At 59.6% G+C, this 57,671-nt stretch carries 45 protein-coding genes and 2 pseudogenes (1 of these 47 only partly in view); 27 read left to right on the top strand and 20 right to left on the bottom strand.

Translation table 11 applies throughout. The features are described 5' to 3' along the window. Positions 1-171: 171 nt before the first annotated feature. The 4 genes and pseudogenes from ACLD1Y_RS04245 (at position 172) to ACLD1Y_RS04230 (ending at position 3,720) form a co-directional block, all read left to right on the top strand. Positions 172-1,128: an ABC transporter substrate-binding protein gene (locus tag ACLD1Y_RS04245; RefSeq protein ID WP_429475750.1), complete on the top strand. Its 957-nt coding sequence runs from the start codon at positions 172-174 to the stop codon at positions 1,126-1,128. Positions 1,129-1,151: 23 nt separating this feature from the next. Beyond that, complete coding sequence (locus tag ACLD1Y_RS04240) at positions 1,152-2,477, top strand: LLM class flavin-dependent oxidoreductase (RefSeq protein WP_429475748.1); 1,326 nt, start codon at positions 1,152-1,154, stop codon at positions 2,475-2,477. A gap of 40 nt (positions 2,478-2,517) precedes the next feature. Next, positions 2,518-3,129, top strand: coding sequence for a dTMP kinase (locus ACLD1Y_RS04235; protein ID WP_429475746.1), 612 nt, complete (start codon positions 2,518-2,520; stop codon positions 3,127-3,129). Positions 3,130-3,379: 250 nt separating this feature from the next. Continuing rightward, positions 3,380-3,720, top strand: a pseudogene (locus ACLD1Y_RS04230) (DUF4019 domain-containing protein). 107 nt (positions 3,721-3,827) lie between these two features. Here ACLD1Y_RS04230 and ACLD1Y_RS04225 read toward each other — a convergent pair. After that, the gene (locus tag ACLD1Y_RS04225; RefSeq protein ID WP_429475744.1) at positions 3,828-5,921 is read right to left on the bottom strand and encodes a TonB-dependent siderophore receptor; all 2,094 of its coding nucleotides are present in this window, start codon (positions 5,919-5,921) and stop codon (positions 3,828-3,830) included. Positions 5,922-6,194: 273 nt separating this feature from the next. Between ACLD1Y_RS04225 and ACLD1Y_RS04220 the strand changes: the two genes are divergently transcribed. Then, complete coding sequence (locus ACLD1Y_RS04220) at positions 6,195-7,679, top strand: APC family permease (RefSeq protein WP_429475742.1); 1,485 nt, start codon at positions 6,195-6,197, stop codon at positions 7,677-7,679. 19 nt (positions 7,680-7,698) lie between these two features. Then, complete coding sequence (locus tag ACLD1Y_RS04215) at positions 7,699-8,895, top strand: iron-containing alcohol dehydrogenase (RefSeq protein ID WP_429475740.1); 1,197 nt, start codon at positions 7,699-7,701, stop codon at positions 8,893-8,895. Here the strand turns inward: ACLD1Y_RS04215 and ACLD1Y_RS04210 are convergent. Further along, entirely contained in the window at positions 8,872-9,768 is an 897-nt protein-coding gene (locus ACLD1Y_RS04210) for a LysR family transcriptional regulator (protein ID WP_429475738.1), read from the bottom strand. The two genes, ACLD1Y_RS04215 and ACLD1Y_RS04210, sit on opposite strands and share 24 nt — an antisense overlap. A gap of 129 nt (positions 9,769-9,897) precedes the next feature. Here ACLD1Y_RS04210 and ACLD1Y_RS04205 point away from each other — a divergent pair, with 129 nt between their 5' ends. Next, positions 9,898-11,106, top strand: coding sequence for a multidrug effflux MFS transporter (locus ACLD1Y_RS04205; RefSeq protein ID WP_429475736.1), 1,209 nt, complete (start codon positions 9,898-9,900; stop codon positions 11,104-11,106). Positions 11,107-11,404: 298 nt separating this feature from the next. Here ACLD1Y_RS04205 and ACLD1Y_RS04200 read toward each other — a convergent pair whose 3' ends face one another. Both ACLD1Y_RS04200 and ACLD1Y_RS04195 read right to left on the bottom strand, forming a co-directional pair. Then, a complete protein-coding gene (locus tag ACLD1Y_RS04200; RefSeq protein WP_429475734.1) occupies positions 11,405-12,319 on the bottom strand; it encodes a site-specific integrase in 915 nt (304 codons plus the stop codon). A gap of 108 nt (positions 12,320-12,427) precedes the next feature. Then, entirely contained in the window at positions 12,428-13,240 is an 813-nt protein-coding gene (locus ACLD1Y_RS04195; protein WP_429475732.1) for a M949_RS01915 family surface polysaccharide biosynthesis protein, read from the bottom strand. A gap of 448 nt (positions 13,241-13,688) precedes the next feature. Here ACLD1Y_RS04195 and arnC point away from each other — a divergent pair, with 448 nt between their 5' ends. The 11 genes and pseudogenes from arnC (at position 13,689) to ACLD1Y_RS04140 (ending at position 26,250) form a co-directional block, all read left to right on the top strand. Continuing rightward, positions 13,689-14,729, top strand: a complete 1,041-nt coding sequence (gene arnC, locus ACLD1Y_RS04190; protein WP_429475730.1) for an undecaprenyl-phosphate 4-deoxy-4-formamido-L-arabinose transferase — start codon at positions 13,689-13,691, stop codon at positions 14,727-14,729. Then, positions 14,726-16,717 carry a bifunctional UDP-4-amino-4-deoxy-L-arabinose formyltransferase/UDP-glucuronic acid oxidase ArnA gene (gene arnA / locus ACLD1Y_RS04185; protein WP_429475728.1) on the top strand — a complete coding sequence of 664 codons (1,992 nt, stop codon included), beginning with the start codon at positions 14,726-14,728 and terminating at the stop codon, positions 16,715-16,717. The genes arnC and arnA overlap by 4 nt, the downstream gene beginning before the upstream one ends. After that, on the top strand, positions 16,717-17,601 hold the full coding sequence (arnD, locus tag ACLD1Y_RS04180; protein WP_429475726.1) for a 4-deoxy-4-formamido-L-arabinose-phosphoundecaprenol deformylase: 885 nt from the start codon (positions 16,717-16,719) through the stop codon (positions 17,599-17,601). The genes arnA and arnD overlap by 1 nt, the downstream gene beginning before the upstream one ends. After that, a complete protein-coding gene (gene arnT, locus ACLD1Y_RS04175) occupies positions 17,598-19,253 on the top strand; it encodes a lipid IV(A) 4-amino-4-deoxy-L-arabinosyltransferase (RefSeq protein ID WP_429475724.1) in 1,656 nt (551 codons plus the stop codon). Before arnD ends, arnT begins: the two co-directional genes overlap by 4 nt. Further along, positions 19,250-19,597, top strand: coding sequence for a 4-amino-4-deoxy-L-arabinose-phosphoundecaprenol flippase subunit ArnE (arnE, locus tag ACLD1Y_RS04170; RefSeq protein ID WP_429475722.1), 348 nt, complete (start codon positions 19,250-19,252; stop codon positions 19,595-19,597). The genes arnT and arnE overlap by 4 nt, the downstream gene beginning before the upstream one ends. Beyond that, positions 19,594-19,995: a 4-amino-4-deoxy-L-arabinose-phosphoundecaprenol flippase subunit ArnF gene (arnF, locus tag ACLD1Y_RS04165; RefSeq protein ID WP_429475720.1), complete on the top strand. Its 402-nt coding sequence runs from the start codon at positions 19,594-19,596 to the stop codon at positions 19,993-19,995. Before arnE ends, arnF begins: the two co-directional genes overlap by 4 nt. Then, positions 19,992-21,382 (top strand): annotated as a pseudogene (locus tag ACLD1Y_RS04160) (UDP-glucose dehydrogenase family protein); the annotation flags it as partial. The gene arnF and the pseudogene ACLD1Y_RS04160, both read left to right, overlap by 4 nt. Next, on the top strand, positions 21,375-22,997 hold the full coding sequence (locus ACLD1Y_RS04155; RefSeq protein WP_429475718.1) for an ArnT family glycosyltransferase: 1,623 nt from the start codon (positions 21,375-21,377) through the stop codon (positions 22,995-22,997). The pseudogene ACLD1Y_RS04160 and the gene ACLD1Y_RS04155, both read left to right, overlap by 8 nt. Positions 22,998-23,163: 166 nt before the next feature. Next, a complete protein-coding gene (locus tag ACLD1Y_RS04150) occupies positions 23,164-23,874 on the top strand; it encodes an HPP family protein (RefSeq protein ID WP_429475716.1) in 711 nt (236 codons plus the stop codon). Positions 23,875-23,991: 117 nt separating this feature from the next. Further along, positions 23,992-25,095, top strand: coding sequence for an enoyl-CoA hydratase/isomerase family protein (locus ACLD1Y_RS04145; protein WP_429475714.1), 1,104 nt, complete (start codon positions 23,992-23,994; stop codon positions 25,093-25,095). 3 nt (positions 25,096-25,098) lie between these two features. Further along, a complete protein-coding gene (locus tag ACLD1Y_RS04140) occupies positions 25,099-26,250 on the top strand; it encodes an acyl-CoA dehydrogenase family protein (RefSeq protein ID WP_429475712.1) in 1,152 nt (383 codons plus the stop codon). Positions 26,251-26,656: 406 nt separating this feature from the next. On the opposite strand, the gene ACLD1Y_RS04135 is transcribed toward ACLD1Y_RS04140, so the two are convergent. Genes ACLD1Y_RS04135 through ACLD1Y_RS04120 form a run of 4 tightly spaced genes read right to left on the bottom strand, consistent with a single transcriptional unit; the run spans position 26,657 to position 30,546 of the window. After that, entirely contained in the window at positions 26,657-27,430 is a 774-nt protein-coding gene (locus ACLD1Y_RS04135) for an enoyl-CoA hydratase (protein ID WP_429475710.1), read from the bottom strand. Between the two features lie 11 nt (positions 27,431-27,441). Beyond that, positions 27,442-28,569 (bottom strand): acyl-CoA dehydrogenase, encoded by a 1,128-nt coding sequence (locus ACLD1Y_RS04130; RefSeq protein WP_429475708.1) that lies wholly within the window; start codon positions 28,567-28,569, stop codon positions 27,442-27,444. Between the two features lie 12 nt (positions 28,570-28,581). After that, on the bottom strand, positions 28,582-29,766 hold the full coding sequence (locus ACLD1Y_RS04125) for an acetyl-CoA C-acyltransferase (protein WP_429475706.1): 1,185 nt from the start codon (positions 29,764-29,766) through the stop codon (positions 28,582-28,584). Between the two features lie 12 nt (positions 29,767-29,778). Next, the gene (locus ACLD1Y_RS04120) at positions 29,779-30,546 is read right to left on the bottom strand and encodes an SDR family NAD(P)-dependent oxidoreductase (RefSeq protein WP_429475704.1); all 768 of its coding nucleotides are present in this window, start codon (positions 30,544-30,546) and stop codon (positions 29,779-29,781) included. Positions 30,547-30,748: 202 nt separating this feature from the next. Here ACLD1Y_RS04120 and ACLD1Y_RS04115 point away from each other — a divergent pair, with 202 nt between their 5' ends. The 4 genes from ACLD1Y_RS04115 to ACLD1Y_RS04100 all read left to right on the top strand — a co-directional run bounded on the left by ACLD1Y_RS04115 (position 30,749) and on the right by ACLD1Y_RS04100 (position 36,063). Further along, the gene (locus ACLD1Y_RS04115) at positions 30,749-31,642 is read left to right on the top strand and encodes a bestrophin family protein (RefSeq protein ID WP_429475700.1); all 894 of its coding nucleotides are present in this window, start codon (positions 30,749-30,751) and stop codon (positions 31,640-31,642) included. Between the two features lie 65 nt (positions 31,643-31,707). Next, positions 31,708-32,766, top strand: a complete 1,059-nt coding sequence (locus tag ACLD1Y_RS04110; protein ID WP_429475698.1) for a tetratricopeptide repeat protein — start codon at positions 31,708-31,710, stop codon at positions 32,764-32,766. A gap of 124 nt (positions 32,767-32,890) precedes the next feature. Then, a complete protein-coding gene (locus tag ACLD1Y_RS04105) occupies positions 32,891-34,390 on the top strand; it encodes an ATPase domain-containing protein (RefSeq protein ID WP_429475696.1) in 1,500 nt (499 codons plus the stop codon). Next, positions 34,390-36,063, top strand: a complete 1,674-nt coding sequence (locus ACLD1Y_RS04100) for an ATP-binding protein (protein ID WP_429475694.1) — start codon at positions 34,390-34,392, stop codon at positions 36,061-36,063. Before ACLD1Y_RS04105 ends, ACLD1Y_RS04100 begins: the two co-directional genes overlap by 1 nt. Positions 36,064-36,304: 241 nt before the next feature. Here the strand turns inward: ACLD1Y_RS04100 and ACLD1Y_RS04095 are convergent, their stop codons facing one another. The 5 genes from ACLD1Y_RS04095 to ACLD1Y_RS04075 form a co-directional block, all read right to left on the bottom strand. Then, positions 36,305-36,682 (bottom strand): response regulator, encoded by a 378-nt coding sequence (locus ACLD1Y_RS04095; protein ID WP_003217591.1) that lies wholly within the window; start codon positions 36,680-36,682, stop codon positions 36,305-36,307. A gap of 78 nt (positions 36,683-36,760) precedes the next feature. Further along, positions 36,761-37,954: a hybrid sensor histidine kinase/response regulator gene (locus tag ACLD1Y_RS04090; protein ID WP_429475691.1), complete on the bottom strand. Its 1,194-nt coding sequence runs from the start codon at positions 37,952-37,954 to the stop codon at positions 36,761-36,763. Next, positions 37,948-38,553, bottom strand: coding sequence for a chemotaxis protein CheB (locus ACLD1Y_RS04085; protein ID WP_429475689.1), 606 nt, complete (start codon positions 38,551-38,553; stop codon positions 37,948-37,950). Before ACLD1Y_RS04085 ends, ACLD1Y_RS04090 begins: the two co-directional genes overlap by 7 nt. Further along, complete coding sequence (locus tag ACLD1Y_RS04080; protein ID WP_429475687.1) at positions 38,550-39,380, bottom strand: CheR family methyltransferase; 831 nt, start codon at positions 39,378-39,380, stop codon at positions 38,550-38,552. The genes ACLD1Y_RS04085 and ACLD1Y_RS04080 overlap by 4 nt, the downstream gene beginning before the upstream one ends. Next, complete coding sequence (locus ACLD1Y_RS04075) at positions 39,381-42,878, bottom strand: response regulator (RefSeq protein ID WP_429475686.1); 3,498 nt, start codon at positions 42,876-42,878, stop codon at positions 39,381-39,383. A gap of 277 nt (positions 42,879-43,155) precedes the next feature. On the opposite strand from ACLD1Y_RS04075, the gene ACLD1Y_RS04070 reads away from it, so the two are divergent. The 3 genes from ACLD1Y_RS04070 to ACLD1Y_RS04060 all read left to right on the top strand — a co-directional run bounded on the left by ACLD1Y_RS04070 (position 43,156) and on the right by ACLD1Y_RS04060 (position 48,802). Continuing rightward, complete coding sequence (locus tag ACLD1Y_RS04070; protein ID WP_429475685.1) at positions 43,156-46,680, top strand: hypothetical protein; 3,525 nt, start codon at positions 43,156-43,158, stop codon at positions 46,678-46,680. Between the two features lie 232 nt (positions 46,681-46,912). After that, the gene (locus ACLD1Y_RS04065; RefSeq protein ID WP_429475683.1) at positions 46,913-47,278 is read left to right on the top strand and encodes a response regulator; all 366 of its coding nucleotides are present in this window, start codon (positions 46,913-46,915) and stop codon (positions 47,276-47,278) included. Between the two features lie 123 nt (positions 47,279-47,401). After that, positions 47,402-48,802 (top strand): DUF1254 domain-containing protein, encoded by a 1,401-nt coding sequence (locus tag ACLD1Y_RS04060; protein ID WP_429475681.1) that lies wholly within the window; start codon positions 47,402-47,404, stop codon positions 48,800-48,802. A 67-nt stretch (positions 48,803-48,869) separates the two neighbouring features. Here the strand turns inward: ACLD1Y_RS04060 and ACLD1Y_RS04055 are convergent, their stop codons facing one another. Together ACLD1Y_RS04055 and ACLD1Y_RS04050 are read right to left on the bottom strand one after the other, a co-directional pair. Further along, entirely contained in the window at positions 48,870-49,541 is a 672-nt protein-coding gene (locus tag ACLD1Y_RS04055) for a DUF3313 domain-containing protein (protein ID WP_429475679.1), read from the bottom strand. A gap of 131 nt (positions 49,542-49,672) precedes the next feature. Beyond that, positions 49,673-51,061, bottom strand: a complete 1,389-nt coding sequence (locus ACLD1Y_RS04050; RefSeq protein ID WP_429475677.1) for a M10 family metallopeptidase C-terminal domain-containing protein — start codon at positions 51,059-51,061, stop codon at positions 49,673-49,675. A gap of 289 nt (positions 51,062-51,350) precedes the next feature. On the opposite strand from ACLD1Y_RS04050, the gene ACLD1Y_RS04045 reads away from it, so the two are divergent. Continuing rightward, positions 51,351-52,043, top strand: coding sequence for an aspartate/glutamate racemase family protein (locus tag ACLD1Y_RS04045; RefSeq protein WP_429475675.1), 693 nt, complete (start codon positions 51,351-51,353; stop codon positions 52,041-52,043). Here ACLD1Y_RS04045 and ACLD1Y_RS04040 read toward each other — a convergent pair. The 5 genes from ACLD1Y_RS04040 to ACLD1Y_RS04020 form a co-directional block, all read right to left on the bottom strand. Beyond that, the gene (locus ACLD1Y_RS04040) at positions 52,040-52,552 is read right to left on the bottom strand and encodes a GNAT family N-acetyltransferase (RefSeq protein ID WP_429475673.1); all 513 of its coding nucleotides are present in this window, start codon (positions 52,550-52,552) and stop codon (positions 52,040-52,042) included. The genes ACLD1Y_RS04045 and ACLD1Y_RS04040 overlap by 4 nt on opposite strands. 39 nt (positions 52,553-52,591) lie before the next feature. Continuing rightward, positions 52,592-53,311, bottom strand: a complete 720-nt coding sequence (locus ACLD1Y_RS04035) for a hypothetical protein (protein ID WP_429475672.1) — start codon at positions 53,309-53,311, stop codon at positions 52,592-52,594. Beyond that, positions 53,308-54,585: an AAA family ATPase gene (locus ACLD1Y_RS04030; protein ID WP_429475671.1), complete on the bottom strand. Its 1,278-nt coding sequence runs from the start codon at positions 54,583-54,585 to the stop codon at positions 53,308-53,310. Before ACLD1Y_RS04030 ends, ACLD1Y_RS04035 begins: the two co-directional genes overlap by 4 nt. Positions 54,586-54,687: 102 nt before the next feature. After that, positions 54,688-55,827: a glycerate kinase gene (locus ACLD1Y_RS04025; protein ID WP_429475670.1), complete on the bottom strand. Its 1,140-nt coding sequence runs from the start codon at positions 55,825-55,827 to the stop codon at positions 54,688-54,690. A 91-nt stretch (positions 55,828-55,918) separates the two neighbouring features. Beyond that, entirely contained in the window at positions 55,919-57,025 is a 1,107-nt protein-coding gene (locus ACLD1Y_RS04020; protein WP_429475669.1) for a sugar diacid recognition domain-containing protein, read from the bottom strand. A gap of 158 nt (positions 57,026-57,183) precedes the next feature. Between ACLD1Y_RS04020 and ACLD1Y_RS04015 the strand changes: the two genes are divergently transcribed. Continuing rightward, a protein-coding gene (locus tag ACLD1Y_RS04015) for an MFS transporter (RefSeq protein WP_429475668.1) crosses the window boundary here: on the top strand, positions 57,184-57,671 show its beginning. It continues 823 nt past the right edge of the window; 488 of the gene's 1,311 nt are visible here — the first part of the coding sequence; the start codon lies at positions 57,184-57,186; the stop codon falls past the right edge of the window.

Below are 57,671 nucleotides of genomic sequence, written 5' to 3'. Positions count from 1 at the left end.
GGCATGGTTCACACGATGAATGCGTTTTACGCATTATTAATGAATTAGGTTATGCGCTATCGGTATTTTACAGGTGGCGTTCAGGCCCTCATCGTGGCTACCTCATAAATACTGCCGAGACCGCGCGCGCGGATCGACCTGAACTGTCTGTAAAGGCATCTGGAGACGAACGTGCGTTACCTGACCAAACTGGCGACCGGCCTAGCCACTACCTTGTTGTGCCTGGCAGCGCAGGCGCAAACCTTGGTGGTGGGCGACCAAAGCTACAACGCCCAGGCTGTAATGGAGGCGGCGGGGGTGTTGAACGATCTGCCTTATACCCTTGAATGGAAGCAATTCACCGCCGGCTCACCAGTGGCCGAAGCGCTTAATGCCAACAGCCTGGATATCGGCTTGCTGGGGGATGCACCGGTGCTCTTCCTGGGCGCGTTGGGGGCACCGATCAAGGTGATCGCTGTCACACGGCAAAACCTCGACGGCGTGGCCATCCTGGTGAAAAAAGACTCGTCTATTCACAGCCTTGCCGACCTCAAGGGCAAGCGCGCAGCCGTTTGGAAGGGCTCCTGGAGCCAGCAGCTGTTGTTCACGGCCCTGGACAAAGCCGGTGTACCACGGGATTCGCTGGAGCTGCGTTACCTCAGCGCCCTGGACGCGTCCCACGCCCTGGAGGGTGGTTCGGTTGACGTGATCGCGACGTGGGAACCCTATGTCACGCAGCAGGAACGCCAAGGTGCGCGGGTACTTGCAACGGCCGATGGCTTAATCCCAGCTCAGAGCTACATTGCCGCTAACGCCAAGGCCGTTGAGGCCAAGCGGGCGCAGATCAGTGACTTTTTGCAGCGCTTGAAAAAAGCCCGTGACTGGACCCGCCAAAGCCCCGACAACACCGATGCCTACGCGGATGCATGGGCTAAGCGCACGCGGGCCGACGCTGACATTGCACGCGCTTGGTTCGCCCGCGCCGGCACGACGGTCGAGCCGGTGACGGCACAATCACCTGTAGAAGCGCAAAAGACCGTGGACTTCTTTGCAGGCCTTGGCCTGGTCAAGTCGTATCCGGCGGTTAGCCTGTTCGACGCTTCATTTGCAGCGTCTCTGCAACCTGCCGTCGCCCAAAAACAGCCCTGAACGTGCCAAGGAGTCCGTTAGACATGAGCAAAAGACAACTCAAGCTCGGCGCCTTGACCATGGGCTGTGGCGGGCCGGGTCGCCATAACCTGTGGCTGGACCCGCAACTGCCGGCCGATGCCAGTGTGAATATCGACTGGTATATCGACATTGCTCGCCAAGCCGAAGCGGCGCTGTTCGACTTGATGTTCATCGTCGACAGCCAGTTCATCACGCCAGGTTCGCCCTCCCATTACCTCAATCGACTGGAGCCGCTGACGTTGTTATCGGCGCTGGCGGTCAGCACGCGGCATTTGGGCTTGGTCGGGACGCTGACCACCTCTTACAACTCGCCCTATAACGTCGCGCGGCGGCTGGCGTCCCTGGACCTGATCAGCAAAGGTCGTGCGGGATGGAACGTGGTCACCAGCGGTGACGCGGGTACGGCGGGCAATTACAGCCGTGACGAGCATTATGATTACAACACCCGTTACGGCCGCGCCGCTGAGCATGTGCAGGTGGTGCAGGGGTTGTGGAACTCCTACGAGGACGATGCCTTTGTGCGTAACCGGGCAACTGGTGAGTTTCTTGATTCGAGCAAACTGCACAGCCTGAACCACAGTGGCGAGCATTTCTCTGTAGTCGGCCCGTTGAACATCCAGCGCTCGCCCCAAGGCCAGCCGGTGATCTTCCAGGCCGGCGATTCGGAGCAAGGCCGCGACCTGGGCGCGGCTACGGCGGATGTGATCTTCACCCACGCGGCGAGCATCGAGCAGGGCCAGGCGTTTTACCGGGATATAAAGGGCAGGGCGCTGCAACGGGGGCGCGACCCGGAGCAATTGCTGGTGATGCCCGGCGCGGAAATCTATGTCGGCGACACCGACGCGCAAGCGCGTGAAATCGAGCAGCACTACCACCAAGCCGACCATAGTTTTGAACTGGCGTTGAAGGAGTTCGGACGTAATTTTGGCTGGCATGATTTCAGCCAGTACGATCTTGACGCACCATTTCCTCAGGAAAGCCTGGAGGCGGCCCGCAGCAGCTTTTTCACTGCTGCCAAACGTATTGCTGACCAAGCCTTGGAAAAAAGTTTCACCTTGCGCCAAGCCGTAGAGTTCGGCCGGCAACTGCGCCCGGGTGCGTTCGTGGGCACGGCGGATACGGTTGCGCAGAAAATGGCGCAGTGGTTAGAGGCGCGTGCCGTGGATGGATTCAACATCTACATCGGGCACCCGGAACAGTTCAAGCGGTTCACGCAGGAGGTCATACCGTTGTTGCAAGCGCGAGGCGTGTACCGCACGGCGTATGAAGGTACGACGCTGCGCGAGAGCCTGGGGTTGGAGATTCCGAGGTCAGGCAGCAGAGAATGAGGTTAGAGTGTTAACCCCACGTCTAAATGCTCTGTGAATAATGAATCGTGCGCTGTTTATCTCTCTCGATGGCCCCAAGGGAACCGGCAAAACTACCTTGCTGGAATCCATTACGGCAGCGCTGAGGGCTGACAATAAGAAAGTCGTCCGCCTGTGCGAGAGAAAAAGCGACCCCAACAGGGCTGAAACCATGGCCCTTGTTAATCAACTAGCCAGGCATCCTTCCCGGGATCTGGAGTGGGCTGTGTGCCAGCGTTTTGCACAAAGCAGGCGCTGGATTTCCCAGCATGTGCTGACTAAACAGCCGCAGGACAGCATCATCTTGATTGACCGCTGGTATCCATCGGATGCCGCATTTCGCCACACCGTGCCATTTGCGGACATTCTCCAGTTGAACAGGGATTTAGGCGTGAAAACGCCAGACCTGCATGTCGGCGTTGTCACCGCGCCGCAGATATCGTGGACAAGAGCAGCGACACGCTCGCGGGGGCTGGGTGGCACTGTGATCCAGCGGTATGCCGAACACGTCGCGTGTACCGAGATGTTTGAACGGGCGATTGGTGATCATGGCTGGGTTTTATGCCGTAACGAGGAAACGATCGAAGACGCAACGAGGCAGGTGGTTTCTGAGATCGGTAAAGTCTATGGGTGAAAGGCAAAGGGGGCTGTGCACTGGCAGCCTGATACATTATTTAACATAATATACATTATGCGTAATATCCTATTACACATTCTTGGCCAGTCCCCAGCAGATTTCAAGCTCACTCTCGCGCTTTAGCCCTTGGCCAATGGCGCCCCTTGCAAACCTCATCTTTACTCGCTGCACGGACGTCGCCACCGCGTGAGGTTTTGCATGAAGCAAATAATCTGCGCTGCGCTGTTATCAATGCTGTTGTCTGGTTGTGTTTGAAGCCACCGTCGAGTTTTTGCGCTTGCTGGATGCAGGCAACGTCGATAAGACCTGGTCAGCCTCCAGTGCGCTGCTTAAAGCCACGGCATCTGAAACGATGTGGACCAACGGCATCAAGGCCATGCGTTTGGGGCTCGGCACCTTTGTTGAGCGCGGATGCCTGATGTACCTGTCGGCCGTTACACGATTGTTGAGTGCGTGACGACGTTTTGCCGAGGCCCTGCAACAGAAAACATCGTGCTGCATGAAGACACCAGTCAGTGGCGTGTGGCGGGTTATTCTGTCACCCAGCGCTTTTTCAGCAGCGATACGAGTGACAGGAAAGCGCCCTGAACTGTCTTTTAATATTCAAATAAATTATAACTAAACTAAATAGTCATTTAGTTTAGTTATATTAAAGGCTGGCCCTATCTCATGGTCAAGCCCCCCGCTGCTACCGATCAGTAACGGTAGCCGAGCGTCATCATCATCGTACGGTCATCGCCCAAGGCCACTGCATTTTTGACGCCGCCGGTGTAGTACTCCCTGTCGAATAGGTTCTTCACGTTGAACCCGGCGCGCCAATGCTCCTGTTCGTAAGCCACACCTACGTCGGCGACTGCGTAGCCTGCGACTCGGTAGCCGTACGTGTATTTCTCACCCTCGGCACGCAATCCGCCGTTTACACTCCAGCCTTTCGGGCTGTCATCCAGGCGATAGCGCGCATGCAGCGTTGCCGTGTGGCGTGGGACGTTGTTCAGTCGGCCGCCCTCCACGGTGTCCGTCGACCCGCCGTTATCAGTGATGACCGCCATGGTGTAGGAATAACCCCCCATCAGGCTCAAGCGATCATTCACATCCGAAGTAACGCCCAGCTCGAAACCACGGGTGCGCTGCTCGCCCACGGCGACGCTGTAGGCATCATTATTCGGGTCGGTTTCCAGCACGTTTTGCCGGCGCAAGTCGAAAATCGCCGTGGTCAGCAATGTTTTACCGGGTACCAGGTCCCACTTGATGCCGCCTTCCCACTGCTGGCCTTTTTCCGGATCAAACACGTTGCCGCTGGCATCAGTACCGGTGTTTGGGAAGAACGAGGTGGAATAGCTGACATAGGGGCGCACGTTTTCAAACAACTCGTACATCACGGCGACAGAGCCTGTGGTCGCATCGGCCGGTGCGTTACTGCGCTCATCCTTCAACTGATTAACGGTGTAGGTTGCGGTCTGGTCAAACCGCAGGCCGGCCTGCAGGTTCCACTTGTCGCCGATTTTGACATTGTCGCGCAGATAAGTGCCCAGCATGCGTACGGTGGTGTACTGCTGGGTCCTGGGCGTTGTCGGGCACACGATTGCGCTGCCATACACCGGGTTGTAGATGTTCAACGAGCCGACAGTACAGGTCTTGCTCACCTGCTCTTCCCGTGAACGCAAATAGTCAACGCCCGCGGTGACTTCGTGTGCCGTATCGCCAAGATTGAAGGTGCGCTGCAGGTTGTTATCGAGGCTGATGTTATCACCCGACAATTGTTGGTCGGTCACGGAGCGTTTCAATGTGCTCCCGGTCAAAACGCCGGCCGCAACCAATTGCCCACTGAGGGTGTAGTCCTGCCAGCGCAGGTTCTGGTTGAAGGTCCAGCCGTTGTCGAAGCGATGGGTCAAGGCATAACCCAGGCGATTTTCCTGGCCGTGGTAAGGGTCTTGATCCGGCTCACCGGTAAACAGATGGCGGGACACTTTGCCAGCAACGCTGGGGGGAATGCCTTGTTGGCGAATGTAGGAGCGGTCCTGATGGCTGGCCAGAATGGTGAAGTCGGTGTCGTCACCAAAGTCCAGCGATAGCGACGGCGCGATGTAGCTGCTTTTGGACCACACATGATCAGTCGAGTCGTTGGACGCACTGCTCAACCCGTTGAGCCGGATCGCCGCCTTGCCGTTTTCCGACAATGGCGTGCCCACATCGAAGGTGCCTTGGCGCAGGTCGTTGCTGCCGTAGGTGAAGTCAATATTGGCAAACGGATCGGCCTTGGGGCGCTTGGTGACGATGTTCACTACGCCGCCCGGCATGACCAGGCCATAGAGCAGCGACGCCGGCCCCTTCAAGACCTCCACTTGCTCTGCGCCAAACAACTGCTGGGCCACACGATTTGAGGAAGACGTACGCAAGCCATCAACAAACAACGAGTCCGACGCCACTTGACCACGAATGATCAAGTCATCCCAGCCACGCCGACCGTACGTGCCAGCGCTTACACCAGGTACGTTCTGCAACGCATCGGTCAAGCTCAGTGCTTGTTGGCTGTCGAGCACAGCGCGTGGGACCACCGTGATGGTCTGAGCGGTTTCGGCCAGTGGGACACTGGATTTGGTCACCTGCACCGGTGTGAAGCCAGTAAACGAGTTTTCGTCGGAATACGTAGCAGCGCCCTCCACCGCCGTTTCTGGCAACACAATTGCCGCGCTCGCATCGGTAGTTTCAACGGATTCTGCGGCCGATAGCGACGAACAGGACACCAACAGCAAGCCACTGACGGCGAAGGGAATTGACGGTCGCAGCATACGCACTCCTGGCGCGGGGGATCTTGAGGGCGCGGATGTTATTGGCAGCCATTGCTAGATGTCAATTATTCTCAACTAGATACAATTGACGCTCACCTTCCCCCAAACATCAAAAAAACCAAATGCCAGTCTCCAAACATATGGATTTATCCAAATGTTTGCCTCTCTTAAGCTCTCCCCCACTCCTCCCCGTGATGGAGCATCTGTTGTCGGTACGCCCTGGCCACAAGGGCGATCCTAAAAATAATGTGTCTGCCGACCCAAGGAATACCTATGTCCTCTCCTTTGTCTGACCGGCAAAACGCCGATGAGCGCCTGTTACACAGCCAAGGCTACGATCAACAACTGCACCGGGGGCTGTCGCTCTGGTCGTCGTTTTCGGTGGGGTTTGCCACGGTATCCCCCGTTGTAGGCATTTATTCGGTCATGTCGCTGGGTGCGATGAACGCGGGCCCGTCCTGGGTCTGGATCGTTCCGTTGTGTCTGGCCCTGCAACTGCTGGTGGCGTTGGTTTACGCCGAGCTCGCGTCCCAATACCCCTTGGCCGGCGGCTGCTACCAATGGGTCAAGCGCCTGGCCGGAGAACGCTGGGCCTGGTTTACCGGGTTCATGTACTTGGCTTCGGCGCTGGCTTCGCTAACTACCGTCGCTTACTTGGGCGGTTTTTGGCTCTGGCTGTTTTGCACTGGCGAGCCGCCCTCGGCCAATGCCCAGGTGTTCAGTGGCGCCGTGTTGTTGGTAGTGGGGCTGGGGGTGAATCTATTTGGGATCAACCCGCTCAAGTACTTCGTCAATGCCGGGATTGTTGCTGAAGCCATTGCCTCGATTGGGATTGGCGTGTTGTTGCTGCTATTTTTCCGCAACCACTCGTTCTCCTTGCTGCTGGAAGGGCTGACCTCCAGTCAAGGTAATGACGGCGACTACTTTCCGGGATTTCTGACCGCGATGGCAGTGGGTGGCTGGGCCTTTCTCGGCTTTGATGCCTGTTCGCAAGTATCGGAAGAAACCGCAGACGCCCGTACCTCTACACCCCGCGCGATCCTGCGCTCGATGATCCTGGTCGGCCTGACCGTGATGCTCACCGCGTTTGCCGTCACCCTGTCCTACAGCGATACCGGCGCAATGGTCTCCGGCCAAGTCATCGACCCGGTTACACCTGCTGTGGTGGATGCGTTCGGGGCTTGGGCCGAGCGACCCTTCGTGGCCGTGGTGCTGGTGGCATTCATTGCCTGCGTGGTGTCGGTGCAAACCTATATAGGCCGGGCGGTATTCGGCATGGCCCGCGACAAGATCTTGCCAGCCTCTGCGCTGCTCAGCCGCGTGGACACACGCAAAGTGCCGTTCGCCGCCATGGTGTTCAGCACCCTGTTTGCCAGCTTCGGACTGGCGTTGGGCCTCAATGCAACGGCGGTCGGCACCCTGATCGCGTTTGGCAGCGGCGGCTTCTTCTTTGTGTTCCTGATCGTGGTGAGCTGCGCCCTGCTCGCCCGCCTCAAAGGCAACTGGAAGCCAGAACCCGGCACATTCAGCCTCGGGCGTTGGGGCCTGGTGGTCAACGTTGCGGCCTTTATCTGGCTGGTATTCGAAAGCATCAACGTGGCCTGGCCCCGTGAAGCCCTGGCCCCGCCCGGTGCGCCTTGGTTCCAGGTGTGGGCGGTGGTGTTGGTGTTCTCGGTCCTGGCAGTGCTGGGGTTGATCTACCTGTTCTGGGCCAAGCCCACGCTGCGCACTGCCAGCCCGCAGCTGCGCACTCATTAATCCGGATACGGAGTTTCAGATGTCTGCCGTTCACTATTGGAATTACCCCACCGACATCTTCTGCGGCCCAGGCGCCCTGGAGACCCTGGCCCAGCGCTGCGCCTTATTGGAGATGCGCAAGCCTTTGCTGGTGACTGACCCCGGCATGCTCGCCCTGGAGCCGCTGGCACTGCTCAAAGCCCATCTGATCGAGGCCGATATTGCGTTTGGCGTCTTCAGCGACATCCAGGCCAACCCCACGCTGCAGGATGTGGCGCGCGGCGTTGCGGCTTTCCAGGCCGGGGGGCATGACGCATTGATTGCCTTGGGCGGTGGCAGCGCCATGGATGCCGCCAAAGGCATCAGCCTGGCCGCCGTTGACCGGCACGGCTTGGCGCGCTTCGAATGGTCACAGGTGATCAGCCGCTACCCGAGTCTTGCGGACTTTCCGAGGCTGGGCCTGCCCAAGCTGATTGCATTACCCACCACCGCTGGCACCGGCTCTGAGCTGGGTCGCGAGGCAGTGTTGACCCTGAGCGAACACAACATCAAGCAGGTGATCAGTCACCCGGAGCTGTTGCCGGCTACGGTCATCCTTGACCCGATCCTGACCCGAGGTCTGCCGCCAGCACTCACTGCCGCGACCGGTATGGATGCCCTCACCCACCACATCGAGGCCTTCTGCTCGCCGCTGTATCACCCCATGTCCTCGGGTGTGGCGGTGGAAGGTGTGCGATTGATCCAGCAGCACTTGCCCGCAGCGTTCGCCGATGGCCAGGACCTGGTGGCCCGTGAAGGCATGTTGATCGCGTCGGCCATGGCCGCCGTTGCATTCCAGAAAGGCCTGGGTGGCGTGCACGCCCTCGCCCATCCGCTGGGCGCGCGCTTTCACAAGCATCACGGGTTGCTGAACGCCATTTTGTTGCCCTACGTAATGATCGCCAACCGTGAAGTCATCAGTGCGGACATTGCGCGCCTGGCCCGTTACCTGGAACTGCCGCAGCCGGACTTCGACGGTTTCGTACAGTGGGTGCTGCAGTTGCGCCGGCAACTGGCGATTCCCCATCGCCTGCGGGACATCGGCCTGGATGCCGACGCGGCTGAATGGGTGGGCGAGCAGGCGGTTGCCGATATCTCATCCTCGGATACCAACGCGCGGCCGTTGAGTGCCCAGGAATACAGCCAGGTGTTTCGCAACGCCGTCGATGGCGAGCTACCCGCTGTGTTCCGCCAGTAAGTCATCAATAAACGCCCGCACCGCCTCGCTTTGAGGATGCCCGACATGGGTGATCATGCTGTGCTGCACCGCGTAATGCAGGGTATCGGGGCGCAGTGCGCGCATGTGCCCGCTGGCAATCCACGGTGCGGCGTAATGCGCCGGTAAATAACCCAAATGGGTGCCGGCCAATACGCCATGGGCCACCGCTTCCATATGGTAGGCGGTGGCCGATGCGCGCAGGGGCGCCACCGGCAGGGTCTGGTCCGCCGGGAGGAAGCCATGCTTGATCCAGTCACAGCCCTGCAATTGTTCAATACTGGGGGCCTGAACCGCGAATAATGGGTGCTTTTGCCCGCAGAAAATGCCGATCGCTTCGCTGTACAACGGTTGGTAAGCCAGTGTCGGCAAGGGCCGGCTGAAATACGAGATGGCCATGTCCAACTGGCCGTCGATCACCGCCAACTCAAGCTCTGTGGGTGAGTTGACGAAAATGTGCAGGTGCATATCGTGCTCGCGCTGATAGAACCGTGCGATGGCCGCATCGATGCGGGCCGTCGGCAATGTGGCGATATTGTCCGCGAGCCCCAAGTACAAATCCCCCACCAACCGCCCCGCCAGGTCCTGCGCCTCATCGCGAAAAGCATCTACCGCCCCGAACAGCGCCGCTGACGCTGTAAGAATGCGCTGGCCCTTTTCGGTCAGGCGAAAGCCACCCTTGCCCCGTTCACAGATCCGATAACCCAGGCGTTTTTCCAGGCCCGAAATATGGGTGCTGATATTGGACTGGCTCATGTTCAACTCCGCCTGGGCTGCGGTGAACCCGCCGCACCTGACCACCACGGAAAAGATCCGTAGCAGGCGCAAGTCCATGTCGGTGACGTTTCTGAGCACTGCAACTCCCCGGCTAGCAAAAATAAGCGCCTCATTCAACGCCACGCGCTGGGCAGCGTCAATGCGGCTTGTGTGCTGCGGCCACCAAACTTAAGCTGACGCTCCTTTGCTGCCCTGCCCGGAACCCCCATGTCTCGAAGCATCGCCCACCTCGCCCTGCTCCTGGGCCTGATCACCGCCGTCGGCCCGTTCGCCATCGACAGTTACTTGCCCGCCTTGCCTACCTTGGGTGCCAGCCTGCACGCCTCGCCGGCAGCGGTGCAGATGAGCCTTACCGTATTTTTCATGATCATCGGCGTGTGCCAGTTGTTCTACGGGCCGATCAGCGATGTGTTCGGGCGCAAGCCGCCGATCTATGCCGGGTTGGTGATTTTTGCCGTGGCCAGTGTGGGGTGCGCATTGGCGCCCACTATCGAGGTGTTGATTGGTTTTCGTGCGCTGCAGGCCTTCGGCGCTTGTGCCGGGATGGTGATTCCCCGGGCAATCGTACGTGACCTCTACACCGGCCATGAAGCCGCGAAGTTGATGGCCTTGCTGATGCTGGTGATGAGCGTCTCGCCGATCCTTGCGCCGTTGGCTGGCAGCCTGGTGATTTCGCTGTGGAGCTGGCGCGAAGTGTTTGCCGCGCTGGCGATCGTCGCGGTGGCGTGCCTGGTCATGACCATTGTGCAACTGCCCGAAACCCACCCGGCGGAGCGGCGCCTGGGCAAGACCCTGGGCAACTCATTCGGCAGCTACGGTGCATTGTTGCGCGACCCGGTATTTACCGGCTTGTCGGTGGTCAGCGGTTTTGGCCTGGCCACGTTCTTCGTGTTTATCGGCAGCGCGCCGTTCGTCTACATCGAGCACTACGGCCTGACGCCGACCCAGTTCAGCCTGGGCTTCGCCGTCAATGCCGCATCGTTCTTTGCCATGAGCCAACTCACCGCGAGCCTCAGCGCACGGTTTGGCCTGGCGCCGGTGATCCGCTGGTCGGTGGTGGCCGTGGCGGTCGTGATGGTGCTGCTGGCAAGCACCACGTTGTGGATCGACAACCTGGCGCTGATGATGGTGCTGCTGTTTATCGGTTTTGGTTTTCTTGGCCTGTTATTGCCGGCGGCGGGTGTGCTGTCCTTGGAAGACCATGGCGCGGTGGCTGGTTCTGCATCGGCGCTGCTGGGGGCAATCCAGATGATCACCGCTGCTGCGTCCATGAGCCTGGTGGGCGTATTTGCCGATCACACGCCGGCGCCGATGTTGATGGGTATCGCGCTGTGTGCCGTTGCAGCCATGCTCACGGTGATGTGGACGCTGCGCCGCCTGCCGGCTCACCTGGCGAGCGCCCCGCCCTCCCCCTGATTCAATGTGCAAATACAATTTTTTGTGGGAGCGGGCTTGCTCGCGAATGCAGTGGATCAGTCGAAACATCTGTGACTGATACACCCTATTCGCGAGCAAGCCCGCTCCCACATTTAGTGCTTTATTCCTTCAGCAGAGTTGCGGTGATATCTNCCCCCCCCCCCCCCCCCCCCCCCCCCCCCCCCCCCCCCCCCCCCCCCCCCCCCCCCCCCCCCCCCCCCCCCCCCCCCCCCCCCCCCCCCCCCCCCCCCGCTCCCACATTTAGTGCTTTATTCCTTCAGCAGAGTTGCGGTGATATCTACAAGTCAAACCGATCCACCGCCCGTCTGCGCTCATTATCATCGCGCACGTCATAACTGGCGGTAGTTTGGATATTGGTGTGGTGCGCCAGCTTCTGTGCAATCGACAGGTCGTGTTCCTCGATCACCCGGGTGATAAACGAACGGCGGAAGTCGTGCGGCATGATCTTCACGCCCACCTGCTCGCCACGTTGGCGGGCAATGTAGTAGATCGCGTGCTTGGTGATGCGCTCCCGGGTGATATGGCTGCCCCGGCGGATGCGGTTGAACAGGAAACTATCGTCCTGCTCGCCCTCTTTGAGCTGCTCGCGGCGAAAGTCCAGCCAGGCTTGCAGCTTGGCAAACGCCCAGTCCGGCGCATATTTGAGCAACTCTTTATTGCCCTTGCCGATGACCCGCAAGCTGCGTTCAGCGAAGTTGATCTGGGCGAGGTCCAGGTTGACCGACTCCGACTTGCGCATGCCCGAGCCATACAGGATCCCGATCAGCGCCGCATCCCGCAGGCCTTGGGGGCGCGGGTCGGCGGCGCAGACATCCATCATCTCGCGGATCAGCGTGCGCCGCAGGTTGCGGCCCTGGCCCAGGCGGGTGCCAGGTGCCGGCTTGACGGTGCGCATGCGCAACAAGTGTTCCTGGCTGATCAGGCTCATGCGCCAGGCTTCATTCATCACCCCACGCACCGCATTCACGTAAAGCGACGAGGTGTTCGGCGCATAACCGTCTTCGCGTAAAGCCGCCACCAGGGCGATCACGTGTTCGGGTTGCAGCAAGTGCCAGTCGATGTCTTCAAGGTTGATGTCTTCGAAGCCCAGGCGGTCGGCGGCGTCCTGCAGCACATAACGCATGGTCAACTGGCTGGAGGGGGCCAGGCGGGTGAGGTAAAGGGTCAGTGGGTTGCGAATAAACTCAGTCAAGGTAGATCAGCCTTTGGATTAAATACCTCGAACAAGCCATTGTTTAATCGAGATATTTAGTGAATTGGCGAAGGCCGAGTCTAACCCAGGACTGGGCCTCGCACAAAGTCACGGGGCCGCGTCATCGTCCTCGACAGGGTCCTGGGGCTGGGTCTGGCTCTGACTCCATTCACTGTCCTGTTTCTGCATCAGCGCAAACCAGTGTTGGCGCATAAACGTCAGATAAGCCTCTGGCGCCTTGGCAAAATCCTTCTCTTCGCCATAGCAACCCGGCAGCGGCAACTCGGTGCCCTGCTCCTTGTATTGGCTGACCAGTGCCTGCTGCGCGGCAACGCTGCAGTCCTTGGGCAGCGGCATGCCGCGCAACGCGCCGGCGTCCTCGTCCCACCAGCTTGCGCCATAGCGGTCGACGCCGCGCAGGCGAAACTTCTGGGACTTGCCCTGGTGCATGATCAATTTGAATTCGTTGGGGCTCACATCGCTGGTGCAGGTGCGCGAGTAGCCAACAGTCGCCTGGGTGATGCCATCGCCCGCCAAGTCGGTGACTTTGGTCGCGGCCCTATCAAAGCGCAGCGCTGCGTCGAATTCACAATGCTGCACATCGTCGTAGAGCATCCACACGCGCTTGGGACGGTTGCCGTCGATCAGGTACTGGGCCGCATACACGAACGCCGACTGGGTGCCGTCATCGTCACGTTCGCTGACTTGTTCAGCCAACACCAGCAGGTTCTTGCCCTGGCGATCGTCCCACGTGTAAGCGGCGATTTGCTTGCCGCGCACTTCAACTCCGTCCGGGACCTGGTCGATGCTGGTCAGCGCCACGCTGTCCTCGGCCCGCACCGTCGTGACACACGCCACGCTCATCAACAAACCCATCAACACTGGCCGCAACTGGCCGCGTAAAAGCTGCACGCTATTCATCCGAGTACCCTGGCAAGAGAGGGCTTACTTTACCGGCACTTGAGGGGTATTGCAGAGAAGATTCTTCACTAATTGGCATTGCGCACTGCTTACTCGAGAGCCCTTCCCAGCACGGGAATTACTTTGCTGAACCCTGGCTGTCTACCTGTCAAATAAACGAGTTTTTCATCTGCCTTTCATATTCGTTCAACATTTTTACGCTTAATCTTGGCCCCAGGACCTGAGATCGAACCACGTTTTCTACCACTAACCTGTTGATTAGGCTTTACCTTTACCGTTTTTAAGCTTTACTCCAATCGGCATCATGGAAGACCTCTTTGCTCGCCTCAGGAAAGTCGAATGAATAATCGCCACCCCACGCTTCATGTAATCAGTTAACGCTAAGCACCCCACTGATTACTGCTGTTTTCACGCGCCAAGTTGCTCTAACCCCCGAGGTCATGAATCTTTGAAACCCTACCCTATTCATTGTGTGTCGATCGTTATCCCGGTCTACAACGAACAAGAGAGCCTGCCTGAATTGCTGCGCCGTACCACCGCAGCCTGCAAGCAACTGGCCTACGAATACGAAATCATCCTGGTGGATGACGGTAGCCGCGACAATTCGGCCCAAATGCTGGAAGACGCCGCCGCACAAGACGGCAGCAACGTGGTCGCGGTGATCCTCAACCGCAATTACGGCCAGCACGCGGCGATCATGGCCGGTTTCGAACAGTGCCGGGGCGAAGTGGTGATCACCCTCGACGCCGACCTGCAAAACCCGCCGGAAGAAATCCCGCGCCTGGTCGAACAGGCCGCCTTGGGTTACGACGTCGTGGCCACCGTGCGCAACAACCGCCAGGACTCGGCGTTCCGCCGCTGGCCGTCGCGTTTGATCAACCTCGCCGTGCAACGCTCCACTGGCGTGGCCATGACCGACTACGGCTGCATGCTGCGCGCTTATCGGCGCACCATCGTCGATGCCATGCTGGCCTGCCGCGAGCGCAGCACCTTTATCCCGATCCTGGCCAACGGCTTTGCCCGCCACACCACTGAGATCCTGGTGCACCACGCCGAGCGTGAACACGGCGAATCCAAATACAGCGCCATGCGCCTGATCAGCCTGATGTTCGATCTGTTGACGTGCATGACCACCACCCCGCTGCGCCTGCTGTCCATTGTGGGTTTCAGCCTGGCGGGCCTCGGCGTCCTGTTCGCCCTGGCACTGATCGTGCTGCGCCTGGCCTTCGGTGCCGCATGGGCCGGCGACGGCATGTTCGTACTGTTCGCGGTGCTGTTCATGTTTACCGGTGGCCAGTTCATCGGCATGGGCCTTTTGGGTGAATACCTGGGGCGCATGTACAGCGACGTGCGCGCCCGCCCACGCTTCTTTATTGAAAAAGTGCTGCGCAACCAACCGGCAGCACCGGCTCCAGTCGTCGTGGTCGACGGCCTGGTGTCTTCCCATACCGCCACTTCTACTTCTCCTTCCGATCAGGTTTCGTCATGAATTCAAACGCCGTTGTCTTCGCATACCACGATATTGGCTGTGCAGGCATTGAAGCCCTGCTGACTGCCGGCTACGACATTGCTGCCGTGTTTACCCATGCCGATGACCCCAAGGAAAACAATTTCTACGGCTCCGTCGCCCAACTCTGCGCCCGCAATGGCATTCCAGTGCACGCGCCGGAAGACGCCAACCACCCGCTGTGGATCGAGCGTATTGCCAAGCTGAACCCGGACTACATCTTCTCCTTCTACTACCGCAACCTGCTGAGCGAGCCGCTGCTGGCCACCGCCCGCAAAGGCGCGTTCAACCTGCACGGCTCGCTGCTGCCTAAATACCGTGGCCGCGCGCCGGCCAACTGGGTGCTGGTCAACGGTGAGACAGAAACCGGTGTGACCCTGCACCGCATGGTCAAGCGTGCCGATGCCGGCGCGATCCTCGCCCAGCAAAAGGTCATCATCGAGCGCACCGACACCGGCCTGAGCCTGCACGCCAAACTGCGTGACGCTGCCACCACCCTGCTGCGCGATGCACTGCCGCAACTGGCCGCTGGCAAACTGAGCGAGACCGCGCAGGACGAAAGCCAAGCCACCTACTTTGGCCGTCGCACCGCCGCCGACGGCAAACTGGAGTGGAAAAAACCGGCTGAAGAGCTGTTCAACCTGGTCCGCGCCGTGACCCAACCGTACCCAGGCGCCTTCTGCGCCGTGGGCGAGCACAAGCTGATCGTGTGGCAAGCCGAAGTCGCCAAGGGCAACGAAGGCCTGGCGCCTGGCCGTGTGATCAGCGTCAACCCGCTGCGCATCGCCTGCGGTGAAGATTCCCTGGTGATCAAGTTTGGCCAGCGCAACGACAACGGCCTGTACCTGGCCGGCCCGTCCCTGGCCAACGAGCTGGGCTTGGTGGATGGCTCCGTGCTGCGCGGCGCTGAGTCCGGCCGCACGCCACGCCGTACCCGCGTGCTGATCCTGGGCGTGAACGGCTTTATCGGTAATCACTTGTCCGAGCGCCTGCTGCGTGACGACCGTTACGAAGTCTACGGCCTGGACATCGGCTCCGACGCCATCGAGCGCCTGCGCAGCCACCCCAACTTCCACTATGTGGAAGGCGATATCAGCATCCATACCGAGTGGATCGAATACCACATCAAGAAGTGCGACGTGGTCCTGCCGCTGGTGGCCATTGCCACCCCAATCGAATACACCCGCAACCCGCTGCGTGTGTTCGAGCTGGACTTCGAAGAAAACCTCAAGCTGGTGCGCTACTGCGTCAAGTACAACAAGCGCGTGATCTTCCCATCGACCTCCGAAGTCTATGGCATGTGCCAAGACCAGTATTTCGACGAAGACACTTCCAACCTGGTGGTCGGCCCGGTCAACAAGCAGCGCTGGATCTACTCGGTCTCCAAGCAACTGCTGGATCGCGTGATCTGGGCGTACGGCGCCAAAGGCCTGAACTTCACCCTGTTCCGTCCCTTCAACTGGATGGGCCCGCGCCTGGATCGCCTGGATTCGGCCCGCATCGGCAGCTCCCGCGCCATCACCCAGTTGATCCTCAACCTGGTGGAAGGCACGCCGATCCGCCTGTTTGACGGTGGCGAGCAGAAGCGTTGCTTCACCGACATCGCCGACGGTATCGAAGCCCTGGCCCGCATCATTGATAACGACAATGACGTGTGCAACGGCCAGATCATCAACATCGGCAACCCGGAAAACGAAGCCAGCATCCGTCAGCTGGGCGAAGAGCTGCTGCGTCAGTTCGAAGCTCACCCGCTGCGCAGCAACTTCCCGCCGTTCGCCGGTTTCCGCGACGTAGAGAGCAAAGCGTTCTACGGCACTGGTTATCAGGACGTGGCACACCGCAAGCCAAGCATCGAAAACGCCAAGCGCCTGCTGAACTGGGAGCCAACCGTTGAGATGAGCGAGACCATCGGCAACACCCTCGACTTCTTCCTGAAAGAAGCCATGCTCGAAATCGCGGACAAGAAGTAATGCAGGCAGGTCTTCGCATTGATGTCGACACCTACCGTGGCACCCGTGAAGGTGTGCCGCGGTTGCTCGAATCCCTGGATGAAGCAGGGGTGAAAGCGACGTTCTTCTTCAGTGTCGGGCCGGACAACATGGGGCGCCACTTGTGGCGTCTCATCCGCCCGCAGTTCCTGTGGAAAATGCTGCGTTCCAATGCCGTAGGCCTGTATGGCCTGGACATCCTGCTGGCCGGCACTGCCTGGCCGGGCAAGCCGATCGGCCGTGACCTGGGGCACTTGATGCGCCAGGCCAAGGCCGCCGGGCACGAAGTCGGCCTGCACGCCTGGGATCACCACGGCTGGCAGGCCAACACCGGGCGCTGGAGTGAAGCACAGCTGATCGAACAGATCCGCCGTGGTGTTGACACCCTCAGCGACATCCTCGGTGAACGTATCGACTGTTCAGCGGCCGCCGGTTGGCGTGCCGATGAGCGCGTGGTGCAAGCCAAGCAAGGCTTCAACTTTCGCTACAACAGCGATTGCCGGGGCACCAGCCTGTTCAGGCCGACACTGGCCGATGGCAGCGCGGGCACCCCACAAATTCCGGTAGACCTGCCGACCTTCGACGAAGTCGTCGGGCCGGTGGTGGCTGCCAAAGACTTCAATGGCTTCATCCTCGACCGCTTTGCCGCCTCGAAGCTGAACGTCTACACGATCCACGCAGAAGTAGAAGGGATTCTGATGGCCAACGATTTCCGCCAGTTGCTCGCCCAGGCAGGGCAGCGCGGCATTGAGTTCACCCCCCTGGGCGACCTGTTGCCCGCAGACGTAACCACCCTGCCCCAGCAACGGCTGGTGCGCGGTGCCTTGCCCGGCCGCGAGGGTTGGCTCGGAGTGCAACAGGCATGATCCGCCGTTGGGTGCTGCCCCTGCTCCTGTTGGCATTTGGCCTGTTCTACCTGTTGCCGCTGGCCACCCATGGCCTGTGGATTCCCGATGAAACCCGCTACGCGCAGATCAGCCAGGAAATGCTGCTGACCGGCAAGTGGGCGTCGCCGCATTTCATGGGCATCCGCTACTTTGAAAAGCCGGCGGCAGGCTACTGGATGATCGCGCTGGGCCAGGCGATCTTCGGGCAGAACTTGTTCGGCGTGCGTTTCGCTTCGGCGTTGAGCACTGGCCTAAGCATCCTGCTGGTCTACTGGGTATCGCGCAGGCTGTGGAATGACCCGCAAAAGTCGCTGGTCAGCACCGTGCTGTACATGAGTTTTGTCAGCGTTGCTGCATTGGGCGGCTATGCCAACCTCGATCCGCAGTTCACCTTTTGGGTCAACCTGACCGGCGTGGCCTTGTGGTTTTGCTTTGACAGCACCACCCGCAACGGCCGCCTGGCTGCCTGGGCCTTGCTGGGTTTTGCCTGTGGCATGGGCTTTATGACCAAGGGTTTTTTGGCCTGGCTGCTGCCGGTGCTGATCGCCCTGCCCTACGCGCTCTGGCAGAAACGCTTTCGTGAGTTGCTGGGCTACGGCCTGGTCGCGGTGGTCGTGGCGATTGTAGTGAGCCTGCCGTGGGCATTGGCAGTGCACCTGCAAGAACCGGACTACTGGAACTTCTTCTTCTGGCACGAGCATATCCAACGCTTTGCCGGGGACGACGCCCAGCACGCCGAGCCTTTCTGGTACTACTTGCCGTTGCTGGTGGCCTTCTCGTTGCCCTGGGTGGCGCTATTGCCATCCACGGTCAAACAGGCATGGCAGCAAAAACGCCTGCCGAAAACCGCGTTCCTGTTGCTGTGGCTGCTGATGCCCCTGGCGTTTTTCAGCCTGGCCAAGGGCAAGCTGCCCGCCTACATCATGCCGTGCCTGCTGCCGTTGGCCTTGCTGATGGGTGCCACCCTGGCCGACAAACTGGCCCAGGGCCGCAGCCGCGCCTTGCGCATCAACGGCTGGCTCAACCTGGTGATTGGCATCGTGGCGCTGCTGGCGCTCACCTGGGTCCAATTGAAGAAGCCGGTGTACGAGCACGGCCAGGAAACACTCAGCCTGGTGCTGGTATTCACCTTTTTGTTCGGTTGGATCATCGTCAACCTGCTGCAAGCCGCGCGCCCATTGAAACTGTGGGCCGCACCGATAATCGGCAGCTGGCTGCTGGTGGCGTTGGTGCCTGCCGCGCTGCCCCACTCGGTGGTCTACAACAAGACCCCGGATCAATTCATCATCGACCACTTGCAGGAACTGCGACCGGCCACCGCCCTGCTCAGCAATGACCTCGGCGCGGCCTCTGCCCTGTCGTGGCGCCTGGCGCGCCCGGACGTGACCCTCTACAACACGGTGGGCGAAGTGAAGTACGGCCTGGCCTACCCGGATGCCAGCCACCACAAGGTGGATACACGCCAAATCCAGCAATGGATGAGCGATGCCCGTAAAAAAGGTCCGGTCGGTGTGGTGATGCGGGTTAAAGGTGACGATGAAATTGCCGAAGTTGCTTTGCTGCCCAATGACGGCCAGCGCTATGAACAAGGCAATATCGTGATTCTGATCTTCCCGCAGGTTGCGCAATGATCACCCTGCTCCTGTTATTGGCGGCCTGCCTGCTCACCTGCGTGGGCCAGGTGTCGCAGAAATTCGCGGTAGAAAGCTGGCGCGACCTGCCCGAGGGCTGGGCGCTGAAACTGCGCTCGCCCTGGTTGTGGTCGGCGTTGGTCTGCCTGGGCTTGGGCCTGCTGGTGTGGTTACTGGTGCTGCAACGCCTGGAAGTGGGCATCGCCTACCCCATGCTCAGCCTGAATTTTGTGCTGGTTACGCTGGTGGCGCGGTTTGTGTTCCATGAGCACATCGACGGCCGCCATTGGCTGGGCGTGGTACTGGTGATCGCCGGCGTCGTGTTGCTGGGACGCCAGGTATGAGTCGGGCGCAAGGCTTTGCCCTGGCCCTGGGCAGTGTCGGCCTGGTGAGCGCGGCCCAGTTGGGCATGCGTTGGAGCATGACGCGTCTGCCGCTGCCCACCGAATGGCTGAGTGCGCAGATCGATCTTGGCGCCCTCGCGGTGGTAGCCCTGGCAATTTTTGCCTACGCGCTGTCGATGCTCTGCTGGCTTGGCGCGCTTAAACACCTGCCCTTGGGCCGCGCCTATTCGCTGCTGAGCATCAGCTATGCGCTGGTGTACCTGCTGGCCGCCAGCCTGCCGGTGTTCAACGAACACTTTTCCCTTTCAAAAACCCTGGGGGTGGCCTTGGTCGTCCTCGGTGTTGTGGTTATCAACTCTCGCCGTGCTAGCACTACAAGTCCCAGGAATGCCCCATGAAAATCAGTGTATTTGGTAGCGGTTACGTCGGTCTGGTACAGGCCACTGTATTGGCCGAGGTCGGTCACGATGTCATTTGCATGGACGTTGACAAGAACAAGGTCGAGTCACTGCAAAAAGGCCATGTGACCATCTTCGAGCCGGGGCTGGCGGCAATGGTCAAGGAGAACCTGGAAAGCGGGCGCCTGAGCTTCACCTATGACGAAAAGCTCGCCGTCGAACATGGCGAGGTGCTGTTTATTGCCGTGGGCACCCCTTCGGACGAAGACGGCTCGGCCGACCTCAAATACGTGCTGTCGGTGGGCGACGCCGTGGCCCGTCACCGTATCGCCCCGGTGATCCTGGTAGAGAAATCCACCGTACCCGTAGGCACCGGCGACACCCTGCGCGCCCACATCGAAAAAGCCCTGCACCTGGCCGGCCGGCACCTGGAGTTCGATATCGTCTCCAACCCGGAATTCCTCAAGGAAGGCTCGGCGGTCGCCGACTGCCGTCGCCCCGACCGCATCGTGATCGGCTGCGAACGCGACGAAGTGCGCGACGTGATGCGCGACCTGTACGCACCGTTCAACCGCAACCACGACCGCATCATCTTCATGGACCTGCGCAGCGCAGAACTCACCAAGTACGCCGCCAACTGCATGCTCGCCACCAAGATCAGCTTTATCAACCAGATCGCCGAATTGGCCGAACACCTGGGGGCGGATATCGAAGCCGTACGCCTGGGCATCGGCGCCGACTCGCGCATTGGCTACCACTTTATCTACCCCGGTTGCGGCTATGGCGGCTCATGCTTCCCCAAGGACATGCGCGCCCTGATCCACAGCGCCAAGCAGGCCAACTGCTCCAGTGACCTTTTGGAGGCAGTGGAAGCGATCAACCAGCGCCAGAAGAGCAAGTTGTTCGAACGCATCAACGCGTTCTTCAAGGGCAACCTCAAAGGCAAGACATTCGCGCTGTGGGGCCTGGCGTTCAAGCCCAACACCGACGACATGCGCGATGCCCCCAGCCGCGTGCTGATGGAAGCGCTGTGGGCCGCCGGTGCCAACGTGCGGGCGTTCGACCCCGAAGCCATGCAAGAAACCCAGCGTATCTACGGCGACGACCCACGGTTGATGCTGATGGGCACCCCAGAGTCCACCCTCGGTGGCGCCGACGCGCTGATTGTTTGCACCGAGTGGCAGCAGTTCAAGGCCCCGGACTTCGACCTGATCCACCAGCGGCTGAAAACCCCGGTGATCTTCGACGGTCGCAACCTGTACGACGGCGAACGCCTGGCGCGCAAAGGCTTCCAGTACTACCCGATCGGCCGTGGCGACTCCTGTCAGTTGCCGATTCCGCAGCAGCAGTGGCTGCCACAGGTGGTGGAAGCCTGATACGTGAACAACGTCCGACCGCCCCTGTTGAATGCAACGGTTCGCCAGCACTCCCTCGGCTTGGGCGTGTTGGCACTGTTGCTGTTTATTGCCGGTAACTGGCACCAGGCAATCATTGGTTTCGACTCGCGCTTTGTGGTGTTCGCCCAAGAGATGCTGCGCCATGGGCCGAGTTTTTTCCCCACCACCTACGGCCAGCCGTATGCCGATTACCTGGCCACCTCGACCCTGTTGACCTGGCTGTTGTCCTTGCCGTTGGGCCAGGTCACCAGCCTCACGGCCTGGTTGCCCACCGCCATCGCCTCGGCAGTCATCGTCACGCTGGTGTATCGCCTTACCGCGCCCTACTCCCCGCGCTGGGGCCTGTTGAGCGTGGCGATGCTGCTGCTCAGCAGCACCTTTGTCAGCGAAACCCGCGCGGTGTCCCTCGACCAGATGCTCGCTGCGGTAGCCCTCGCGGTGTTCTACCTGGGGTATGCCCATGATCACTTTGGCGCCGGCAAGCGCCTGCACTGGTTGTACCTGCTGTTGATAGTGGGCTTTGCGATCCGTGGCCCCATCGGGCTGGTGATTCCCACGGGCGTGCTGTGCAGTTACTACCTGATCAACCGCCAGTGGCGTCAGTTGTTCAGCTTTGGCCTGCTGGCCCTGGCGCTGCTGGTGGCCTGTGTTGGCCTGCTGTTGCTGCTGGCCAAGCTCAGTGGCGGCGAAGCGTTCATGCAGGATGTGATCCGCATGCAGTTCCTCGGGCGCATGGACGGCAGCGAAGGTTCCAGTGGCGTGTTGTATTACTTCACCAGTTCGTTGGGTAATTACGCGTTGGCCTACCCGTTGGCGTTGCTGGTGCTGGTGGCGGTGGCTGTCGGTGGGCGCCGTCCTCCGGATCCGGCCTTGCAACTGGTGCTGTACTGCGCAGCGGCGGGCTTGCTGGTGATGCTCGGCCTGTCGGTTCCCCAGGCGAAAAAGGCGCGCTACGTGCTGCCGATGTTACCCATGGCGGCAATCATTGCAGCGTACCCCTTCCACGTTGCCCAAGGCCGGTTGTTTGCCTGGCTGCGCGGCTTGACGATGGCAATCTGGGTGCTGCTGCCGGCGCTGCTGGCGATAGGTTTGCTGGTGGCAAGGCGGCGCTTTGCCGAACAGTTGCCCTCCCTTGAATTCGTCTTCATCGTGCTGGGCGTGCTGCAGGTACTGGCGTTGCTGGCGCTGTTCAAAGCGCGCTGGCGTCCGGTTGGGCCGGCGTTTGCAGCGGTGCTGGCGTTGTGGGCCAGCTATGGCCTGGTGGTTGAGCCCCTGGTGCGTAACCTCTACGACACCCGCACCTTCAGCCTGGCGGTCAAGTCGCAGATCCAGCAGGCCCCCGCGCCCCTGGTGCTGCACGGCCTGGGTAAGGACGCCAAGGCGATCAAGTTCATGGTCAACTACGATTGCGACCGGGTGCCGCTGTTCACCCAACAGCCTTCGGACCTTAACGCCCTACCTGCACCGGCCTGGCTGGTGATGAGCGCCGAGGATTTTGCTGGGCTGCAAGACTCGCGCTTTCGCGGCATCACGCCGACCTTGACCGGGGAATTCGACAAGAACCCCTTTGTGTTGCTGCACCTGACCAAACCCAGCCAACCCTGAATGCAGTTTTTTTGCATTTAACCCTCATTAATATGCATTGGCGCTGCGCTATCTGGCGCGGCACACTGCGCAGGTTCCTTCCCCCAAATGTTGGAACTTTTCAAAAGGCTTTTCCGGGCAACCAGACAAGCCTTTTTTTTGCCTGCCGTTTATGGAATGCCTTTCAATGCTCGCTCGCTGGTTCCCCGCTGCAATCAATACCCGCCCCACCGAATGGAGCCGCGCCGCCATCGGCATGGCCTTGGGCACACTGCTCAGTGTCTGGGTGTGCGCCCAGGTGTTTGGCATGGACGTGGCTCTGCACCTACTCGGCCCCTTGGGAGCCTCGGCGGTGTTGCTGTTCGCCGTATCGTCCGGCGCGCTGGCCCAACCCTGGTCGATCATCGGCAGCTACCTGTGCGCAGGCGTGGTGGCCTTGCTGGTGGCTCGTGTACTAGGCCGCACCTTGGGCAGCGCGTGCCTGGCGGCGGGCATGACCGTGGTGTTGATCTGCTGGCTACGCTGCCTGCACCCGCCAGCGGGTGGCTTGGCGATGACCCTGGTACTGGCCGACCCGGCCTCCGCAGGCCTTGGCTGGTATGAGTTGGGCGCGGTGATGCTCGGCGCGGGCGCTTTGCTGACCTGTGCACTGGCCTATAACAATGCCACGCGCACCCGCTATCCCAAGGGTGCCGTTGAATCACCGGCGATAGCCATGGGCAGCGCCCAAACGCCCGTCGACCCGACAATCACCGCCGCCGACCTCAAGCTGGCGCTGGCCGACAGCGAGCAGTTCTACGATATCGAGCCCACCGAACTGGAACAGCTGATCCACGCCGCTGAAGCTCACGCGCGGCGGCGCAGCATCGGCGAAGTGCTGGCCAGCCGTGCTGCATAAATGCAAAAACGACCTGCATGATTGACGGTTGTACTGGGCAAATTTGCACTGGTAGGATCGCGAGATGGTTCGTCCGCGAACATCTTGATAAAGAACAATAAAAGCAGGGAGTTAGAGATGACTGCTCAGGTTTCATCCGAGGCAAGCCGCGCCGATTTAACTCAGGAAGACGTATTAGCCGAAGTGCGCAACCACATCGGCCACCTCACCCTAAACCGCCCCGCCGGCTTGAATGCCATCACCCTGGACATGGTCCGCAGCCTCACCCGCCAATTGCAGGCCTGGGCCGATGACCCTGCCATCTACGCCGTGGTCCTGCGCGGCGCTGGCGAAAAGGCGTTCTGTGCCGGCGGGGATATCCGTTCCCTGTACGACAGCTTCAAAAGCGGCGATACGCTGCACCAGGATTTCTTCGTCGAGGAATACGCGCTGGACCTGGCCATTCACCACTACCGCAAACCCGTGCTGGCCCTGATGGACGGGTTTGTACTCGGCGGCGGTATGGGCCTGGTGCAAGGCGCCGACCTGCGGGTGGTCACCGAACGCAGTCGCCTGGCAATGCCCGAAGTGGCCATCGGTTACTTTCCTGACGTGGGCGGCAGCTACTTCCTGTCACGCATCCCCGGGGAGCTGGGGATTTATCTGGGCGTGACCGGCGTGCAGATCCGCGCAGCCGATGCGCTGTACTGCGGGCTGGCCGACTGGTACATAGACAGCACCCGGCTGGCTGACCTGGACCACAAACTTGACCTCCTGCGCTGGCACGATTCGCCGCTCAAGGACCTGCAAGGCGTGTTGGCCAAACTGGCCGTGCAACAACTGCCCGACGCGCCGCTCGACGCCTTGCGCCCGGTGATCGACCACTTCTTCGCCCTGCCGGACATCCCTAGCATCGTCGAGCAATTGCAGGCCGTTACGGTCGCCGACAGCCATGAATGGGCGCTGGCCACCGCCAGTTTGATGCAAACCCGCTCGCCCCTGGCCATGGCCGTGACCCTGGAGATGCTACGCCGTGGCCGCCGCCTGCCGCTGGAACAATGCTTTGCCCTGGAACTGCACCTAGATCGCCAATGGTTCGAACGCGGCGACCTCATCGAGGGCGTGCGCGCCCTGATCATCGACAAGGACAAGACCCCGCGCTGGAATCCACCCACCCTCCACGGGTTGGATGCCAGCCATGTCGAAAGCTTCTTCCATCACTTCAAGCAGGTTGCGAACTAAGCCATGCAAGACATTGAATATACAGAAGAACAAGTGATGATCCGCGACATGGCCCGCGACTTTGCCCGTGGCGAAATCGCCCCCCATGCCCAAGCCTGGGAGAAAGCCGGCTGGATCGACGATGCCCTGGTGGCAAAGATGGGTGAACTGGGCCTGCTGGGCATGGTGGTGCCGGAAGAATGGGGCGGCACCTATGTCGATTACGTGGCCTATGCCCTCGCGGTGGAGGAAATATCCGCCGGTGACGGTGCCATGGGCGCGCTGATGAGTATCCATAATTCAGTGGGTTGCGGGCCGATCCTCAACTACGGCACACCTGAACAGAAACAAACCTGGCTGGCCGACTTGGCTAGCGGCCAGGCGATTGGTTGCTTCTGCCTGACCGAGCCACAAGCCGGCTCCGAAGCCCATAACCTGCGCACCCGCGCAGAACTGCGCGATGGCCAGTGGGTGATCAATGGCGCCAAGCAGTTCGTCAGCAATGGCAAGCGCGCCAAGCTGGCCATTGTGTTTGCGGTGACCGACCCCAACCTGGGCAAAAAAGGCATTTCCGCGTTCCTGGTGCCCACCGACACCCCAGGTTTTGTCGTGGACCGTACCGAACACAAGATGGGCATCCGTGCCTCGGACACCTGCGCCGTAACCCTCAACCAATGCACCGTGCCCGAAGCCAGCCTGCTGGGGGAACGCGGCAAAGGCCTGGCCATCGCCCTGTCCAACCTCGAAGGTGGGCGCATCGGCATCGCCGCCCAAGCCCTGGGTATTGCCCGTGCAGCATTTGAGGCCGCATTGGCCTACGCCCGCGACCGGGTGCAGTTCGACAAGGCGATCATCGAGCACCAGAGCGTGGCCAACCTGCTGGCCGACATGCAAACCCGGCTGAACGCCGCCCGCTTGCTGATCCTGCATGCGGCGCGCCTACGCAGTGCCGGCAAGCCGTGTTTGTCGGAAGCATCACAGGCCAAGCTGTTTGCATCGGAGATGGCAGAGAAGGTGTGTTCGTCAGCGATGCAGATACATGGGGGGTATGGGTATCTGGAGGACTATCCGGTGGAGCGTTACTACCGGGATGCGCGGATTACGCAGATTTATGAAGGGACCAGCGAAATTCAGCGGATGGTGATTGCGCGGGAGCTGAAGAACTACCTGCTTTAACTGACACACTGAAAGGTAAATGTGGGAGCGGGCTTGCTCGCGAAAGCGGTGGTTCAGTCACCTGATGTGCTGACTGACACTCCGTATTCGCGAGCAAGCCCGCTCCCACACTTGAGCGCATTCCAAGCGGGTGTACGCGGTGCAAATGTGGGAGCTGTCGAGCTTTAGCGAGGCTGCGAAGGCGGCAGCATGGGCGGTAGAGATTCGGTGCCTGGGCCACCGCTTTCGCGAGCAAGCCCGCTCCCACACTTGAGCGCATTCCAAGCGGGTGTACGCGGTGCAAATGTGGGAGCTGTCGAGCTTTTGCGAGGCTGCGAAGGCGGCGGCATGGGCGGTAGAGATTCGGTGCCTGGGCCGCCGCTTTCGCGAGCAAGCCCGCTCCCACATTTTGATCTCCAGCGTTTGTTTACTTGTCCTTGAACTCGGGCGCGCGCTTGGCCACGAATGCCGCCATGCCTTCCTTCTGATCCTGTGTGGCAAACGCTGCATGGAATACGCGACGTTCAAAACGCACGCCTTCGGACAAGCTCACTTCAAACGCGCGGTTCACGCTTTCCTTGACCATCATGCTGATGGGCACCGATTTGCCGGCGATCAACGTGGCGACTTTCAGCGCTTCTTCCAGCAATTCATCCGCCGCCACGATGCGCGCGACAATGCCACAGCGCTCCGCTTCCACCGCATCGATAAAACGCCCGGTCAGGCACATTTCCATGGCTTTGGCCTTGCCCACGGCGCGGGTCAGGCGCTGGGTGCCGCCCATGCCCGGCAATACGCCAAGGTTGATTTCCGGCTGGCCGAACTTGGCACCGTCGCCCGCCAGGATAAAGTCGCACATCAGTGCCAGTTCACACCCACCGCCCAAGGCAAAGCCGTTGACGGCAGCGATGATGGGCTTGCGGCGGTTGGCTACGCGGTCGCTGTCGCTGAACAGGTCGTCGAGGTAGATCTGCGGGTAGGTCAGCTCGGCCATTTCCTTGATATCGGCGCCCGCGGCGAAGGCTTTTTTCGAACCGGTCAGCACGATGCAGCCGATCTCAGGGTTGGCTTCCAGGCCATCCAATGCCTGGTTCAGCTCGCTGACCAGTTGGGCGTTCAACGCGTTCAAGGCCTGGGGGCGGTTGAGGGTGATCAGCCCGACGCGGCCCTGGACTTCGAGCAAAATGGTTTCGTAACTCATGTATCGGCTCCTTAGAGATTGCGTGAGATGACCAGGCGTTGGATATCGCTGGTGCCTTCGTAAATCTGGCAGACCCGCACATCGCGGTAGATGCGCTCCAGGGGGAAGTCGCTCAGGTAACCGTAACCGCCCAGGGTTTGCAAGGCGGCAGAACAGACTTTTTCCGCCATTTCCGAAGCGAACAGCTTGGCCATGGAAGCCTCGACCAAGGCAGGCTTGCCGCTGTCACGCAGGGCGGCTGCGTACTGCACCATCTGCCGGGCCACCGCAATTTGGGTGGCCATGTCCGCCAGGCGAAAGGCCACGGCCTGGTGCTCGATGATGGCCTTGCCGAAGCTCTCACGCTCGCGGGCATAGTCGCGGGCCGCTTCAAACGCAGCACGGGCCATGCCCACCGATTGGGACGCGATGCCCACGCGGCCGCCTTCCAGGTTGGCCAGGGCGATCCGGTAGCCTTCACCCTCTTCTCCCAAACGGTTGGCCACCGGCACTTTTACGTCTTCGAACAGGATCTGGCAGGTGTCGGAGGCATGCTGGCCGAGTTTGTCTTCGACCCGTGCCACCTTATAGCCCGGTGAATCGGTCGGCACGATAAATGCGCTGATGCCGCGCTTGCCCGCAGCAGGGTCGGTGAGCGCAAACACAATCACCACCCCGGCGTTTTGCCCGGAGGTGATGAACTGTTTGCAGCCGTTCAGCACATAGTGGTCACCATTGAGGCGCGCACGGGTTTTCAGGCTGCTGGCATCGGAGCCGGCCTGTGGCTCGGTCAGCGCAAAGGCGCCGAGCATGGCACCGCTGGCCAGGGGCTTGAGGAAGCGTTCTTTTTGGTCGTCATTGCCAAAGGTGAGGATCGGCACGCAGCCCACCGAGTTATGCACGCTCATGATGGTGGAACAGGCGCCATCGCCCGCAGCGATTTCTTCCAGCGCCATGGCGTAGGCCAGGTAGCCGGTGTCACACCCACCCCATTGTTCCGGCACCAGCATGCCGAAAAAACCCAGTTCGGCCATTTCGCCGATAGCCTCCTTGGGAAAACGGTGTTCGCGATCCCATTCGGCGGCGAAGGGCTTGAGGCGCTCTTGGGCAAATTGTCGGGCCGCGTCGCTGATTTGCAGTTGTTCGTCATTGGGCAACATGGGGTTCAGTCCTTAGTACAGGCATTCGATGGCCATGGCCGTGGCTTCGCCGCCGCCAATGCAAATGGCCGCAACGCCTCGGGTGAGGCCTTTCTGGCGCAGGGCCGAGAGCAATGTCACCAGGATGCGTGCACCCGAAGCACCGATCGGGTGGCCCAGGGCGCAGGCGCCGCCATGTACGTTCACCTTGGCATGGGGGATTTCCAGTTTGCTCATGGTCACCAGGCTGACCACCGCGAAGGCTTCGTTGATCTCGAACAGATCCACGTCACCCAGGTTCCAGCCGGTCTTGGTCATCAGCTTACGGATCGCACCCACCGGCGCCACCGGGAACAGCCCCGGCTCATCGGCAAAGGCCGCATGCCCGTGGATTACCGCCAAGGGCTTGAGGCCACGCTGGGTCGCTTCGGATTGACGCATCAGCAGCAAAGCCGCTGCACCGTCGGAGATTGAACTGGAGTTGGCAGCCGTTACTGTACCGCCGTCGCGGAATGCCGGTTTCAGGCTGGTGATCTTGTCCAGCTTGGCCTTGGGCGGCTGTTCATCGTGTTCGATGGTCTTTTGCTCTTTGCCCACGGTGACCTGCACCGGGACAATCTCGGCGGCAAAGCAGCCGTGGGTAATGGCTTCCTGTGCACGGGTCAGGGAGGCAATGGCAAAAGCGTCCTGGGCTTCACGGGTAAACCCGTTGTACTGGGCGCAGTCTTCGGCAAAGGTGCCCATCAGGCGGCCTTTGTCGTAGGCGTCTTCAAGGCCGTCGAGGAACATATGGTCCAGCACTCGGCCGTGGCCCATGCGGTAGCCGCTGCGGGCGCGGTCCAGCAGGTATGGGGCGTTGGACATGCTTTCCATGCCGCCGGCGATCACCACATCGACACTGCCAGCCAACAGGGCGTCATGGGCCAGGATCGCGGCCTCCATGCCCGAGCCGCACATTTTATTGAGGGTGGTGCAGCGCGTGGATTTATCCAGCCCTGCGCCCAGCGCGGCTTGCCGGGCAGGCGCCTGGCCGAGCCCTGCTGGCAGCACGCATCCGAACAGCACTTCATCGACGGCATCGGTGGCAATGCCGGCGCGTTCGACCGCGGCGCGAATCGCGGCCGCGCCCAACTGTGGCGCCGTCAGGCCCTTGAGGTCGCTCAGGAACCCGCCCATGGGCGTGCGCACGGCGCTGACAATCACGATGGGATCATTCATGGCAAATCCTCCTTACTTGGCCGCCATACGCAAGGCGCCGTCGAGACGGATCACCTCACCGTTGAGCATGCTGTTTTCAATGATGTGCCGCACCAACGCGGCATATTCGGCCGGTTTGCCCAAGCGCGGGGGGAACGGCACACCGGCAGCCAGGGAGTCGCGCACTTCAGGGGTCATGCCGGCCATCATCGGGGTTTCGAAAATGCCCGGGGCGATGGTCATCACGCGGATGCCAAAGCGCGCCAGTTCACGGGCTGCGGGCAACGTGAGGCTGGCAATCGCACCCTTGGACGCCGCATACGCCGCCTGGCCGATCTGCCCGTCGAACGCGGCGACCGAGGCGGTGTTGATGATCACCCCGCGCTCGCCATCGGCGTTGGCTTCGGTTTCGGCGATGGCCGCCGCCGCCAGGCGCAATAGGTTGAAGCTGCCGATCAGGTTGACGTTGATCACCTGGGCAAAGCTGGCCAGGGCATGGGGGCCGTGCTTGCCGAGGATTTTCTCGCCGCGCACCACGCCTGCGCAGTTCACCAGGCCGTGCAGGCCGCCAAAGGCTGCGACAGTCGCCTGTACGGCCGCTTCGGCGGCGGTTTCCTGGCTGATATCGGCGACTGCGCTGCGGGCGTTTTCACCCAATTGCTGGGCTTTGGCCGCGACAGCCTCGGCATTCAGGTCCACCAGCATCACCTTGGCACCGGCAGCCACCAGCATGTCAGCGGTGGCCGCGCCGAGGCCCGAAGCGCCGCCGCTGACCAGGAACACCTTGTTTTCAATCTGCATTATTGTTTTTCCTTGGGCTGTCAGAATGGCCCAGATAGTCGCTCCGACGCACCGGCGCAGCAATGGTCAAAGCCTTCAACTTGGCTGACTGGATTGGCCAGTCATCAATCCCGCCAATCAACCGGTCAGCCCAAGCAATTGGACGCCTTTGGCGCAAGCTTCTAACCTGTTGGCCTGCGCCACCGAAGAAGCCCGCCCCCCGATGATAGTCCGCCCCAAACCCAACCTGCTGGGCATCCTGTTTTCCCTCAAGGGCTCGATTGCCAAGCGCATCGCCCTGCGCAGCCTGCTGGTTACCCTGCTGGCCTCGGTAATCGTGCTGGTGGAAACCCTGCACCCAGCGTACTTCTCCAAGGTCAATGCCACGCCGTTCACGCTACTGGGCCTGTCGTTGTCGATCTTCATGAGCTTTCGCAACAACGCCTGCTACGACCGTTGGTGGGAAGGCCGCAAGCAGATGGGGCAGATGATCATCGACGTGCGCTCGTTGATCCGTGAAACCCAGGTGCTGGGCGACACGGCCGAACGTGCAGGCCTGCTGCGGGGCTTATGCGGCTTTGCCCATGGCTTGATCGCCCGCTTGCGCCTGGAGGATGAAGCCCACGCGATAAACCCCTGGATGGCCGTGACAGCCGGGCACCCAAACCTTCCGGACCGCGTGCTGCAAAGGGTCGGTGCGCGGTTTTCCGAACTGGCCGAGCAAGGCGTGATCAGTGAGTGGCGCTACACCCAGCTGGAAGCGCGGCTGGTCAGCCTCAGCCAGGTGCAAGCCTCGTGCGAACGGATCAAAAGCACACCGCTGCCGTTCCCCTATACCTTATTGCTGCATCGCACCATCTACCTGTTCTGCATCCTGCTGCCGTTTGCCATGGCCGAGCCCTTGGGTTGGCTCACACCGGTGTTTACCGCCATCGTCAGCTACACCTTCTTTGGCCTGGATGAGATTGGCGACGACCTCGAAGACCCGTTCGGGTTCGACGAAAACGACCTGCCCTGCAATGCCATTGTGCGCACCGTGGAACGAGAGGTGCTCGCCGCCCTCGGCGAAACCGACCTGCCCCCTGTCCTGGAGCCGGTAGAGTACGTACTCACCTGACACGGGTTTGACACTCGCCCTGGTCTGGTCGAAGCTGGCGGCTTTGTGATCGCTCGGACGCCTGCATGTCAAAGTCACGCCGTTACTCCATCATCGGCCTGTGCGCCCTGTTGTTTGTTGTGTTGCTCACCTGGCATTTCACCCGGTCCACCCAGGTGGCGGTGCCACCCGCGATAGCCCATGGTTATTCAAAAGCCCTGAAACAAGCGCGTAACGGCGAGCCTGGGGCAGCACGGGTGCTGTACCAACAACTGGGCCGCCCGGACCTGTCACCGGAGCGCCGCGCCGCACTGCATGCCGAACTGCCCAACTACCCCAGCCCGCAGGCCTTGAAGCTCGCGGACAAAGACCTGACCAGTGATTCGCCGTTGGTACGTGAAGCCGCGATCCACAGCATCGCCGGCCTGGTGCCTTCCGGTCAGCGCACCCTCTTGCTTGGCCCGGCGCTGGATGACCCGGAACAAAGCGTACGGTTTGCCGCTGCCAATGCCTTGCTCGGTTTGTCCCCGGACACCTTGGGGCTGTACTTCGGGCCGTTGCAGCAAGTGCTCGATGAGTTCGTGAAAAAAATCAAGGCCCAGCCCGAAACCGCCGAAAACTGGATTCAATTGGCGCGCCTGTATATCCACAGTGCCCTGCTGCCGGATGCGCAGAACGCCTTGGAGCAAGCCATGCGCCTGGAGCCGGACAACCTGCAAGCCGTGGTTGCGCAGATCGAGTTGCTGGACAAACAAGGCAAGTCCGAAGAGTCCCGCCAATTGCTGGCACGCCAGTTGGCCGCCCATCCCGAATCCGCTTACCTGCAACACGCCTTGGGCATGTGGTTGCTGCACCATGGCGAGCGCCCGTATGCCTTGCTTGGCCTGTCAAAAGCCGTGGAGCTGGAGCCGGACAATCAGGATTACCGCTACGACTTGGCTACCACCCTGCACGCCCAGCAGGAACTGGAAGCGGCGCAGCGCCAACTGGAAGAAATCATTCAGCGCCATCCAGCCAACCGTAAGGCGCGAGTGCTGCTGGTCAATTACTGGACCGAAAGCGGCCAGCTGCAAAACGTCCAAGTGCTGCTGGCGCAGCTTGAGCAGCAAAACCCGGATGACCCGGCGCTGCAACAAGGTCTTTGACAGCCATCGGTGCGTTGTACAAATTTTACCAATTGCGGAACGGCTAGGTGCCACTAAGGTCAAGTGAATATGGCGCGCCCAGGGCGGCGCGCTCTTCTATTCGTACGTGACCTGAGGGCACTCCTTGTCTACATCCAATGAGCTGTTCAGTGAAAAAGCAGCCACCGGTATCGAAGGTCTGGACGACATTCTTTCCGGCGGGCTATCGCGCAGCCACCTGTTCCTGCTGGAAGGTGAGCCTGGCACCGGTAAAACCACGGTCGCCCTGCACTTCCTGCAAGCCGGCGCCAAAAATGGCGAACGATCGCTCTACATCACCTTGTCCGAGACCGAGCGCGAATTGCGCCAGGGCGCCAAGTCCCACGGCTGGGACCTGGACGACAATATCCATATCTTCGAACTGACGCCGCCGGAAAGCCTGTTAAACGCCGAGCATCAGCAAAGCCTGCTCTACTCCTCGGACCTGGAACTGGGCGAAGCCACGCGGCAGATCTTCGAAGTGGTCGAACGGGTAAAACCCACTCGCGTGGTGGTCGACAGCCTCTCCGAAATCCGCTTGCTGGCGCAAAGCTCACTGCGTTACCGCCGGCAGATCCTGGCGATCAAGCACTACTTCGTACGCTATGACGCCACCGTGTTGCTGCTGGACGACCTGACCACCGAATCCCTCGACAAAACCGTGCACAGCGTGGCCCACGGCGTGGTTCGCCTGGAAGAACTTACCCCTAACTACGGCGCTGAACGTCGCCGGGTGCGGGTGGTGAAATACCGTGGCCAGAAATACCGCGGCGGTTTCCATGACTTCACCATCTTGCAAGACGGCGTGCATGTGTTCCCACGTTTGGTCGCGGCCGAACACCGCGGCGGCTACAACCGCCAAACGCTGACCAGTGGCATCAAGGAACTCGACTCGCTGCTCGGCGGTGGTATCGAGACCGGTTCCAGCAGCCTGATCCTGGGGCCTGCCGGTACGGGCAAGTCGCTGATCTCGATGATCTTCGCCGCCTCCGCCGTGGCCCGTGGCGAAAAAGCCGCGTTGTTTATCTTCGATGAAGAATTGGGCCTGCTGTTTGAGCGCATGAAGAACATGGGGATTGACCTGGAGGCGCTGCAAGCCACGGGCAACCTGCTGATCGAGCAAGTGGACGCCGCCGAACTGTCGCCTGGGGAGTTCTCGCACCGTGTGCGCCGTTGCGTGGATGAAGCCGGGATCAAAACCGTGGTGATCGACAGCATCAACGGCTACACCGCAGCCATGCCCGAAGAAAACGCGCTGATCCTGCACATGCACGAGTTGCTGCTGTACCTCAACCGTCGCGGCGCGGCCACCTTCATGACCGTTGCCCAGCACGGTCTGGTGGGGGATATGCAGGCTCCGGTGGACATTACCTATCTGGCCGATACGGTAATCCTGCTGCGCTACTTCGAAGCCATAGGCGAAGTGCGCCGCGCTATTTCGATCATCAAAAAGCGCACCGGCTCCCATGAGTCGACGATCCGCGAATACCGCATCGGCAGTCGCGGCATGACCGTGGGCGAGCCGCTGAACAACTTCCAGGGTGTGCTGCGCGGTATTCCCACCTACATGGGCGCCGGTTCTCCCCTACTCAAGGATGAGGGCTAGTGGCCGATCTTTCTCCTGTCTCCGAGCGCGCGATCATCCTCGCGCCCCTCGGCCGTGACGGTGCCCTGGCGCTGATGATGCTCAACGAGGCCGGCTACCGCGGTATCGTTGCCACCGACTTGAACATGCTGTGCCAAGCGCTGGCCCAGGGCAGCGGCCTGCTGATCATTGCCGCCGAAGCCCTACGGGGGGTTGAGCTGGACCCATTGCTTGAGCACCTGCATCAGCAGCCAGCCTGGTCGGACCTGCCTATCGTGCTGCTGACCCATCACGGCGGCAGCGAGCAGAACGGTTCGACCCACCTCAGCGGGCTGCTGGGCAACGTGACGTTTCTGGAGCGGCCGTTCCATCCAGTGACGCTGATCAGCCTGGTCAGCACCGCCCTGCGCGGCCGCCGCCGGCAATACGAAGCGCGCGACCGCCTGGTGGACCTGAGCGAAAGCGAACTGCGCCTGCAACGCACCCTCGAAACCCTTGAACAGCAAGTGGAAGAACGCACCGCACAGTTGCGCCATAACGAAGAGGCCTTACGCCAATCACAAAAGATGGAAGCGGTGGGCCAATTGACCGGCGGCATCGCCCACGACTTCAACAACATGCTCACCGGCATCATCGGCAGCCTGGAGTTGCTGCGAAGGCGCGTGTCCCGTGGCAAGCTCGACGACCTGGACAGTTTGATCGACCTGGGCGTCACCTCAGCCAACCGGGCAGCGGGCCTCACCCACCGCCTGCTAGCGTTTTCCCGCCGACAATCGCTGGACTCCAAGCCCGTTGAGATCAACCAACTGGTGACCTCCATGGGCGAACTGCTGCAACGCAGCATCAATGAAAGCATCAAGCTGGAGATGCGTTTGACCGGCGAACTCTGGACCGCCGAAGCCGACCCCAACCAACTGGAAAGCGCCCTGCTCAACCTGGTGATCAACGCGCGGGATGCCATGCCCAACGGCGGCAGCCTGACAGTGGAAACCACCAATCGCCACCTGGACAGTGTGTTTACCGCCGCCTATGGCACCTTGAAACCTGGCGATTACGTAGAGCTGAGTGTCAACGACACCGGCTGCGGGATCCCGGAGAGTGTGATGAGCCGGGTGTTCGACCCCTTCTTCACCACCAAGCCTATCGGCCAAGGCACGGGCCTGGGGCTGTCGATGATCTATGGCTTCGCCCGCCAGTCCCGCGGCCATGTGACCATCCACAGTGAAGTGGGCAAAGGCACCACGGTGAGCCTGTTCCTGCCACGGTTCATCGGCGAAGTGGTCGCCGATGTGATTTCGGACCCCGCGCAGCTACCGTTTGCGCAGGCGGGCGAGACCGTGCTGATTGTCGAAGACGACCCTGCTGTGCGCTTACTGGTCAGTGCGGTGCTCAAGGAGCTGGGTTATGGCTTTGTCGAAGCGGGTGATGCCGATACGGCGCTGCCGATCATCGAGTCCGATCAGCGTATTGACCTGCTGATCAGCGATGTCGGTTTGCCCGGCATGAACGGTCGCCAGTTGGCAGAAATCGGGCGCCAGATACGCCCAGACCTCAAGGTGTTGTTCATTACGGGGTATGCCGAGCATGCGGCGGTGCGTGGTGGGTTCCTGGACCCTGGGATGCAACTGATCACCAAGCCATTCACCTTTGACCTGCTGACCGCCAAAGTCCGCGAAATGATCCGCAGCGTTTAATGAATGGGCTTGCTGTAGTCAGCGGGCTTACTGTGAATGTGCATACTGTGGTGAGCGGGCTTGCCCCGCGCTGGGCTGCGAAGCAGCCCCAATAAGAACGCTGCGTTGTGTCAGGCACTCGGCAGCGTCAGGTTTTAGGGCTGCTTCGCACCCCAGCGCGGGGCAAGCCCGCTCACCACAAGAAGCCCGCTCACCACAGGCAAGCCCAACTTTCACAACCACAACCAAGCCCATTCATACGTTATGCAAGCAGGCGTTGGATGTGTTCCTGCAAAGTATCCAGGTCGAACGGCTTGGCCAAAATCGGTGCATTGCGCGTAATAGGGCTGTTGCAGTCGAGAATTTCCTGCGGGTAGCCGCTGATAAAAATAACCTTCAATTCCGGGCGCAGCTTGATCGCAGGCTCTGCAATCTGCACCCCCGAAATGCCACCCGGCAAGCGGTAATCGGTGACCATCAAGTCCAGGTGCGGCTTGGTCGCCAGGATTTCGAAGGCCTGCTCCCCATCGATCGCCTTCAACACCCGATAGCCCAGGCCGGCCAGGTATTCACCCAGCACAAACATAATGGATTCGTCGTCCTCGACGATCAGAACGACATCTTGTGCATCTTCACTCATGGGAAGCCTTTGTCCGGTCAATTGCTGCAATTACGACCATGGGGTCACGCAGAGGTTGCGTCGAGGTGACGATTGAATTCATACCGAGGCGCCGAGGGGCAGGCACACCCGGAACAGGGCGCCCTCGCCTATCTGGCTCTCGACCTCGATGGTGCCGCCATGGGCCGCCACGATCTGTTCGGAAATAAACAGTCCAAGGCCAAGGCCCGCCGCGACATGGCTGGCCGACACTCGCTCAAACTGCTGGAAAATACGTTTCTGGTTGTCTTCGCTGATACCGATGCCACGGTCACGCACTTCAACCCGCGCCTCACCGTGTTCGCTGTACACCCGCACCTGCACCGGGCTTTTAGCCCCGTAACGCAAGGCGTTGGTCAGCAGGTTAGTCACCACCTGCTCGATACGGAACTCATCCCAGTTGCCTTCCACTGGCCCCTCTACGACCAATTGCAGGGTGGAATCGGCGGCCGCCACTTGCGGCGCGAAGTTACTCACCAGGTTGCTCACCAACTGGGCCAGATCAAAGCGTGCCGGACGAATCGACAGCTTGCCGGTACGGATGCGCGACACATCGAGCATGTCTTCGATCAGGCGGATCAGGCTCTGGATCTGGCGCTCATCGCGGTCGACCATGGCATGCATCTTGTCCAGAGTGAACGCGGCGGCGTTATCCCGGGCCAGGTGCATCTTGCGCAGCTGGGTTTCCAGGATCAGGCCATTGAGGGGCGTACGCACTTCGTGGGCAACGATGGACATGAAGTCGTCACGCATGCGCACGGCCTGTTCCAACTCGGCTTGGGTGGCCTGCAAGCGCGTCAGCAACAGCTCTTGCTCGCGACGGCTGCGTTCCAGGGCTTCGACCTGCTGCTTCATTGCCTTGCTCTGGCGATACAGGTCAACAAATATATTGACCTTGCTTTTCACCGCATGGATATCCAGCGGTTTGTGCAGGAAGTCTACGGCTCCGCTTTCATAGCCCTTGAAGGCGTAATTGAGTTCGCGGCCGGCGGCACTGACGAACACAATCGGGATGTTCTTGGTCTTTTCGGTTCCGCGCATCAATTCGGCCAGCTCGAAACCATTCATGCCGGGCATCTGCACATCGAGGATCGCCATGGCGAACTCGTGCTCCAGCAACAGGGACAAGGCCTCGTCGGCGCTCAATGCCTTGAACACCTGGCGGTCCTCGCGCTTGATCAGCGCTTCGAGGGCCAGCAGGTTTTCCGGCAGATCGTCGACGATCAGCAGTTTGGCCTGGACAGTACTTAGCATGGGGAATATTCCAGGGAAGCCAGCAATGAGCCAATGCGGCTCAAGGTAAGAATGTGGTCGGGTGTATGCAATGCCAAGGCTGCACGGGGCATCACGGCGACACGTGCCTCCGTAGGGTCTTGCACCACGGTGGTACCGCCTTGTTGCTTGACGTGGGCAAGGCCTTGGGCGCCGTCCTGGTTGGCGCCGGTCAATAAGATGGCCATCAGGCCTGCACCGTAGGTATCGGCAGCGGAGGTAAACAGAAAATCGATAGCAGGCCGTGAATGATGCACACGGTCTTCCTGGCTCAGGGACAGGCTGCGGTCGTGCTCCACGGAAAGGTGATAACCAGGCCCGGCGAAATACAGGGTGCCGGGCTTGATCACCTCTTTGTCACGCGCCTCCAGCACCGGCATGTTCACGCGGCGATCAAACACCTCCGCCAACTGGCTGCGGCGCTCGTCCGGCAGGTGCAGTACCGTGATGATCGGCAAGCCGAAACCCGTGGGCAGCTCGCCAAACACCGTCAGCAACGCCTCGACGCCGCCAGCGGAGGCGCCGATGACAATCGCTTCTATGCCCGGAACCGATGCCAGGCTGGCAGCCGCTTCATTCATAGTTTTCGGTAGATCCGTTCCTGTTTGACCAAGGGTTCGAATTGTTTGCCATAGGCGGAGAAATCCAGGGTCTCCTTGCTGCCCAGCACCAGGAAGCCGCGATGGCAGAGCGACTCATGGAACAACCCAAACGCTCGATCCTGCAATTTTTTATTGAAGTAAATCAGTACGTTGCGACATGAAATTAATTGAGTTTCCGAGAATACACTATCGGTCGCCAGGCTGTGGTCGGCGAACGTGACGTTCTCTCGCAGTGTCTTGTCGAAGATCGCGTAATCGTAAGCCGCGGTGTAGTAGTCGGCAAATGAACGTTGCCCACCGGCCTGCTGGTAGTTGGCGGTGTAGGCCCGCACATTTTCCAGGGAGAAGATGCCCTGCTTGGCCTTGTCCAGGGAGGCCGGGTTGATGTCGGTGGCGTAGATGATGGTGCGCTCCAGCAAGCCTTCTTCACGCAGCAGGATGGCCATGGAGTACACCTCTTCCCCCGTGCTGCACCCGGCGATCCAGACCTTGATCGACGGGTAGGTCTTGAGCAGCGGCACTACCTCCTGGCGAATCGCCAGGAAGTGCGAAGGGTCGCGAAACATCTCGCTCACCGGAATGGTGAGGAACTGCAGCAACTGCATAAATGCCGCCGGATCGTGCAGCACCCGCTCCTGCAACGCAGAAATGGTTGCGCAGTCGAATTGGCGCAGGGCATGGGCCACCCGGCGCTTGACCGACGCCCCGGAGTAGTCGCGAAAGTCATAGCTGTACTTGAGGTAAATCGCCTCGATCAGCAGGCGCAGCTCAATATCGCTGCTTTTTTCCAAAAAACTTCGCTCCACTTAAATACGTTCCATCTTCGGTAGCCATACGCGAATCAGTGAGAACAGACGGTCCAGATCAATCGGCTTGGCCAGGTAGTCGTTGGAACCTGCCGCGAGGCAGCGCTCCTGATCGTCTTTCATGGCCTTGGCCGTCACGGCGATGATCGGCAGTTTTTTCCAGCGCGGGTCCTGGCGGATCAAGGCGGTGGCCTCGTAACCGTCCATCTCCGGCATCATCACGTCCATCAGCACCAAGTCGATATCGTCGACTTCATTGAGTTTGTCGATGGCTTCACGGCCGTTACGCCCGATGACCACGATGGCGCCTTTGTGCTCCAGGGCACTGGTGAGGGCGAAGATGTTGCGCACATCGTCGTCCACCAACAGGATCTTGCGCCCCTCGAAGACCTTGTCGCGGCTGCGGGCGGTCTTGAGCATCTTCTGGCGGTCATGGGACAGCTGGGATTCGACTTTGTGCAAAAAGAGTGTCACTTCGTCCAGCAGGCGCTCTGGCGAGCGCGCGCCCTTGATGATGATCGAGCGCGAATACTTGCGCAGTTCAGCCTCTTCATCCCGGGTGAGGTTGCGCCCGGTGTAGACGATCACCGGCGGGAACGAGCAAATGTCCTCGGTGGCCATGCGCTTGAGCAGCTCGTTGCCGAGCATGTCCGGCAGCTTCAGGTCGATGATCATGCAGTCGTAGATGTTGGTGCGCAGCAGGTCCAGGGCCGCCTGGGCGTAGCCGACGTCGGTAATCTCGATATCATCGTCGCCGATCAGGCGGGCAATGCTGTCGCGTTGCAGGTCATCGTCCTCCACCAACAGCACGCGCTTGACCTTTTGGGTCAGCTTGGCTTCCAGGCGCGCGAACACGTCCTTGAGCTCCTCGCGGGTGGTGGGCTTGACCGCATAACCCACGGCGCCCATGTGCATGGCGGCTTCGACGCGGTCTTCCACGGAAATCACATGCACCGGGATATGCCGGGTGCTGGCGTGTTCCTTGAGGCGTTGCAGCACCGTCAGCCCGGAATGGTCCGGCAGGCGCATGTCCAGCAAGATTGCATCGGGGATGTATTCCTCGGCCAGGCTGTAGCCTTCGTCGGCACCGTGGGCCACCAGGCAGTTGTAGCCCAGCTCATGGGCCAGGTCGAAGAGGATGCGCGCAAAGTTGGGCTCATCTTCCACCACCAGGATGCAACGGGTGGTAAAGGGGGCCTTGTCACGGTCATCGGCGAAGCGCGGGATCAGGTTGGCATCGGCCATCGGCAGTGGCGATACCTTGACCGGCGCTGGGGCTGGCGCCACGACCACCTGGCGCGGTTGTTCGATGGGCGCGGCATCTTCTGCGCGTTCGACATACTGCTCCGGCAACACCAACGTAAAGGTGCTGCCCTTGCCCGGCTCGCTGCTGACGCTGATGTAGCCGCCAAGCAAAGTGGCCAAGTCGCGGGAAATCGACAGGCCAAGGCCGGTGCCGCCATAACGGCGATTGGTGGTGCCGTCGGCCTGGCGGAACGCTTCAAAGATGCTTTCCTGCTGGTCTGGCGCAATGCCGATACCCGAATCGCGCACGGTAAAGGCAATGCCCTCCCCCGGTGCCTGGGATACGGACAGGCTCACTTCACCCTGCTCGGTAAACTTGACCGCATTGGACAACAGGTTCTTGAGGATTTGCTCCAGGCGTTGGCGGTCGGTAAACAGCATCACTGGCGCGCCTGCCTGCACCTCCACCTGGAAACCCAACTTGCGATCGGCGGCCAACGGTTCGAACATGCCGCGCAAGCCGTCTACCAGGCGTGCCACGCTGGAGTTTTCCGGGCGCATCTCAAGCTTGCCGGCTTCGACCTTGGAAATGTCCAGGATGTCGTTGATCAGGTTGAGCAAATCATTGCCGGCCGAATAGATCGACTCGGCAAACTTGACTTGTTCGGCGCTGAGGTTTTCCTGGGGGTTTTCCGCCAACAGCTTGGCCAGGATCAACGAGCTGTTGAGCGGCGTGCGCAACTCGTGGGACATGTTGGCGAGGAACTCGGATTTGTACTTGCTGGAGCGTTGTAACTCTTCGGCGCGGTCCTCCAGCTCCAATTGGGCCTGGTTCAGCTCGCCGTTCTTGCGGTCCATGGCGTCGCGCTGCTCGGCCAGGGTCTGGGTCTGCTCGGCCAACTGTTCATTGGTCTGTTCAAGTTCGGCCTGCTGGGTTTCCAGGTGAGCCTGAGACTCCTTGAGGATGCGCGACTGTTCTTCCAACTCTTCGTTGGCGGTCTTGAGTTCTTCTTGCTGCACTTGCAGCTCTTCGTTGAGCTGCTGGGTCTCGGCCAGCACTTCCTGCAGGCGCTGACGATAACGGGCAGCTTCGATGGAGGTGCCGATATTGCCGGCGATCAGCTCCAGCAGCTCCACATCACGCTCTTGCAGCGGGCGTAGAAAACCCAGTTCGATCACACCGTTGACCCGCCCGTCGTCGCTGGTGGGCACCACCAATACGCTACGGGTTGAGCCTTCACCCAGGCCGGAGCTGACCTTGAAGTAGCCCACCGGCACATCGTCCAGGCGGATCAGGCGATCCAATTGCGCGGCTTGGCCAACAATGCCTTCGTCGCTGTAGATCGACTGTTCAAGCTGCTCCTGCTCGCGGGAGAAGCCATAACTGGCCACGCGCTTGAGACCGCCATGTTCCTCGCGCACATACAGCGCGGCCACGGCCGAGCCCATGTACTGGGCAAAAAACTGCAGGATATTGCGCCCCAGCATGTTCAAGGTGAGCTGGCCAAGTACCTGTTCGGCCAGTTCGGTCTGGCCATTGCGCAGCCAGGCTTGCTGTTCCAAGCGCCCCGCAATCCTCTGTTGTGACGCGAGGTTTGCGTTATAACTATCTGATAATGAAATTAAATTTTTACGGCCAATATAGGCCAGGAACCCACTCAACCCGAGCACAAATGCCAGGTACAGGGTCACGCTGATCACCGTGGTGCGGGTCACTTGCTCATTGCGGGTAATACGGAACTGCTGCTCCATTTCCACCGCGTTGTCGTATTCCTTGCGGATCTCATCGGTCAGGCGCTTGCCCCGGCCGGCCTTGACGGCACCCCGGTAATCACCGCTTTCGCGTTGCAGGTCAATCATCGACTGGGCGTACTTGTTCCACTCTATCTGCAAGGCTTCCAAGCGCTTGAGACGGTCCACCTGCTGGGGGTTATCGGCCACCAGGTCCTGCAAATTACGCAAGTCGGCGATGATCCGCGGCTTGGCCACCTCGTAAGGGTCGAGGAAATGCTCATCGCCAGTGATCAAGAAACCGCGCATGCCGGTTTCCAGGTCCACCGTGAGCTTTGACGACTCGTTGAGGTTATTGATAACCCGGTCGGTGTGCTCCACCCACTGGATCACCGACAACAGGTAGGTGATCAGGCACACGAAAAACACGGCACTGAGCACGCCCACGCCCAGGGGCAACGCCACGTTTCGGCTTAAAAGGTTACGAAAGCTCTGTTCATCGATGGACGACGCGGGAGTCATGGGCATGCCTTGGCCAAGTGTGGAAAAAAGGAGAGTTTGCCCGAATATCGCCGCGCAAGGCTATGTTTTCAGGTCGCTTTGACGCAATCGCCTATGACCCGCACTCATAGGTGATTGAGTTTCAGGCCGGCAGGGTCAGCCCATCTACACGCCTTAAAACATATTTGCGGGACGAATCCGGAACGAACGCCAAGGAGCTGCACACCCAGAAACAAGCCTGCGGAACAAGGAAGATCCTATTGCAGGGTGACTAAACTTGACCATTCAGGTACGCCAAATGTTCTTATCCGTCGCTCAACAACTTATTATTCCCGCGCTTCTTCCTCTTGCTGGTGCAGTGAAACCACTCGCTACGCAACCCCCTTCGCCGAAGCCGATCACTGCCGACGCTACCAACCCTCCACCCAGCGCTGCCCGCAGCTTACGCGGCCTGCTAGCAGACAACGACAATCTACGCCTGCTGGCTAGCAAACTGATGGCTCTAGATAGCCGTGTTTATGGCAGGCCGGTCCCGCCCGGACGGGTCGCCTATTCACTGAACGCTAATACGATGAGTCCAGTGAAAGATTCGTCCTATGCGGCGATACAACCGAGCGCAGTAACCCTGGCCGCTGCCATTAGCGGCCTTGGTTTCAAGCTGCCGACCACTATCGATGAAGTGGTCGCGTTGAAGGAGGAACTGGAGCAGAAGGCATCACTGCACCCTTTGGGTGACTTCGGCGGCGGTCTTTCCTGGCCAAAACCGATGTCGAAACATGACCAACAGAGCATAGTCAACTACCTCGACACCCAAAAACCAACTGCCAAGCCGGGCGAACCCACCGCTACCCTTGCCTACCTGTTGAGTGGCAGCTCGGTGATGCCCAGCGATCTGCAAGATCCCGTTGGGGCATTACAGAAATTGCTCGACTCACCCAAAGCCCGCGAGCTGGGACTTGCCCTGCAAACACAGTTGAAGGGCGCCCCCTCGCCCATCGGTGTTTATGACTATGTGCTCACAGCGCTTCACTTGGGACTGGACCCAGAATCCCTCACTACGCCCGTGGTCGGCAGCGTCGCGGGTTTTGAACTGGCCAAGCCTGAGCATTGGGGAAAATCGCCCGCTACGGTTGTTGAAAACCTGAGCAAACACCTGGTCGACAAAGGCCGAACAACATCTGACAGCGCCAAACTTGCGAGCCACTTGCTGCTAGCCCGCACGGCACCGCAGTACCTGATCGAAGACATTCCTGCCAGTGTGACCGTGGGCAGCCTGGCGTGGGCAAACCTTTCGATCGCGGCGGCGGCAGTAGAAGCCGAGCGTCCGGGCACCGTCGCTAACATGACGTTCGCCGATGTCATGAGTTACGCCGCCCGAAACACGCCCTCACCCTCCGCACCCGAAACTGCCAAAAATGCGGCATTGGTGGAATGGGCGCTCGCCAATGGGTTGTTGACGAAGAGCGACGCCGGTACTTACACACCCGCTCAGATCAACGAATTAAGAGCTGCCTTCACGAAGCGAAGTAACGAGCTGATCTCTGCTTCGCAAGCCATGGATAACGCGATTCTTTCGCGAAAAGACATAGCGCTGACCAGGCTGAAAGAAATCTTTGGCGATCTGGGGCCACTGTTCGAAGAAAAAGTACTCACGTCGACCGATGACCGCGTTAATGATCGTGCACTGCGTCGCGAGGACGGCACGCTCATCAAGCACTCGATGCTGGATATCGCCATGATGGACCTCGGGTCGCCATGGGTTCATTACCAGTCAAGTGATCCGCGCATTCCCATCGATAAAGTGAACAACAGCCAATCTGATTTTGGGGTGAGCAAGTCATTCGAAACCTGGTTCAGCACCGCGATGACGCACAAAAGGGATGCCGTCACTACCACCGTCCAGCATTTGATTTCGCAGCTGCCATTGGAAGACAGGAAGAATTTCGAGTACGGCAAAATTACGCTGTATCAACAAACATCCTATGCGTTGAACGGTTTTATAGGGACCACGCCAGCCCCCACCGACCCGGAACTGTTGGTAAAAATCGAACGTGAAGGGCAAACCCAAACATACGAAATCAACTTCAATGCGGGCACCATCAAGCACACCCCTGCCTATCGTGCAAAAGAAAGGCAATCACGAGAGGCCAATTGGGTTTATGAAACCAAAGAGTTCAAGCCCGACAGCATGAAGAACGACCGCAGTGATGAGCGCCCCTCAGAGGGACAGGCGCTCGATAGTTTCAACAGCCTTCGTTCTTACAGGATCGGCAATGCCCTAGTCGAGCACCTAGGGCTTTACGACCCCTCCATTAAAGAGGCTGCACTCGGGAAAACCACCCTGGAGACGTCAAAAGACCGCTATAAGCCGTTGAATGACTTTTTACTCAACCTGATTCCCTTCAGGTCGGCCATTCTGAATTTTCAAAAAGGCGACATTGGCGCAGGGTTATTTGATCTCACACTGGACGTGTTTGGCTTCGTTACGGCCGGCGTAGCGGCCGGTGGGAAACTGCTCAAAATAGGCAGCACCGCTCTATCTACAAGTACCAAAGCCTTACAGGCCGCAAAAGTGATTGGTGCCGCAGCGCTCAGTGGGCTCAACCCATTGGGCGGCTTGGATGACCTCGCCAAGGGGGGCATGCAGTTGCTGGATGTAGGCGCCGAACTAGCAGTGCGTAAAGCGCGCGAAACCATCAATAAACTAAAGGGGGCGACTGGCAGTTATGACTTGTTGAAGGCGGCCAACAAGGAATTTGGTCCGACGTTGATCGGGACCTATAAGCAGGGCAGCAACAGCGTCGAAGGCGTCGCCGTCCTGAAAAACAATAAATGGTATAGCTACGACCCTGTACTGAAGAGGCCCTATGGCCCTGCAATCGACTATCAACATTTCACCCCGCTCAATAGCCCTCTGCTTGACAGCAGCCTTCATAAACATCTTGATGCTTTCGAAGTGAACATGGTGAGGTCAAAAAGTGCTGAGAACCTTTCGCAATTCGACCAGGGTTATAAACATGGCAACCTCCAGCAACTTAAGGATTATTCGGGTCAAACCAGCCTTGAGGATTTGCTGAAATTGGCCGCGAAACCCGACAGGGCACCGGATGAAATAGGCATCCTTGCACGAGTGGTTGAGCATGAAAACATAGAACGCGGAAGGTATTTCACGTCTCTTCTTGCCAGCGACGTAGCGGGGCCTGGTGTGTCTATCGATCGCTTTACCCAACTTGAGTACTTGGCCCGTGTCGATTTAACGTCAACAGGTGACTGCGCCGGGTTGGTCAATGCCATGGCGCTTGCCCTGCAACGCGGCGATGAAAAGATATTTCTCGCCAATCTCAACAAGGTCTCGACCAGTGCTTCGCACGCCCCGCAACATATAAAATTCAATGCAGACCTTAAACATTTGCAGAACGCCGTAGATAAAAAGCACAGCTTTCACATGGGTTCTGCTCCCTCACGGGACACCGCCGAGCGCATCATCAACCAACTCACCAGAGCCACCAAGTCGACCTACCTGAGGATCAGCACTCAAGATCACGCCCTGTTGGCAGGTGTGAGGTTCAAAGACAACAAAAAAGAATGGTTTTTCTTTGAGCCCAATGGCGGCTTGGTCAAGTTTGACAACCTGGAATCCATGCAAAAAGGCATGGCCAAGGTCTTGGATAGCGGGGCGGTCAGCGCTACGTTAAAGCCTCACGTCACATCCCTAGGTACTCGTGAGTTTCTTGTCAGCCCGTTCCACCCTGACGATCTGGTAACCGAAGCCGTGGACAGCTTTGCGGTTTCTTTGATGGTGTCCAATCCGTTACCAGCTTGATGCAACGCGTACGCTTGCTGCCCCAATCCAGAGACTGATGTCTGCACCTATCAATGGCGCTGTGAAACGGCGCCGTTGACGCGCTACCTCACCCGCATGGCAACGAGACATTTTCTGCCATTCCCTTCACAATCCCCGTGCCAACGGAACTTGCCGAGATCGACGCTACTCATTAGAGGATGGTCTTTCAACCGCTAAAGACCTGTCCCCTCACTTCTCGGGAATTTCTATTATGTCCACCACTTCCTCCACCATCCTTGTAGTCGAAGACGATGCCATCGTGCGCATGCTGATCATCGACGTACTGGAAGAGTTGGAGTTCAGCGTGCTTGAGGCCGGTGATGCCGAAGAGGCGCTGGCATTGGTCAAGAACACGGATCAATCCATTGACCTGATGATGACCGACGTAGGCCTGCCCGACATGGACGGCAAGCAGTTGGCCAACTTGGTGCGCGAGCTTCGTCCTGAGCTGCCGATCCTGTTTGCCAGTGGCTATGCCGACCACATCGACGTGCCAAGTGGCATGCAAGTCATCGCCAAACCGTTTTCGATCGATCAATTGCGCGACAAAGTCAAAGCGATGCTGCCCACCGCCTGACCCCCTCTTCTATGGTGCCGTGGGCGGTGTCGCAGGGATTAACGTGACGTCCGGCCAATAAAACTAGAAACTCGCCGTTTCATCCCTCGCCCTTTAAAAAGATCTCTGGAAGGACGCAACAACATGATTGGAAAACCGACGCGCCTGCTGTTGGCGAGCCTCTCGATACTGATGAGTACCGGCGCCCTGGCCGACTTCACGGCGAACCCTGCCGAAGCCCGGGCGATCGCCAAGGAAGCCTACCTGTATGGCTATCCGGTGGTGGCGATGTACAAAACGCTCTACAACCAGGCCGTTGATAAAGGCGGGGCCAACTTCAAGGCGCCCTTCAACCATATTGGCAATACCGCCCAGGTGTTCACCCCCAAGGACAACGCGCTTGTCACCCCCAATGCGGACACGCCCTACTCGTTCGTGTGGATGGACCTGCGCAGGGAGCCCCTGGTCCTGACCCTGCCGAAGATCGAAGACAACCGCTACTACTCGGTGCAGTTGATCGACCTCTACACCCAGAACATCGCCTACCTGGGCACCCGCAGCACCGGTAACAATGGCGGCCATTACATGATCGCCGGGCCGGACTGGAAAGGTCAGCAGCCAGTGGACGTCGACCGTGTGGTGTACAGCGAAAGCAACATCGCCTACGCGCTGTACCGCACACAGCTGTTCGACGACAAGGACCTGAACAAGGTCAAGCAGATCCAGAACGGCTACAAAGTGCAGCCCCTGAGCAGCTACGTGAAACAGCCGGCCCCAGCCGCCGCGCCGAAGATCGAGTGGCCAAAGCCCATGGCGACCATGACCGAAGGCCCGCAGCTGTTTCGCTACCTGAATTTCATGCTGGCCTTTGCCGCGCCCCAGGACAGTGAAAAAGACCTGCTGGCCCGCTTCGCCAAGATCGGTATCACCCCCGGCGCGCCGTTCAAGGTCAACCAATTGAGCGCCGAACAACGCAAAGCCCTGGAAGACGGCATCGCCGACGCCCGCGCCGAGTTCGCCGCGTTCAAGAAAGACAAGCTCGACACCCATCAGGTCTCCAGCGGCGACCTGTTCGGCAGCCGTGATCGCCTGAAAAACAATTACCTGTACCGCTACGCCGGGGCTGACCTGGGGATTTTCGGCAACTCCACCGACGAAGCCATCCACCTGAGCTACGTCACCGACAGTGAAGGCAAACCGGCCAACGGCGCACGCCACAGCTACACCGTGCACTTTGCCAAGGACCAGTTGCCACCGGCCGACGCGTTCTGGTCGCTGACCATGTACGACGCCAAGACCAAGCTGCTGGTGCCCAACCACAAGAAACGCTACCTGATCAATTCGCGGATGCTGCCCAACCTCAAGCTGGACGCCGACGGCGGCCTGACGCTGGCGTTGCAGCACCACGAGCCACCAAAAGCCGAACAAAGCAACTGGCTGCCGGCCCCACCGGGGCCGTTTTATGCCGTGCTGCGGATCTACCTGCCCAAGCCTGAAGTGGCTAGCGGGCAATGGAAACTGCCACCGCTAACACCGCTTAAATGAGCCCTCGCGCCCGGCTGCTAAGGGGTTAGGCCGGGCACGCAACCCCCTTTCGGGCACGTGACAGGTCCTAGTGCTTGTGCAGTTTCACATACGACTGATACAGGTCCGACGCCCAACCATCAATCACGCTTTTCACGTCGTCGGCCTTCATCACCACGGCCTCATTGGCCAGCGGCTTGCCGGTGCCTTTGCGCACGACCTGGGCGAGCACCTTGCCGCTGGCGCCGTCGAGGAACTGAGCCTCGGTGCTCAGGGTGGTTTCCTGGTCGCGGTGGCCCGTACCGGTACTGACCGCCGCCACCACCAGCGCTACGGGGATGTATTCGTACGGTGCGAGGGCTTCGGTCTTGCTGCTCACAGCGGTGATTGCCGCACGTACCACGATGACACCGGGGCCTGGGGCATTGGCCAGGGGCAGTGATTTTTCCAGCTCACGCTTGAGCGCCTGGTTGTAGTAGGTGTTGATACCGTTGAGCGTGCTCTGCGGGATTTTATCGGTGGCCTGGGGCTTGGGATAGAACTGGGTCGGCTCCACATACACCGCGTGATAGCGGTTAAGGTCCAGTTTGGGATCAACCCAGCGCATCACATCGGCCCCCGACGGTGACTTGGCCTGCTTGAGTTGGCTGTAGTCGGACAAAAAACCGGAGTAATCCTGCGGTTGGGTGACGTTGCTGGCACAGCCCGTCATTCCAATTGACACGAGGCACAGCGTGCTGATTACAAGCCTTAGCTTCATCGTTGAACTCCCTGGCGGTCTTCACTGAAACACTGAGCTGTAGGTATAGCCAACTCTGGGGAGGAACGTGCGGCTATCGCTGATTCAGTACTGCATTGAGAACGGCCAGGGACCGACGGTGCAACGCGCGATCAGACGATGATATCGCGGGGTTCTATTCGCCCGGTGACAGTGACCATGCAATCCATTTTCCCGTCACCGTTGATATCGAAGCGTAGCATCGAGAGTTTATGGCTCTCGAAATAGTCGATGGTCACTTCGCCGCCCCTTCCGGTGTATTTATTCACCACTTTTATGTTCGGCTGGTTGCTGGCAGCCCTGAGCGCAGACAGATCCAACTTGTCCTTGCCACTGACAAAATCCATGATGGCGGTATTTTCAAGTTTGGCTGATTGCTCGCTCGCACCGATCACAAATATATTTCGGCCGTCGCCGCCCCATAATTTATTGAACCCTGAATTTGCGTTAACGTAGAGGATGTCACTCGACGGCCCACCCACCAGTTCATTGTTCGCCTCATTGCCAATAATAATATTCTCACCCTTGCCGCCGATCGCGCGTTCAATAAGGACGCCTTGGGCGATAGACACATTCCCCACACCGCCGCCAACATTGGAAAAGCTGGCCTGGTTTAAGTTGATAATCTGGTTTTGCGTAAACTCGGAAAAATCAAACGTATCCTTCCCGCCGCCATCCCAAGCGCAGAATACCGGCAGGTCAGCATCAGACTTTAACGTAAACGTTTCACGCCCTGTATTTGAATTAAAGCCATACGTGGTATCACCCGCACGCGTTTCGTGGTTCGCGCCATATTTCTTTTGCAGCAGAGCAATATCGTCCATCATCGGCGTGCTTGGATAGGCATTGCTAATATGTTCTTTTCCAAACCGCTGGCCTGAGCGCCCCTCTGAATAAGGGCTTCTCAGTGTATAGGCCAAGGTATTCTCATGATATCTGCGGGGGCCACCCCCTGAGCCCGCTGCAGGAAGCCCCAGCTTGAAGGCCAATGCCTTGGCAATAACATGGCTGCCATAGCTATTGGGCTGTTCAAGTTCAGCCGCATGGCGTTGCAATAACGGTACGTCCACACCGCCCGGTGCGCCATTTTTCGTACTCACGTAATAAGGGTCTTTCCAATCGAAACGACTGCTATCTACTTTTAATTGAATATGATGGGATGACGCCATCGCAGACTCTTTGAATTTCAACTTTGCAACGTCGCTAAAATGTTCGATATCGGCGCGGATTCGGTTTTTTTGCGTGTCGGAAAATGTCGGGCTCTGCGCATTTTTCCCGCCATTGAATGCATAAGTAACCTCTGTGCCATCTTGCGGGCGTAGAGAATGCTCGAAGCCACTTTGCGACAGTGATTTATTGATGATCTGCTCGGCAGATAATGTGGGTAAACCCTCTTTAATGCCTTCGCCGCGATTGTTTTTATGTAATATTTCAGCGACCTTCCTATGGTGCTGGCTGGTAAGCGCTGACTGTGCCAACGCTACGTTAAGACTGATACTCATAGATACCCCTTAAATGCCATGAAACCTTAATAAGTGGCGCCCTTATTTAACGATTTTTTAGTGGTGGTCACACTGGGACAGTTCCAACGTTATTCGCAGGGGGGGCGATGGGCGGTTATTTACCCTTCTGCTGCCCTACCCGTTCCAGTGTGTTGAGTGAGTGGGTAGTCAGTTGAGCGCGTTCAACCGACGCCCGTAAAACTGCACCGGTCGTTTCGCCGACAACTGCGTATGACTATTGCTCAGTTGGTCGGTAAGGTGAGGCGATATTTCTTGTCAGGAGCATCGCATGCGTACCATCGGCCTTATCGGCGGCATGAGCTGGGAGTCCAGCGCCGAGTATTACCGCATCATCAACCAACACGTGCGCGACCAGCTCGGCCCGCTGCGCTCGGCGCAGATATTGATGTACAGCGTGGACTTCGGCCCCGTCGAGCAAGCCCAGCACGCCGGGCGTTGGGATGACGCCGCGCTGATCCTGGAAGATGCCGCACGCCGCTTACAAGCCGGCGGTGCCGAGTGCGTGGTGCTGTGTACCAACACCATGCATTTGGTGGCACCGCGTATTGACGCGGCGGTGTCGATTCCGTTTTTGCATATTGCCGATGCGGCCGGGCTGGCCGCCAACGAGGCAGGTACGTTGACGGTGGGTCTACTGGGCACCGCGTTCACCATGGAGCAGGACTTTCTCAAATCCCGCCTGGCCGACCACGGCCTGACCGTGTTGGTGCCGGATGCAGATGAGCGCCAAGCCGTGCACCGGATTATTTATGACGAATTGTGCGTGGGCGTGATCAGCGATACGTCACGCAAGGTCTACCAGCAGGTCATCGAGTCCCTGGCCGCACGCGGTGCCCAGGCGATCATCCTTGGGTGTACGGAAATCGGCCTGTTGATCAAGCCGGAACACAGCAACCTGCCGCTGCTGGACACCACTGAGCTGCATGCCCAGGCTGCGGTGGCGTTTGCGTTGCAGGATTAAACCGACGTCCGTAGGCGGGCCATGCTCACCGCGTCGACAAACTGGCCATCGCGCACGGCGTAATCGCGCAGCCGACCTTCGACCTCGAAGCCAAACTTGCGGTACAGGTTCTGCGCGGCTTCGTTGTCGGCATACACGGTGAGTTCCACGCGGTGCAGGTTCATCCAGTTGTCGGCCACATCCAGCGCGGCCGACAACAGCCGTGAACCCACCCCTTTACCCTGCCAGGCCGTCGCCACGCCCATGCCAAACGAACCGACATGGCTCTGGCGCACCCGCAGGTATTGCTCCAGGCCCAACTGGCCAATCACTTCACCGCCATGAACGGCCACCAGTTGCAGTCGGCGCTCGTTGTCCATCACCAGCTTTTTGCGCCATGACTCGGCCGACTGGAAAGGCATTTGCAGCACCTGACGACACACGGCCGGCTCGTTATAGAGCGCCGCGACGCCCTCAAGGTGAGCCTCGGTAAAGCGCTGGATAACGATATGGGGTTCGGGCGTGTGCATTGTGTTGCATCCTTTAAAAAACAATTTGAAGAGATGTTTTCAGGGACGGACTTGACCACGCACGCGAGTAGCGTGCTTTTCAAGGCGCCGTGCATGACGCTCGGCCTGTTGCTTAAGTGCCAGGCAGTACTCGGGTAGGCAATGCTGGCTGTCTGCTGTATCAACCTCCGCAGCCAGGCGCCGGGCTGCGCTAGCAGAAATAGGTGTGCCGCGTGGTTTCAATCGCCCCCTGATGACTGCTGCCCGATTGTTAACCAGGGTTGGGTGGTTGAGCTTCAGCACGTCGATAGTAGCAATGGCTTGCGGCGTAAGGCCTTCAATATAACCATCACTTGAATAGCTGAATTGGTGCTCGATGTTAGCGGTCAGCGGAGAAACAAAAGGCTGTTGACCTGAGTCGTAGTCTTCTTTTGCTACGGCGCCGTAACCGCAAGCAACCTTGGTTTGGCTGGACGGGTAACAGGCCACGAGGTTGGCGTACGCAGTGCTCTGCCCTTTGTGGTGCTTTTGTGGCAGTAAATGCTCGATATGACAGCTAAATTGTGTGCCTTGCCCTTTCGCCTGACATTCGGATGCGGTTGGCAAGCGCCGCAAGGTGTACGCGCAAAGGTGAAACTGTTCCTTCAAGAGCGCCTGGCGAACGGGCTCACTCGGAAAGCTGCTGCCCTTGCCGTAATAAAGATTGTGGGGCGTATCGCGGTTTTCCCTTCGCCACTCAATCAGCGCCCTGGGTTCGGCGCCCTTTTTGATAGACCTCACGCTTCGCCCTCTGCTATTGACCTCAGGGAATCAATGTTGGCTTGGGCTTCAAGCACGTCTGGAATGTCTCCAACCTTCTCGCGCAATGTCGCAACGTTGGCTTGGGCGGAGTCGAGATCTTCATCGTCAAGGTCGCGGTAGATTGTTCTCAATAGTTTGCTGACGTCTGGATTTTGAGCCAGCCCACCCATTAACTCTTCGATTACTTCCCCGCTGCGAAGGCCCAATGAACGCTCTGGATGCCCCAGGTATTGGCCGTCTTTCAGCAATATTATGGATTGGGCAGGCAGCTCACCCAGAATCTGCGGGGAATGGGTAGTGATGATGAATTGGCAATTGGGGAAGGTTTTCTCAAGGTTGGGCACAACTGTGCGTTGCCAACCGGGGTGCAAATGAAGATCCAACTCATCGATCAGGACAATCCCTTGTCCCATAAGCGGATCAGGCAGATCACGGTTGAGCAGTGTCAGCCGCCGCGCCAGATCACCAACCATTGCCAACAAACACTTCTCACCATCTGAAAGCTGCAAAACATTCAGCTCAAGATCACCTTTCAAGACTGTCATTCTTAAAGAGGGTGTACGCCGCACTCTGATATTTTTGAACCCTGTAAACGCTTCGATTGCGCTACGCACTGCGTTTAGATCGGGGGCGCGATAACCTGCGTGATCCCGACTCATTTCATTCTCGAGATCTTCTTGGTTGCGGAACCAGCTGAAGAATTTTTTGAAATCCGCACCGCCGCGACCCAAGGCATCCTCATAGCCAGCGGCTACATCGTTATTAACGTGTTCGCGTACACGTAGCGGTGCGTCGAGCACAGCACGATGAACATCGTAATAAACCGCCAGTGGGAACCGCGCAGCGTGTGCTACATCGCCTCTTTCATATCGCTCTATAAACGGCGCAGCATCTTCAGTGAAATCATTCAGACGCTGTAGATCACTACTTCGCTCTTTGGGGTAACTCCCGGCTTTGCGGTTCAGTGCTATCGCCCAGTCGACTTCAAAGTCTTTATAAAAATCCATATCAACGTACAGGCGCGCATACTCTGCGCCCACCCGAATATCGTCTTTGGAAATCGCCCTTGATCGCTGCGCTTGCCCCACAATTCGCGCGGTCATGTTCGAAAGCGCAATCGCCAATGCATCCAGAATCGAAGACTTGCCTACCCCGTTAGCGCCCACCAAGGCGACAGTCTGCTTAGCCTCGAAATCGAGTTCCATATGCTCGATGCCGCGGAAATTGACGAGGGTAAAACGCTTGATCTGCATGATCGGCTTCCAACGTGCCCGGCCAGGTCGGCCAGTCTTCAAAGAAAGCACGGATCATAGTAATTATCGACCGATCTGTCACGGCGCTGACGGTTGCCTCTATCAGCCCCGCGCCGCCACCCGCCACACCCGCGCAACATCCGCCGCACGCTCGCGCAACAACCGGGGCGCCTCACCGCACGCTTGCTCCAGACTCATCGGCCCGTCAGGCAATGCGAACGCGGCATCCACACCGTGGGCATACATCTGCTCATAGCCATCGCCCAAGGTGCCGGCAATAACGATCACGGGCACGCCATGCTGCTGGGCGATACGCGCCACACCAAACGGGGTCTTGCCGCGCAGGGTCTGCGCGTCGAAACGGCCTTCGCCAGTGATCACCAGGTCAGCGCCGCGCACGGCGTGTTCCAGGCCTACCAGTTCGGCCACCACGTCGACACCGGCACGGAACTGCGCGCCCAGGAAGGCTTTGGCGGCAAAACCCAGGCCCCCAGCAGCGCCGCTGCCGGGTTCGTCGCGCACATCCCTGGGCAACACGTTGGCGCAATGGTCGGCAAAGTGACCAAGGGCAGCATCCAATTGTTGGACCTGATCGGGATTAGCGCCTTTTTGCGGGCCGAAAATCGCTGAAGCGCCGTGGGGGCCGCACAGCGGGTTGTTGACGTCGGCGGCGATGTCGAAGCGGACGTGGGCCAGGCGCGGGTCGAGGTGTTCAAGGTTGATATGGGCCAGTTTCGCCAAGGCCAGGCCGCCCGGTGGAAGGGCCTGTTGTTCGACGTCGAGCAGTTGCACGCCAAGGGCTTGCATCGCACCGGCGCCGCCGTCGTTGGTGGCACTGCCGCCAATCGCCAGGATGATCCGCTGGGCGCCCAGGTCCAAGGCGGCGCGGATCAGTTCGCCGGTGCCGTAGGTGCTGCTGGAGCACGCATCGCGTTGCCCTGGCGGCACCAACTGCAAGCCGCTGGCTTCGGCCATTTCGATGAGCGCCGTATGGCTGTCGGCCAACCAGCCCCAGCGGGCTTCGACCCTACCGCCCAGCGGGCCTTGGACTGTCTGGCGGCGCAGCTCGCCGTTGCACGCTGCGAGCACTGATTCAACCGTACCTTCACCACCGTCCGCCATCGGGCATTGCACCAACTCGGCGTCCGGCCACACCTGGGCCAACCCTTGGGCAATGGCCTGGGCGACGCCTTCGGCGCTCAGGCTGTCCTTGAATGAGTCGGGGGCGATGATGATTTTCATGGGCTTTCTCCGGTTTTTATAACGCCCATGCTGCCAGTTGGCACCGCCGTTGACGCCGGTCCGATGCACAAGTGCAGGAAAGGTTTGTTGTTCATTCCGACAAAGCCTGGGGCAACAGCTGCACGCCAAGGTAGAGGGCGAGCATGCCGTCCAGGGTCAGCGGGTCGACACCGCTGAGTTCGGCGATACGCTCCATGCGATAGCGCAGGCTGTTGCGGTGGATGCCCAGGGCATCGGCGCAGGCCTGGCTTTGGCCATCGTGCTCGCACCAACTGCGCAGCGTGGCCAATAGTTGGCCATTGGTGTCCTTGGCCAGCACTTTGCGCAAGGGGTTGAGCAACTCATCGAGGGCATCGTCGTTGCGATGGCGCCAGAGCATCACTGGCAGACGATAGCGGTTCAGGGTCAACAGCCTCGTTTGCGGCAGGATGTCACGTCCATAGGCCAGCAAGTCGCCGACGCGACGATAACAGCGGCGCAACCCGGACAAGCCATCGGCCTGCCCGCCCACCGCCACCCGCAGGATATTCCAGCCCAGCCCTTCGAGTTTTTCCAGCAGGCGTGGGTTGTCCACCTGCACCGCGGCTGGCCGGCACCACAACAAGGAATATTGCGCCGAGCTGACGCACCAGCTGTCCGGGTAACGCGACGTCAACCAGGCGCTCAACGCCTCGGCCGATTGCCCGGCACCCAGTTCGAACAGGTACGGGGTTCGCGCCATCTGCGGCTTGAGCCCCAACTGCTGGGCTTCGTCCACCAGGCGCGGGGAGTCGCCGGTTTCGGCCAGCAGTAAGGCCAGCAAGTCATCACACCGTTGGCGGCGCCATTGCTGCTCGGCTTGCTGGTGACGATGGCTGACGAGCATTTCGGCAGTCATACGCACCAGTTCGGCGTAGGTGCGCAGGCCTTCGGGTTCGCCGGTAATGCCCAGCACACCGATCAGGCGCTGGTCATGCAGCAGCGGCAGGTTGATACCCGGTTGCACGCCCTTGAGGTGCTTGGCGGTCTGCCCATCGATTTCCACCACGCGGCCGTTGGCCAATACCAACTGCGCACCTTCGTGACGGGTGTTGATACGCTCCGGCTCGCCGCTGCCCAGGATCAACCCCTGGCTGTCCATGACGTTGACGTTATAGGGCAGGATCGCCATGGTTCGGTCGACGATATCCTGCGCCAAGTCATGATCCAGCTCGAACATGGGGCTAAGTTCCTAAAAGGTGGCTGTTCACCGGCACAACGCAAAGGGTGCTTCACTGTGCGCGAGCACAAAGACAGTACCCCATCAGGTCACCGAGACTGTTTGGGCGATCAACGTTACCCTCGCATCGCAAAAAATCATAATAAAGAGAGACTGCCATGTCACAGAGCGCCACTGCCGCACTGGCCACCGATGACGATAAAAACGCCATCTACAAGCGCATCACCCTGCGCCTGATCCCCTTCATCTTTATCTGCTATCTGTTCAATTACCTCGACCGGGTAAACGTTGGCTTTGCCAAATTGCAGATGCTCGATGCGTTGAAATTCAGCGAAACCGTGTACGGCCTGGGTGCCGGCATCTTCTTTATCGGCTACGTGCTGTGCGGCGTACCGAGCAACCTGGCGCTGACCAAGTTCGGTCCGCGGCGCTGGATTGCGCTGATGATGATCGTGTGGGGCACGTTGTCCACTTGCCTGCTGTTTGTCACCACACCGACGCATTTCTACACCCTGCGCCTGTTCACTGGTGCCGCCGAAGCCGGCTTCTTCCCCGGCGTGGTGCTGTACCTCTCGCAGTGGTTCCCGACGTTCCGCCGTGGGCGGATCATGGCGCTGTTCATGTCGGCAATCCCGGTGTCCGGTTT

The sequence above is a fragment of the Pseudomonas sp. 18175 genome (assembly GCF_050432925.1).
Lineage (GTDB): Bacteria > Pseudomonadota > Gammaproteobacteria > Pseudomonadales > Pseudomonadaceae > Aquipseudomonas.
Note: the sequence above shows the minus strand (reverse complement) of the source record. Positions and strands in the feature narration are given on the sequence as shown.

What these genes read in the sequence shown, in the direction of transcription:
- ACLD1Y_RS04090 (WP_429475691.1), bottom strand. Translation starts at nt 37,954, where the DNA reads ATGCTAAGTACTGTCCAGGCCAAACTGCTGATCGTCGACGATCTGCCG.
- ACLD1Y_RS04225 (WP_429475744.1), bottom strand. Translation starts at nt 5,921, where the DNA reads ATGCTGCGACCGTCAATTCCCTTCGCCGTCAGTGGCTTGCTGTTGGTG.
- ACLD1Y_RS04085 (WP_429475689.1), bottom strand. Translation starts at nt 38,553, where the DNA reads ATGAATGAAGCGGCTGCCAGCCTGGCATCGGTTCCGGGCATAGAAGCG.
- arnT (WP_429475724.1), top strand. Translation starts at nt 17,598, where the DNA reads ATGATCCGCCGTTGGGTGCTGCCCCTGCTCCTGTTGGCATTTGGCCTG.
- ACLD1Y_RS04195 (WP_429475732.1), bottom strand. Translation starts at nt 13,240, where the DNA reads ATGAATAGCGTGCAGCTTTTACGCGGCCAGTTGCGGCCAGTGTTGATG.
- ACLD1Y_RS04235 (WP_429475746.1), top strand. Translation starts at nt 2,518, where the DNA reads ATGAATCGTGCGCTGTTTATCTCTCTCGATGGCCCCAAGGGAACCGGC.
- ACLD1Y_RS04045 (WP_429475675.1), top strand. Translation starts at nt 51,351, where the DNA reads ATGCGTACCATCGGCCTTATCGGCGGCATGAGCTGGGAGTCCAGCGCC.
- ACLD1Y_RS04040 (WP_429475673.1), bottom strand. Translation starts at nt 52,552, where the DNA reads ATGCACACGCCCGAACCCCATATCGTTATCCAGCGCTTTACCGAGGCT.
- arnD (WP_429475726.1), top strand. Translation starts at nt 16,717, where the DNA reads ATGCAGGCAGGTCTTCGCATTGATGTCGACACCTACCGTGGCACCCGT.
- ACLD1Y_RS04020 (WP_429475669.1), bottom strand. Translation starts at nt 57,025, where the DNA reads ATGTTCGAGCTGGATCATGACTTGGCGCAGGATATCGTCGACCGAACC.
- ACLD1Y_RS04095 (WP_003217591.1), bottom strand. Translation starts at nt 36,682, where the DNA reads ATGAGTGAAGATGCACAAGATGTCGTTCTGATCGTCGAGGACGACGAA.
- arnA (WP_429475728.1), top strand. Translation starts at nt 14,726, where the DNA reads ATGAATTCAAACGCCGTTGTCTTCGCATACCACGATATTGGCTGTGCA.
- ACLD1Y_RS04120 (WP_429475704.1), bottom strand. Translation starts at nt 30,546, where the DNA reads ATGCAGATTGAAAACAAGGTGTTCCTGGTCAGCGGCGGCGCTTCGGGC.
- ACLD1Y_RS04060 (WP_429475681.1), top strand. Translation starts at nt 47,402, where the DNA reads ATGATTGGAAAACCGACGCGCCTGCTGTTGGCGAGCCTCTCGATACTG.
- arnE (WP_429475722.1), top strand. Translation starts at nt 19,250, where the DNA reads ATGATCACCCTGCTCCTGTTATTGGCGGCCTGCCTGCTCACCTGCGTG.
- ACLD1Y_RS04205 (WP_429475736.1), top strand. Translation starts at nt 9,898, where the DNA reads ATGTCTCGAAGCATCGCCCACCTCGCCCTGCTCCTGGGCCTGATCACC.
- ACLD1Y_RS04215 (WP_429475740.1), top strand. Translation starts at nt 7,699, where the DNA reads ATGTCTGCCGTTCACTATTGGAATTACCCCACCGACATCTTCTGCGGC.
- ACLD1Y_RS04115 (WP_429475700.1), top strand. Translation starts at nt 30,749, where the DNA reads ATGATAGTCCGCCCCAAACCCAACCTGCTGGGCATCCTGTTTTCCCTC.
- ACLD1Y_RS04070 (WP_429475685.1), top strand. Translation starts at nt 43,156, where the DNA reads ATGTTCTTATCCGTCGCTCAACAACTTATTATTCCCGCGCTTCTTCCT.
- ACLD1Y_RS04150 (WP_429475716.1), top strand. Translation starts at nt 23,164, where the DNA reads ATGCTCGCTCGCTGGTTCCCCGCTGCAATCAATACCCGCCCCACCGAA.
- ACLD1Y_RS04130 (WP_429475708.1), bottom strand. Translation starts at nt 28,569, where the DNA reads ATGTTGCCCAATGACGAACAACTGCAAATCAGCGACGCGGCCCGACAA.
- ACLD1Y_RS04050 (WP_429475677.1), bottom strand. Translation starts at nt 51,061, where the DNA reads ATGAGTATCAGTCTTAACGTAGCGTTGGCACAGTCAGCGCTTACCAGC.
- ACLD1Y_RS04030 (WP_429475671.1), bottom strand. Translation starts at nt 54,585, where the DNA reads ATGCAGATCAAGCGTTTTACCCTCGTCAATTTCCGCGGCATCGAGCAT.
- arnF (WP_429475720.1), top strand. Translation starts at nt 19,594, where the DNA reads ATGAGTCGGGCGCAAGGCTTTGCCCTGGCCCTGGGCAGTGTCGGCCTG.
- ACLD1Y_RS04025 (WP_429475670.1), bottom strand. Translation starts at nt 55,827, where the DNA reads ATGAAAATCATCATCGCCCCCGACTCATTCAAGGACAGCCTGAGCGCC.
- ACLD1Y_RS04110 (WP_429475698.1), top strand. Translation starts at nt 31,708, where the DNA reads ATGTCAAAGTCACGCCGTTACTCCATCATCGGCCTGTGCGCCCTGTTG.
- ACLD1Y_RS04065 (WP_429475683.1), top strand. Translation starts at nt 46,913, where the DNA reads ATGTCCACCACTTCCTCCACCATCCTTGTAGTCGAAGACGATGCCATC.
- ACLD1Y_RS04220 (WP_429475742.1), top strand. Translation starts at nt 6,195, where the DNA reads ATGTCCTCTCCTTTGTCTGACCGGCAAAACGCCGATGAGCGCCTGTTA.
- ACLD1Y_RS04240 (WP_429475748.1), top strand. Translation starts at nt 1,152, where the DNA reads ATGAGCAAAAGACAACTCAAGCTCGGCGCCTTGACCATGGGCTGTGGC.
- ACLD1Y_RS04135 (WP_429475710.1), bottom strand. Translation starts at nt 27,430, where the DNA reads ATGAGTTACGAAACCATTTTGCTCGAAGTCCAGGGCCGCGTCGGGCTG.
- ACLD1Y_RS04140 (WP_429475712.1), top strand. Translation starts at nt 25,099, where the DNA reads ATGCAAGACATTGAATATACAGAAGAACAAGTGATGATCCGCGACATG.
- ACLD1Y_RS04125 (WP_429475706.1), bottom strand. Translation starts at nt 29,766, where the DNA reads ATGAATGATCCCATCGTGATTGTCAGCGCCGTGCGCACGCCCATGGGC.
- ACLD1Y_RS04145 (WP_429475714.1), top strand. Translation starts at nt 23,992, where the DNA reads ATGACTGCTCAGGTTTCATCCGAGGCAAGCCGCGCCGATTTAACTCAG.
- ACLD1Y_RS04075 (WP_429475686.1), bottom strand. Translation starts at nt 42,878, where the DNA reads ATGACTCCCGCGTCGTCCATCGATGAACAGAGCTTTCGTAACCTTTTA.
- ACLD1Y_RS04055 (WP_429475679.1), bottom strand. Translation starts at nt 49,541, where the DNA reads ATGAAGCTAAGGCTTGTAATCAGCACGCTGTGCCTCGTGTCAATTGGA.